Here is a 48,814-nt window from a genome sequence, read left to right as displayed (position 1 = left end):
CGAAAGCTAAAAAAGAAGTTGCTGAAGTAGTTGAAGAAGCTCCAAAAGTGAAAGCTAAAAAAGAAGTTGCTGAAGTAGTTGAAGAAGCTCCAAAAGTGAAAGCTAAAAAAGAAGTTACTGAAGAAGCTGTTGAGGCTCCAGTAGTAGAAGTTGTGAATCCTGAAGAATTTTTAGCAAATTTTGATTGGTACAAATTTGAAGAAGGAATTGAAGCTGTTGATGAGGATAACTTAAAAGCATTTGAAGCTGCTTTGGAAGGAACATTAGGTTTAGTTAATGAGCGTGAAGTAATTGAAGGAACTGTAATTAGAAAAACAGATCGTGAAGCAATTATTGACATTAATTCAAAATCTGAAGGTGTTATATCTTTAAACGAATTTCGTTACAATCCAGGTTTAGCAGTAGGAGATATTGTTGAAGTTTTAGTTGATAAAAGAGAAGATAGTACAGGTCAATTAGTTTTATCACACAAAAAAGCTAGAGTTATAAAAGCTTGGGAACGTGTTAATAATGCTCATGAAACAGGTGAAGTTGTTAATGGTTTTGTTAAATGTAGAACTCGTGGAGGTATGATTGTTGATGTTTTTGGAATTGAAGCATTCTTACCAGGTTCTCAAATTGATGTGAAGCCAATTAGAGATTACGATCAATACGTTGAGAAAACAATGGAATTCAAAGTTGTAAAAATCAACCACGAATTTAAAAATGTTGTAGTATCTCACAAAGCTCTTATTGAAGCTGATATTGAAATTCAGAAAAAAGAAATTATTGGTAAATTAGAAAAAGGACAAGTATTAGAAGGTGTTGTTAAAAATATTACTTCTTACGGTGTATTTGTTGATTTAGGTGGTGTTGACGGTTTAGTTCACATTACAGATTTATCTTGGTCTAGAATTAACCACCCAAGTGAAGTGGTTGAATTAGATCAAACATTAAACGTTGTAATTCTTGATTTTGATGATGAGAAAACAAGAATTCAATTAGGGTTAAAACAATTAAATGCTCATCCTTGGGAAGCTTTAGATGATACTCTAAAAGTAGGAGATATAGTAAAAGGTAAAGTAGTTGTAATTGCTGATTATGGTGCATTTATTGAAGTGGCACAGGGTGTTGAAGGTTTAATTCACGTTTCTGAAATGTCTTGGTCAACACACTTACGTTCAGCTCAAGATTTTGTTAAAGTTGGTGATGAAATTGAAGCTCAAATTTTAACTTTAGATAGGGAAGATAGAAAAATGTCTTTAGGTATTAAACAATTACATCCAGATCCTTGGAATGCAATCACTGAAAAATATCCAGTTGGTTCAACACACACAGGTACAGTTCGTAATTATACAAACTTTGGTGTATTTGTTGAGTTAGAAGAAGGAATTGATGGTTTAGTTTACATCTCAGACCTTTCTTGGACTAAGAAAATTAAGCACCCTTCAGATTTTACATCTGTAGGAGATAAATTAGAAGTTCAAGTTTTAGAATTAGATGTTGAAGGACGTAAATTAAATTTAGGTCATAAACAAACTACTGAAAATCCTTGGGATAAACATGAAGAAAAATTCACTATTAATTCTATTCATGAAGGAACTGTAAAAGATAAAAATGATAAAGGATTAATCGTTTCATTTGAAGATGGAGTTGAAGCATTTGTTCCAAGTCGTTTTACAGCCAAAGAAGATGGTACTAAATTAGCAAAAGGAGAGACAACTAAATTTAAAGTTATTGAGTTTAACAAAGAATTTAGACGTGTTGTAGCTTCTCATACATCAATATTTAAAGCACAAGAAGAGAAAAATATCAAAGTAGCTCAGAAAAAATCTGAAGCTGCAGATAAAACAACTCTTGGTGATTTAGGTGGAGATCTTGCTGCATTAAAGAAAAAAATGGAAGGAAAATAAAATTTTCTTTTCAATATAATTTTAAAAAGCTGTATCAAACGATACAGCTTTTTTTTCGCTATTACAACTATAAAAATTATCTTTGCTTTACATAAATTTAATAAATGTCATTAATAAAATCAATATCAGGAATAAGAGGTACTATAGGAGGAATGGTTAATAACAACTTAACCCCAATTGACGCTGTTAAATTTGCTGCAGCGTATGGTATGTGGCTTAAAAATCAAACTAAAAAAGAAAAATTGACTGTAATTTTAGGGAGAGATGCTAGGATTTCAGGTAAAATGGTAAGTAGTTTGGTTGGGAACACGCTTGTAGGGCTAGGAATTAATGTTACAGACATAGGTTTATCTACAACTCCAACAGTTGAAGTTGCCGTACAGTTAGATGAGGCTGATGGTGGAATTATAATTACTGCAAGCCATAACCCAAAACAATGGAATGCATTAAAATTACTAAATAATAAAGGTGAATTTTTGAATGCTACTGATGGTGAAGAAGTATTGAAAATTGCAGAAAATGATAGTTATATTTTTTCTGAAGTTGATAATCTAGGTAAATTCAGAAAAAAACAACACTATATTAATAAGCATATTAGAGAGGTTTTAAGTTTAGAGTTAGTGAATGTTGAAGCCATAAAGAAAGCGAAATTTAAAGTAGTAGTTGATGCAGTAAATTCAACTGGTGGGATTGCAATTCCAGCATTATTAGAAAAATTAGGTGTTAATTGTGTTGAATTATATTGCGAACCTAATGGAGAATTTCCACACAACCCAGAGCCTTTAAAAGAACATTTATCGGTTATTTCTAAATTAGTTGTTAAAGAAAATGCAGATTTGGGAATTGTTGTAGACCCTGATGTAGACAGATTAGCATTGGTTAATGAAGATGGCTCTATGTTTGGTGAAGAATATACCTTAGTAGCTTGTGCAGATTATGTGTTGAGTAAAACAAAAGGCAATACAGTTTCAAATTTGTCATCTTCAAGAGCATTAAGAGACATTACTCAAAAACATGGTGGAAATTATACCGCAAGTGCCGTTGGTGAAGTAAATGTTGTTGAATTAATGAAGAAAAATAATGCAGTTATTGGAGGTGAAGGAAATGGTGGTATTATTTATCCTGAATCACATTACGGAAGAGATTCATTAGTTGGTGTGGCGTTATTTTTATCGCATTTAGCAACTTCAAAAATGTCTTGTAAAGAATTAAGAAATAGTTACCCTAATTATTATATGAGTAAAAATAAAATTGAATTAACACCTCAAATTAATGTGGATGCAATTTTAAATACAATTGCTTCAAGCTATAAAAATGAAGACGTAATTACAATTGATGGCGTAAAAATTAATTTTCAATCAGAATGGGTGCATTTGAGAAAGTCTAATACCGAATCTATTATTAGAATTTATACAGAAAGTAATTCCCAAAATAGCGCTGATGAATTAGCACAACGATTTATAAAAGAAATAAAATCTATAATTATAAAATAAAAAATGAAAAATTTAATTTTAACGCTATTATTTTTAAGTAGTACAATAGCTTTTTCGCAAGAAGTAGTAAAATCTCAAGACTTAAATTATAATGATGCAGGTTCAAATAAAGGAAAGTTTTTTGTGTATTGGGGATGGAACAGAGATCATTATTCAACTTCAGATATTACATTTAAAGGCACAGATTATAGATTTACTTTAAATAATGTTAAAGCAGATGATAAACCTAAACCATTCGGAATTTATTTTTTAAAGTTAGATGAATTGACCATTCCACAAACTAATTTTAGAATAGGTTATTTTTTAAAAGAACATTATACGGTTTCCATTGGTTTAGATCATATGAAATATGTTATGAGAAATGACCAAACGGTAAAAATGAATGGCGTAATAAATACTGGCGGTGGTTTTGATGGCGTTTATAGCAATCAAGATAAAGTTTTAAGTAGCGACTTTTTATTATTTGAACATACAGATGGTTTAAATTATGTAAATGTGGAGGTTAGTAGATTTGATAATTTAGATAATTGGTTGAAATTTTCAATAAAAAATATAGATATTAATTTAACAGAAGGTATTGGAGTTGGTATTTTGTACCCAAAAACAAATACAACGTTATTAGGAAAAGAACGATATGATGAATTCCACGTATCAGGTTATGGATTTTCAGCACATGCAGGATTAAATATTACTTTTTTCAAACACTTTTTTATACAATCTAACTTTAAAGCAGGTTATATAAATATGCAGGATATTAGAACCACAAAAGATAAAGCAGATTCGGCATCTCAGAGTTTTACTTTTATTGAAAATATGTATGTTTTTGGGGCTAGGTTTAGTTTAACTAAATAAAATAAAATACCTAAAACAGAAATCTAAATAATGTCATTCTCAGCTTGTCGAAGTTTTACTTTAAAATGTCATTCTCAGCTTGACTGGGAATCTCACACTTCAGATTTTAAAAAAGGGGTTTACTTTTAAATCGATACTAAATCAAGTTAAGATTAACATGTCTATATTTTATTTTCAAATTTAAACTATTCAACAGGAACTTTATCTTTGTGTTTGAAGCGTTTATGAGTCCAAAAGTAATATTCAGGTTGTTCATGTACTTGCTTTTCAACGTTATCAATAAAAATATCGGTTATTTCATAATTTGAATGTTTTGTTGTATCATTAGTTATTAAGCTAAATGTAGTTTCATAATAGCCTCGTTTAACTTTTTTAACATTCATATAAACCACATTTAAATTGTATTTTTTGGCAAGCATTTCAGCTCCAGTATGCACAGGTACTTTAATACCAAAAAATTTTCTCCAATAAAAAGTTTTTTTCAATTGAGGAGATTGATCACTTAACAAACCATACATTGCTTGTATATTGTTCTTTTTATTGAATTGAATTTCAGATATAATTTTGGATGTTGGTACTAAATTAGTACCAAATTTTTCTCTAGATTTTAATATTTTTTTGTTAAAATATTTATTATTTACTGTAGTGTATGCAGCATAACCTTTATATTCAACAAAAGAATCTATACTCATTATCCACTCCCAATTTGCATAGTGTGGGCCCATAAGAATAGCACTTTTACCATCTTTATACATTTCAGTTAATAAATCTACATTGATATATTTATATCTTTTGTAAACTCCTTCTTTAGAAATAGTAAAAGATTTTACCATCTCCAAAAACATATCAACAAAATGATGGTAGAATTTTTTTCGTATTTCAATTAACTCTTTTAGAGGTTTGTTAGGATATGCTAATTTTAAATTTGCTAAAACTACTTTTTTTCGATAGCCAATTATATAATAAATGAACAAATAAACACCATCTGAAATAAAATATAAAACCCTAAATGGTAATATCGAAATAAACCAAATTAAAGGGTATGTTACTATATAAATGAGTAGATCCATGTTTAAGAATACAAATATCGTATTTAATTTTTAATACTTCATAAACTAATAAATCAATATCAGCTTTTTTTGTATTTTCACCAAATATAAAACTTGTTATAAAATGAATATTAACCCAGTACTTTTAATTATAATTATTGCCAATGTATTATTTTCAATGAAAGGATTTAGTGATCGGTTCTTTTTTGATAAGTATAAATTTCAAATAGGAGCCATAAATAGAGGTGAAAAAATTAGAATGTTTACTTCAGGATTTTTACATGTTGATTATATGCATTTATTGTTGAATATGTATGTTTTATACATTTTTGCTCCAATTATAATTTTAAAATTAGGGTTAGTTAAGTTTCTAATTCTTTACATAGGAAGCTTAATTGCAGGAAGTGTTTTTACTTTGTTTTTTCATAAAAAAGAATTGTATTATAGCGCTGTAGGTGCCTCAGGAGCAGTAGCAGGAATTATTTATGCAGCTATATTATTAAATCCAGATATGAAATTATATATGTTTCCACTGCCAATTCCAATATCAGGTTATATTTTTGGTTTAGGATATTTATTATATTCTATTTATGGAATGAAAAAACAATTAGGAAACGTAGGTCATTCAGCACATTTAGGAGGTGCTATTGGTGGTTATGCTTTAATGTTATTAGTGTATCCAACTATATTTACAACCAGCTTTACAACTGTTTTATTATTGGGTATTCCAATTGTATTATTATTGGTTTTTGGGCACAAGTTAAAATAAAAAAAGCCAAACGAAAGTTTGGCTTTTTTGTGAGCGAGAGACCGGGCTCGAACCGGCGACAGTCAGCTTGGAAGGCTGAAGCTCTACCAACTGAGCTACTCTCGCAATTTGGTTCGGCAAATATACAATCCTTTTGCTATTAGACAAACGTTTTTTAAAGATTTTTAAAATATTTTTAAGTAGTGATATCCTAACTTTTTATAGCCCTCATCTTCATAAAATTTATGTGATTTTATATTTTCAATATAGGTGTTTAATTCAGAAGCTTCATAACCAATACTTTGTACGTAATTATATATCCAATTAAGTAATACTTTGCCTAAACCTTTATTTCTATATTTAGAACTTATAATTACGTGATCTGGTTCTACAGTTTTTCCACAGTAATGTCTAGTTAAAAACCACAAGCCAGATATTCCTATCAATTTATTATTTAAATACATTCCCACACATTTGTAATTTTGGGTTGTCATTTCTAATAACCTTTTTTCTAAAACAGTTTCGTTAGTTGTTGAATTTAACTCTTTTAATAAAGGTAAAATACAGAGTATATTTTTGGTAGGAATTATTTTAATTTCAATGTTTTGCATTTAAATAGTATTTTGTATTTTGTATCAATATTATGAAAATTATTTTAGAAACTGAACGTTTATATTTAAGAGAATTTCTTTCTTCGGATGGATTTCATTTTTATCATTTAAATAACGACAAGGATGTTATTAAACACACTGGAAATAAAGCATTTAAATCCTTAGATGAAGCAACTAATTTTATAAAAAAATATTCAGATTATAAACAAAATGGCTATGGAAGATGGGCAGTTTGCTTAAAAGATACGAATGAATTTTTAGGTTGGTGTGGATTAAGATTTGAAGAATCAAAAAATGAGGTTGATTTAGGTTTTCGGTTTTATAAAAAGCACTGGGGAAAAGGTTATGCAACTGAAGCAGCAAAGGCTAGCATAAAATATGCATTTTCAATTTTAAATATTGAAGAAATTGTAGGAAGGGCTTATGTTGAAAATATAGCATCAATTAACGTACTAAAAAAATGTAATTTAATTTTTCAGAACGAATTTAAATACGATCACAAACTAGCAGTTTTATACAATCTTAAAAATGATTCAAATTAAAAAAATATCAGCACAAGAAACATACGAAGTTCGCTTAAAGGAATTGCGTGAGCATATTCCATTATCATATAAATTTAATGGAGATTTTGACAAAAATACCTTTCATTTAGGAGCTTTTAAAAGTGATAAGTTAATTGCAGTATCAAGCTTTATGAAAGTGAATAATACTAATTTTATTGGAGAACAATATCAATTACGAGGAATGGCTACTTTAAGTAAATTTCAAGGTTATGGAGCTGGAAAATTAATGTTACAAGAAGGGTTTTCAATTTTAAAAGGAATAAAAATTGATTATTTATGGTGTAATGCTCGTATAATTGCTGTCGATTTTTATAAAAAACAAGGCTTTAAAATTTTTGGAGAGTTATTTAACTTAAAATACGTAGGAGATCATTATGTAATGTATAAAAATTTAAATGAATGAAATTCGATTCAAAATATAATGTGCTTTTTATGAGCATTTCACTTTTGTTATTTTGTTTAAAAAGTAATTCGCAAATTAATTATTCAATAGAGGCTTTAACAGGTAAAGGAGATTTAATTTTAATTGGTGAAGAAAATAAATTACAAAGTGAAGTTTATGAATCATTTATAAAAATGAAGAATGCAGCTTTAAAAGAAGGAGTTTTAATTAAAATTGTATCGGGTTACAGAAGTTTTAAAAGACAAAATAATATTTGGAACAGAAAGTATAACAATTATATTTTAGGAGGGATAACTTCAAAAATGGCTATTGAAAAAATTGTTGAATATTCTACACTTCCAGGTACTTCAAGGCATCATTGGGGAACAGATATTGATATTATTGATAGTTCAAAAAAACAGCCAAAAGAACTTTTGGTAACTGTTAATTATGAAAAAGGAGGATCGTATTTTGAATTAAAACAATGGATGGAAAATAATGCTTCAAAATTTGGGTTTTATTTAGTTTATACAAATAAAAGCAATAGAAAAGGATTTAAATACGAGCCATGGCATTATAGTTATAAAAAAATAGCGAAACCTATGTTAAAACAATTTATAAAAATTGATTTCTCTAGTTTCATAAATTCAGATATTTTAGAAGGTTATAATTCAATTACACCTTACTTTATTAATAAATATATTGTAGAAAATATTTTAGATATAAATCCAGAATTAAAATAAACGGTTGCAATTATTTAAAAAATAATGTTAAATTTGTTTGTATTTTATTAAAAATCAGTAGTTAAATTAAAGATTTATAATTTTAAAGTCCCCAATGTAAATGAATTCTGAGAGAAAAGTATTTCTGTTTTTTTTGTATTTTTTATTTTCTTTTGTTGCTTTAAGTCAAGATGTAACAAACTTTAAAGAACAACTTAATTCTGAAATTTCAGATACTGCTAAGGTTACCATAAATATAAAATTAGCCGATTTATATGTAGAAAAAGGAAGTGATTCCTCTTTTTATTATAATAATCAGGCATTAGAATTAGCGAAAAAAATCGATTCGAAACAACAAATAGCTTACTCATTATACTCATTGGCTATACTTTATGATTCTAATAATAATTCTATGGAAGCAATTAAGTATTATACTGATGCAATGCTACTTTATGAACAACTAAATAATAAATTATATTTAGCTAAAATAAATAGAAATATAGGTACTTGTTTTATTGAAATCTATAAAGAAGATAGAGGGTTAGAATATTTTTTGAAATCACTTTCACTTTTTAAAGATATTGAAAATAAACTGGGAATTGCTGATATTTATATGAAAATTGGAGATCTTTATTATAATGAAGAAAATTATGGTTTTGCTATTAATTATATCAATGATGCGCTCTCAATTTATACTGAGCTAAATAATCTTTCGGGTATTGCAAATTGTTACACTAATATTGGAAATTCAAAAGCAGATTCAGGTAATTTTGATGAAGGATTAAGTTTATATAAAAAATCTATTGCCATTCAAAAAAAGTCTAATAATACATACGGACTAGCTATTAATTATAATAATATTGGAGATTGTTATTTACAATTAAAAAAATATAAAAAGGCAGAGGAATACCTTTTTAAATCTTTAAATTTAGCTAAGGAATTGGGAGAGGATAATCTAGAAGCAGTTACGTTATTAAATATTTCTAATTCCGAGAATAAACTAAAAAACTTTAAAAGCGCTATTTTTTATGCAAATAAAAGTTTGAAAATATCAAAAAAACTAGGTTCGCTAGAGTATAAATTAGAAAATTTAGAGAATTTATCTTTTGCCTATGAAAATTTAGGAAATATCAATAAATCGTTTGATTATCTTAAGAAAGTTGAAAAGGTGAAGGATAGTATTTCTGAGAATGATAAATTAAAAAAAGTTCAATTATTTCAAGCACTAAATAAATTAGAAAGTAGTCAATTTAAAATTGAAGAGTTGTCAAATAAAAATAAAATTACAGAGTTAAAATATAAAACAGAAAGAAAATTTATTTATTTTTTAGTTGGATCAATAGTTCTATTTGGTTTTTTTGTTGTTCTGTTAATTTTACAACAAACAGCTAAGAAAAATGCGTATAATTTACTAGCTTATAAAAATCATCAAATAAATAAAATGAATGAGGAAATTCAAATTCAAAGAGATGATTTAAAGCAAACAAATAAAACAAAAGATACTTTTTTCTCAATTATTGCACATGATTTAAAAAATCCATTTAATTCTATAATTGGGTTTACTGAACTTATGATTGAAAATAGTCATGAATATAGTGAAGAAAAAAAAATAAAATTTTTAAAAATTATTAAAGGATCTACTTCTAAAGCTTCAAGTTTATTGAATAACTTATTAATTTGGGCAAATTCTCAATCTGGAAATTTAGAATTTAATCCACAAAAAATTGATTTATCACAAAAAGTTTCTGATGTAATTTCATTATTAGAAATTCAGGCTATAAATAAAGATATAAAAATTTCAAATAATATAAATAATCAAATTTTTGTTAATGCTGATAAAAATATGTTGGGAACAATATTAAGGAATTTGCTATCTAATGCTATAAAATTCACTAAAACTGAAGGTCTCATACAAGTTTCATCAAAAGAAGACCTAAATTTTGTTGAAATTACCGTAAAAGATAATGGTGTAGGAATATCAAAATTTGATATAGAAAACCTATTTAGCATTGATGTAAAAAGTTCAAGTATTGGTACTGAAAATGAGCAAGGGTCTGGTTTAGGGTTAATTTTATGTAAAGATTTTGTTGAAAAACATGGAGGGAAACTTTGGGTAGAAAGCAACATAGGAGAAGGAAGTGAATTTAAATTCACATTACCAATTTTCAGTGTAATTTAAAAGAAAATAGTTGATTAAAATTAAAAAACCCAAGCATTTTGCTTGGGTTTTTTTGTAGCGTGATGCAGAATTGAACTGCAGACCTCCGGGTTATGAATCCGACGCTCTAACCAACTGAGCTACCACGCCATTTATTACGGCTGCAAATATAAAAAATAATTAGTTATTGTAACAAGTTTATTCTTCTATTTTTTAAGAATTTAAATTTTTTTAAAAAGGAATATTTATATATATTGTGCTTTTAAATAAAAAAGATGTCGACAAAAATTAAATTCGAAATAGAATTCCCTATTCATGCTTCACCCCATATGCTTTATCAGTATTTTGGGACACCTTCAGGCCTTTCAGAATGGTTTGCAGATAATGTAAATTCACGTGGTGAATTATATACTTTTATTTGGGATGGTTCTGAAGAACAAGCTAGAGTATTACAGGAACGGCCAGATGAAAAAATTAAGTTTAAGTGGCTAGAAGATGGTGATGAAAAGATTTTTTTTGAGTTTAGAATTGAAGTTGATGAAATAACTAAAGATGTCTCATTAATTGTTACAGATTTTGCTGAAGAAGATGAAATTGAAGAATCAAAAATGTTTTGGGAAAATCAAATTGAAGAGTTAAAACACACTATTGGAGCTTAATAGAGCTGCTTATAAACAAATGTAAGTCTTGAATTATTCAAGGCTTTTTTTATGTAGATTTGTTACTTAAATTTAAAGAATGATTAATTTAAATGGTACTATAGTTAATAAATCCAAGAGTATTCTAAGTTCAAATAATAGAGCTTTTAAATTTGGAGATGCTTTATTTGAAACAATAAAACTAAAGAGTCAAAAGGTATATTTTGTTGAGGATCATTATTTTAGGTTGATGGCCTCTATGAGAATGTTAAGAATGGAAATTCCTATGAATTTTACCTTAGAGTTTTTTGAAAGTGAGCTTATAAATATAGTAAATCAAAATAGTTTAGAAAATGCTAGAGTTCGGTTTACAGTTTACAGAAAGGATGGTGGTTTGTATAATCCATCATCAAATCAAGTTAATTATTTAATTGAAGCATTACCACTAAATATAGTTATTAAAGAAAATTATAGAATTGATTTATTCAAAGATTTTTATGTTTATTCGGGAATTTTATCAACAATAAAAACTACGAATAGAATAACAAATGTCTTAGCAAGTATTTATACTTCAGAAAATAATTTTGATAATTGTGTTTTGGTAAATGAAAAAAAACAGGTAGTAGAAGCAATTAATGGAAATATATTTATTGTAAATGACAATTTAATTAAAACTCCACCAATTACTGAAGGCTGTATAAAGGGTGTTGCTAGAAAAAAAATTATTGAAATTATTGGGAAGATAGAACATCTAGAAGTTCAAGAAACTGTAATTTCACCATTTGATTTGCAAAAAGCTGATGAAATTTTTATTACAAATGTAATTGTTGGTATTCAGCCAGTTACAAGGTATAAAAAAAGTATTTTTAATACTAAAGTTTCAAAAGAATTAGCTCTTGAATTTAAGAAACTAGTTTAAATTTGGGTTTTTTGGTGCATTTGCCCAAATTTGATATTCTCCACCAAATTCTAATAATTTATTTTTCCAAATATCATCACTATTAACCTGTAATATGTTTGGGTAATTATTATCAACAACTGTCCAGGTAGATTCTTCTAGCTCTTCTCTTAGCTGAGTTACTGACCAACCTGAATAACCTAAGAAAAATCGAATGTCTGTAGATTTTATTGTTTTTGAATTTAATAAATTAGTTAATATATCAAAGTCTCCACCCCAATAAATATCTTTATCAATTTCAATACTATTTGGAATTAAATCTGGTAGTTTATGTATAAAGTATAAATTTTCTTGTTCAACAGGACCACCATTGTATATTTTAAAATCACAATTGATGTCATTAATTAAATCATTAAGTACAAATTCAGTTGGTTTATTTATAATGAAACCAATACATCCATCTTTATTATGTTCAGATAAATAAATTACAGACCTATTAAATGACTTATCATTTAAAATAGATGGTTCAGAAATTAATAATTTTCCTTTTGATGGATTTTGTTCAATCATTAAAACAATTGTTTGTTTAAATATAACAAAATTTAGCTATAAAAAAAACTCTCTAAAAGTTTAGAGAGTTTTTAAAATAAGAATTATTTCTTATATGTGTTAGTTTACAGCACCGCTAAATCCAGCTCCTGCTTTAAATTTAACAACGTTTTTAGCCGCAATTTGAATAGTTTTTCCAGTTTGAGGATTTCTTCCAGCTCTTGCTGCTCTTTTAGAGATAGACCAAGTTCCCCATCCAACTAATGCTACTTTTCCTCCTCCTTTAAGAGTTTTTGTTACATTGTCTGTTAATGATTCTAATGCTGCTTTCGCTGCTGCTTTTGTGATACCAGCATCAGCTGCCATTGCATCAATTAAATCTGATTTGTTCATAACTTGAATTTTAAATTAATTGGTTAAACATAATTTTGCTATTAATAGCTTAACAAAGTTATACGGAATAAGGGTTTATGCAAGTTTTAGTAGAAAAAAATGGACTTTTTGTTAATAAATGATATTAAATGTTAATAACCTTAGTGTAAATTATTGTGAAAAAGCTATAAGCCCTTTAAAATATAGGTTTATTGCATTAATGCATTTCCGTGAAATGTAAAGCCATTTAATAAACTTTTAGCATCCATTTTACGTTTCCCTGAAAGCTGTAAAGTATTAATTTTTATAAAGCCTTTAGTTACCGCTACTTTAATTTCATTTTTAGTAGTTATAATGGTACCAATTTTATATTGATGTGCTTCAAATTCTTTTTTTACGCCATAAATTTTAACTTTAATTTCTTCATTATTATTTATTAATGTAGACCAAGCGGTAGGGTAAGGGTTTAAGCCTCTTATTAAATTGTAAATTGTGTTTAAAGAGGCATTCCAATTTATTTTACAAGTTTCATTAAATATTTTAGGGGCAGCTTTTTCTTCAATTTCTGGTTGTTTGAGGGGTTTAACTTTATTGAGCTCAATTTGTTTTACAGTTTTTATAACTAATTTACTTCCTATATTCATTAGTTTATCATGCAATTCCCCAACAATTTCATTCTCTCCAATTAAAACTTCTTCTTGTAAAATAATAGTTCCAGTATCAATTTTTTCATCAATAAAAAAAGTAGTGACTCCGGTTTTTACTTCTCCATTTATAATTGCCCAATTTATAGGTGCTGCACCTCTGTATGCTGGCAAAAGAGACGCATGTAAATTAAATGTACCATATTTTGGTAGTTGCCATACTATTTTTGGCAACATTCTAAATGCAACTACAATTTGTAAATTTGCATTTAAAGTTTCTAATTCATTTATAAAGGCGTTGTTTTTTAAATTGGTTGGCTGTAAAATATGTAGGTTGTTTTTTAGAGCATATTTTTTTACAGCAGATTCATTTATTTTTCTCCCCCTTCCAGCTGGCTTATCTGCAGCTGTAATTACTCCAACTACATTAAATTTGGCTTTAATAAGTGCATCTAATATTGCTACTGCAAAATCAGGTGTGCCCATAAATACAATTCTTAAATTTCTCATTAAAAAATAAGTTTAAATTTATTTTGTGAAGTTATTATTATTTTATGTTGTTCTAATAAAATTTTTAAGGTATTTAAAATTTCACTTTTAGTAAAATTTAACTGCTCTGTTAATTCTTGTGATGACATTGGTTTATTATTAAGTAAATTAATAATAGTAGTAGAAATAGTTAGTAAAGAATTTTTTGATTGAATTTTAGATTTACAAACATCACATTTCCCACAGTCTTCAGTATTTGATTCGCCAAAATAGGATAGTAATTGAATATTTCTACACGTTTTAGCATTCTGTATATATGAAATTGTGGCTTCGAGCTTTTCAAATTTTAAATTATTTTGCTGCTCAATATTTTTTGATATACTATTAATGGTATGTGTGTCATCCCGAGCAATTAAAAACAATAATTTTGAATTTGTGTTTTCGTGCGAATAATTTACAATACCATTTGAATGTAAATCATTTAAATGTGTAATAATTTCTTTTTTAGAACAATTTAATTTTTTTGAAAGTATATACTCATTAATAATAGTGTAATGATCAAAAATTCCACCATAACTTCTTAAAATTATACTAATTAAGTTATTTTTTGAAGGTTGATTTTTAATATAATCAAAAATTTGTTTATTACTTACTAAAAATTTCAAGGTAGATTTTTTACTATAATTTTCATCTAAACTAATAATGTTTTCTCGCACTAAAATTTTAATAGCATTATATGTTTTTAATAGGTTTAATTTATAGGTATAACAAAATTCTTGTAGTGAAAAATTAAATAATTGAACAGGTAATTCGCCTAAAGTTATATTATAGTATTGATTTAAATTACTATAAATTGTTTTTACAAATTTGGTTGAGGCTACATTTGTTAAATAGGAATTTGAAGCATTATATAGGTTTGTTTTGTTTGTTAAAATTAATGAATAAGATTTTTCACCATCTCTTCCTGCTCTTCCAGCTTCTTGTATGAAATTTTCTAAACTGTTGGGTGTATTTATGTGTATTACTGCTCTAACATCGGGTTTGTCAATGCCCATACCAAAAGCATTTGTAGCAACCATTATGGGTGTTTTATTTGACATCCAATTATTGAAAGAGTTATTTTTTTCAGCGTTTGTAAGTCCGCCATGATAATAACTACTTTTAAAATTATTATTTAATAAAAAATTACAAACTTCTTTAGTTTCTTTTCTATTATTGGTATAAATAATAACTGAAGCTTCTATTTTACTTACAATTTGAATTATTTTCCCATAAATATTTTCAGTAGTAACTACACTATAATTTAAATTAGTTCGTTCAAACGATTTTTTAAATATAATTGGTTTTTCTAGTTCTAAATTTTGTTGGATATCTTTTAAAACCTGTTGTGTAGCTGTTGCAGTTAAAGCCATAAAAGTGGCTTTAGGTTGTAACTCTTTTAAAACTTTTAATTGTAAGTACGAAGGTCTAAAATCATGTCCCCATTCAGAAATACAATGTGCTTCATCAATTGCAATAATTAAAACATTTAATTGCTTAATTTTTTCTTGAATAAATGATGATTGCAATTTTTCGGGAGATAAATATAAAAACTTGAAACCTCCAAACTGTAAATTGTCAAAAGCAGTAATAACTTCCTCTTGGTTTAGTTGAGAAGTTAAAGCAATTGCCTTTATATTTTTCTCTTTCAAGCTATTAACTTGGTCATGAATTAAAGCAATAAGTGGAGAAATAACAATACATACACCATCAGAAACTAGTGTGGGTACTTGATAACATAAAGATTTTCCACCCCCAGTTGGTAATAAAATTATAGTATTTTTTTTATTTAAAGTTGCGTGAATTATTTCCTCTTGAGGATTCCTAAATGCTGGATATTTCCAGTAGTTCTTTAATATTTCAAGAGGGGAAGTCATTATTTTAAATTATTTAAAATAAAATTTGTTCTCTCATTAACGCTTCCTTTTGGAACCTCAATAATAGTATAATTTAAGTCTTTATAGGTTCGTTCAAGATGGTTATGAATAGCTAATGCTTGTTCAAAATTTTCGTAGCGTTCATTATCAGAAATATAGATTTCTTCCCAAGGTGGCATTAAAAAAATATAGTTATATCTATATAAATTACTTTTAGTAAGGTATGTTTTAGGATAATCTATGCTAATATAATTCATATACGCATGAACATCAGGAATTCCTCTATCAAAAAAAACAAGATTATCATCTTTCTTTTCAGATTCAATGTACTGATTTACACGACCTTCTAGTAATAATTCGCTAAATAATAATGGTTTTGTTAAAAACAGTTGTTCTGTTCCATTTTTTCTAGCGTTTAATGTTATTTCTCGTGATATTTCAGTCATACACGTAAAATCACGTTTCATTAACTCATTAATTATTGTAGATTTTCCAGTTCCTGGACCTCCAGTAATTACTATTTTTTGTTGCATAGTGCAAAAATAAAGTATTCATTAAATTATACTAAAAATATTCATGTAATTTTGTCATTTAAATATTAACAATCTTTTTGGTGCTACTAAAATGGACCCTTATTTTTAGAATAAATGGATAAAAGAGATCAATTTTATAAAAAACTAAAGAAAAAATTAAAAAAAGATACTGTATTTCCTTCAAAGTATCTCTTTAAATTTATTGTACCAGCTGAAAAGGATAAAATAAAAAAAGTTGAAGATATTTTTGATTTTACGGGTGCTGTAATAACTAAAACATTTTCAAAAACGGGTAAATTTGTTAGTTTATCTATACTTGTTGTTATGAAAAAGGCAGAGGATGTTATTTTAAAATATAAGCAAGCAGAAAAAGTAGAAGGTATTATATCTTTGTGATTCTTTTAACATTGTTGTGAAAAAATAAAAAATAACTTGCAGCGTTTTTGAATTAGATTAATAGGCGCACTTTTATTATTTTTGAAGCAAATATATATTTATGAAGTTTAAATATTCACTGATTATAATACTTTTTATAGTTTCCAAGACTTTTTCACAAAAAAATAAAAATACATTATTTACAATTAATAATGAGCCTTTTTACACACAAGAATTTTTAACCATTTATAAAAAAAACTTAAATTTAGTTGATAATTCTAAAACAAGTATTGAAGATTATTTGAAGTTATTTATTGATTATAAGTTAAAAGTAAAAGAAGCTAAATTGTTAAGCTTAGATACCATTCAAAAATATAAAAACGAGCTAAAACAATATAAAAAGAGTTTAGTATTACCATATTTAAAAGATAAAGAAGTAATAAAAAAGTTAATAAAAGAAGTTTATAATAGACTAAAAAAGGAAGTAAATGTGAGCCATATACTTATTTCTTTGTCGCCTAATGCATCACCAAAAGATACTTTAACAGCATATAATTCATTAATTGAGGCTAGAAATTTAATTGTAAATGGTAGTAATTTTTCAGAAATAGCAAAAAAATACTCTAAAGATCCAACAGTTAAAGAAAATGGAGGTAATGTTGGTTATTTTACTACATTACAAATGGTATATCCATTTGAAAACGTTGCTTTTAAAACTAAAGTAAATGAAATTTCAATGCCTTTTAAAACAAAGTTTGGTTATCATATTTTAAAAGTGAATGATATAAGGAACTCAAAAGGAGAAGTAGAAGTTGCTCATATTATGTTTAAAAATGATAGTTTATTTGCTAAAAAGAGAATAGATTCTGTATATAATTTGCTGTTAAATAATAAAATTGATTTTGCAGCTTTAGCCAAAAAAGTTTCTGAAGATAGAGCCAGTGGAATAAAAGGAGGTAAATTAACTAAATTTGGAGCAGGGAAAATGATTAAAAGTTTTTCTAAAGTAGCTTTCTCACTAACCACTGAAGGAGAAATTTCAAAACCATTTAAAACTCAATTTGGGTGGCATATAATTAAATTAATTAAAAAATATCCACTGCAAAGTTTTCAGAAAATGGAAGCTAAATTAACACAAGAGGTTGAAAAAGATGAGCGTTCTAATTTAATTGGGAAATCTGTTGTAAATAAGCTTTTAAAACAATATAAAGTAGTTGTAAATAAGCCAGCATTACAGCAATTTGAAATGAAAGATTGGAAAAACAATTCAAATAAGTTTAATCAAGCTTTATTAGTTATTAATGATAAAGAAATTTATCAAAATAAATTTATAACTTATTTAAAAACAGTGAAAAACACACCTATAAGTAGCGCTTTTACTGCTTTTAAGGAAAAAGAGGTGTTGGATTATTATAAAGAAAATATAGAAAAATTAAATCCAGAGTTTGCTACAACTTATAATGAATTTAAAGAAGGTTTATTGCTTTTTGATTTATTAGAAAAACAAGTTTGGGGAAAAGCCAAAGATAGTATTGGATTATTAAATTTTTTTAATAAAAACAAATCGAAAAAATATAAATCGAAAGAATTAAAGAATATTAAAGGAAAAGTAATTTCAGATTATCAAAATTACCTAGAACAAATGTATTCAAAACAACTTCAAGAAAAGTATGAAGTTAAAATTAATAAAGCTGAAAAAAAGAGGATTAAAAAATTAAAAATTTAGAGTATTAATGAAACGTATTTATTTTTATATACTATCAATTATTATATTACAATCGTGTAATTATTTTACAATAAAAAACGATACTAGACAGCCTATTGCTCGCGTAAATAATGTTTTTTTGTATAAAGATGATTTAAATAATATTTTCACAAGCAATATTATTTTGCAAGACAGTATTTTAATTGCAAATAACTATATTAATAATTGGATTAAGCATCAATTATTATTATCTAAAGCTCAAATAAATTTGGAAAATAGTACTCATAAATTTGAAGAGTTGGTAAAAAAATATAGAGAAGATTTATTTATTAATTCCTATAAAGAAGCAGCAATTAAACAATATTTAAATACTGAAATTAATGATACTGATATTGAGCAATTTTATAGAGAAAATAGTGAAAATTTTAAACTTAATGAAGAATTATTAAAACTTAAATATATTAAAATTGGGAAAAATATTTTAAATAAAAATGAACTCATTAAACTTTTTAAATCTTCAAAAAAAGAAGACTTAGATAGTTTAAATTCGAAAGAACTCTTTTTAAAATCACACCATTTAAATGATTCAATTTGGGTTAAATACAGTGATTTAATAGCTAAAATTCCTATTTTTAAAACAATAGATAAAAAACAGTTATTAAAAAAAGGAAATTTTATTCAAAAAGAAGATTCATTAAGCTTATATTTGGCCGCAATTAAAGATGTGCTAGGTAGAAATGATATTGCTCCAAAAAGCTACATAACACCTACAATTAAGCAAATGATATTACATCAAAGAAAATTATTATTATTAAGAAATATAGAAGAGACATTAATTGATGATGCAAGTAAAAAAAAACAATTCGAAATTTATTAAAATGAAAAAATATAGTATTGGAATAGCATTTTTGTTATTTTTTGTAGGATTAAATGCACAAGATACATTAAGTGTATCAATAAATAAATTTAAAAAAATTAAAGTAGATGGAGTAGCTGTCGTAGTTGGAAAAAATATAGTATTAGACTCTGATATTGATAAGTTTAAAAAAGAACTTCAGCAAAGAGTTGAAGGCAAAATAGATATTACTGATTGCGAAATGCTAGAGGAATTGATGATTCAAAAATTGATAGCACATCATGCAGTTGTTGATAGTATTATTGTTACAGATGCTGAAATTAATGGAGAAGTACAACGTAATATTTCTTATTTTACGCAGCAATTAGGAACTATGGAAAAAGTAGTTGAAATGTATGGTTTTAATGATGAAGAAGATTTAAGAAAAGAACTATTTGAAATTCAAAAAGAGCAATTATTAATTCGTAAGGAAAGATCAAGCATTACGGAAAAGGTAGATGTAACTCCTGAAGAAGTTAGAACCTATTATAAAAACCTTGAAAAAGAGAACAGTTTACCTGAATTTAGCGCTGAAATTGAATTGGCTCAAATCGTAAAAATTGTAAAACCTTCCGATAAAGAAATAAAACGCGTTGTTGATAAATTAAATGATATAAAAAAAGATATTGAAGATGGCTACAGTTTTAGGTTAAAAGCAATTATAAATTCTGATGATCCTTCCGTTTCAGGAAATGGAGAAGGTTCTGGAGGGAAATATACAATTACACGTGAAAGTGGTTTTATTAAAGAATTTAAAGAAGTTGCCTTTAGTTTAGATGAAGGTGAAATATCTGAGCCATTTGAATCTGGTTTTGGTTTTCATATTATTCAAGTTGAAAAAATTAAAGGACAAGAACGAGATGTTCGTCATATTTTAATACAACCAAAAATAAGTCCAGAAGAATTGATAGCTTCTCGAGATGCACTAGCTAAAATTAGAAATGAAATAATTAGTGGTGAAATTACATTTGAAGAAGCTGTAATAAAATACTCAGATGATAAAGAAACAAAAAATAATAAAGGGTTACTTTTAAACCCTCAAACAAATGATACACATTTTAACTTAACACGTATGGATCCAACTTTATACGGGAGAGTAAGTAATTTAAAAGCAGGTGAAATTACAGAACCTTATTATGATGAAATTAGAGGGGGTGAAAAAATGCACAAAATTATTTTACTAAAAAGTAAAGTTGATGCACATACTGCTAGTTTCACAAAAGATTATGAGAAAATACAACAATTAACGTTGCAAAAAAAACAAGAAGAAACTGTTGATTCTTGGTCAGTTGAAAAAATTATAGATACTTACATTAAAATAAATAAAGATTTTAAAAAATGTAAGTTTAAAAATAATTGGAAAAAGGATTAGTATGTCTGATGTTACAGCATTAAAAGAACTAGTTTTAAAATCTAAAGCATTAAAGCAAGAAATTGGCAAGGTAATAATTGGGCAAAATAGTGCTGTAGATCATATTTTACTCTCTATATTAAGTGGAGGTCATTCACTTTTAATTGGTGTACCTGGTTTGGCTAAAACATTAATAGTACATACTATTGCAGAAATTTTAGGGCTTGATTTTAAAAGAATTCAGTTTACACCAGATTTAATGCCTTCAGATATTTTAGGAAGTGAAATTTTAGATGAAACAAGTCATTTTAAATTTATAAAAGGTCCAATTTTTAGTAATATTATTTTAGCAGATGAAATTAACCGAACACCTCCAAAAACACAAGCAGCATTGTTAGAAGCAATGCAAGAGAGAACAGTTACCATTGCAGGTCATCATTATGAACTAGCAAAACCATTTTTTGTGTTAGCAACTCAAAATCCAATCGAGCAGGAGGGAACATATCCTTTGCCAGAAGCTCAATTAGATAGGTTTATGTTTTCAATAAATTTAGAATATCCTAGTTTTAATGAAGAAGTTGCAGTTGTAAAAAGTACAACTAATGATGAGAAACCAGTTGTCAATGCACTTCTTTCGGCAGAGGAAATATCTAATTTCCAGCATTTAATTAGGCGAATTCCTGTTGCGGATAATGTAATTGAGTATGCCGTAAAATTAGTTTCTAAAACACGACCAAACACGGTTAATTCACCAGAAATTGTAAATAACTATATTGATTGGGGTGCTGGACCACGAGCATCACAAAATTTAATTTTAGGGGCAAAAGCAAATGCTGCTGTAAACGGAAAATATTCACCAGATATTGAAGATGTAAAAGCAGTAGCATATTCTATTTTAAAACATAGAATTGTTAAAAATTATAAAGCTGAAGCTGAAGGGATTTCAGAAAAACAAATAATTGAGGCCTTGTTTTAATTAGCATTTTCTTTTTCAAAAAAGCTAAACATATTTCCACCGTATTTTTTAGAATAATTAAAGTGTACATGGTTAGATAAATCAGTACGTTTTGAATGTTCAATAACTAAAGTGCCTTCATTACTTAATAGATTGTTTTCAAAAATTAAATCAACTATTTTTTCAAATAAATTAAGGTCAAATTCATAAGGAGGATCTGCGAAAATTACATCAAATTTTGAAGTAGTTTTTTTCAAATACTTAAATACATCACTTTTTATGGTGTTTATTGTTAAATCTAACTCTTTAGAAGTTGAATTTATATATTTTATGCACCCAAAGTGAGCGTCTACAGCTGTTATATTTTCGGTACCTCTTGATCCAAATTCAAAACTTATATTTCCTGTACCAGAAAACAAGTCTAGCACAGCAATATTATTAAAATAGTAGGCGTTATTGAGGATATTAAATAATGCTTCTTTAGACATATCGGTTGTTGGTCTTACAGGTAAGTTTTTAGGTGCGTGTAAGCGTTTACTTTTATGTTTCCCCGATATGATACGCATTTGTTTATAGTTGATTTAATAATGTGAAATGTGTGTGTGATGAAAAATCTTTTAATATTGAAGGAAAGTTACTAGGCTTATAAAAATTTATAGTTCTAATATATTGATATAATATAGTATACAATTCTGATTCTTTTTCAATATCACCTAATAAAACCAAATTAAATTCTTCAGGATTTAGCTGTAGCTGTTCTGCAACAAAAAGTATATAATATATAAAATCTTCCTTTGTATTAAAGCTGAAAGAATTAAATAATTCAAACTTTTTATTTTTCACTACAATAATTTCAAACGAATTCTTAAATACATTTATAAAACAATAATCACCTTCAATATTTTTATATTTATTTAAAAGGTTTTCAATAAGTATTGTTGATGAATGTTTGTAAATAAATGTTCCATATTTATCTAATAAAAAATTATTAATGTTTACAAACGGAATGTACACATTTACAATTTCTAAATTATGAAGTTCATCATAAGTTATGTAATCGTTTTCAAGTACTTTAACAGTATGTTGAAGATATTTAGTTAAGTTTTCTTTATCAAAAAGAGCTTTAGGTACTTGTGTAACTAAGTTATTAGAATGAGCAACACTAACAGATTCATATTTTGCTTGCAGCAAAATTTCTTGATTATATAACTGCTCAACTAGCTCTAAATGCTTATAAGGAGAGTAGTTATTAGTGTTTATAAATTCATAAGCTGCAAATGCACCTATTTCATCTTGTATTTTATTATATATACAAAAAGAAAATCCATCCAAACAAAGTTGGATGGATAAATGGTTTTCTTGCAGATTTAAAAAATCTACGTTATTCTTCGTTATCTTGTTTATCTCTTTGATCATAAAATGGAGGCCAATTGCCATCTTCACTTACTTCGCCTAAAGAACCAACTCTTATATATTCGCCCCTAACTTCTTCACCACCAATTGCTTCTTTTTCTTGATTAATTAGGTTAAAGTCCATTCCTTTTAAAATTAAAGCTTTGTCAACTTTTATTTCAAAAACAGGAGCTTTTAATCCAGCTATTTTTTCAATTTCACCAATTTCAATTTTAAATTTTTCAGTAGTGCCAGGAATATTTAGCATATTTTTATAATCTAATCCTGCAAACTGTAATTTAACAGCTTCATATCCAATTGTGTCAACTACTCTTTTTTCAATTATTTTAGTAATACCACCACTTAATTTAATTTCTTCAGGAACGTTTCTAGTTTGTGTTAATGCAAATTGAGCAGTATCAATAAATTGAATTAAATCTTCACCGTTTGCAGTATATTTCCCAGTTACTTTTTTATGTGCAACTTCTGCATCACGAAGAATTTTCATGTTCTTAATTACAGCTGCGTATTTAACTTTTTTCTCTTTGTTAAATTGAACAGGTTTTTGAATTTCAAAATTGATTTTATAAATCAAAAAAGCAGCAAGTGCAATTAATATTATTGAAATTACCCAATGAAATTTTCTTGGAATGAAATTTACAATTGCGTAAGCTAAAAAACCAGTAACTACAATACCAGCTATTATAATCAAAAATGTCATAATTTTATTGTTTTTATGTGTGTACGCAAATCTACAAATTTTTTTTAATGAGAAAAATTTTTAGGCATAAATCAATTTGTATATTTGACATTTATTGTAATATGACAAAAACTGCGCCAGAATTTTACCTAAATACCATTGAAAAGTTCCCTTTTGAACCTACAAGCTCACAAGATATATTATTAAGTAAATTATCGGAGTTTATTTATAAGAATAATAAAGATGCACTTTTTTTAATAAAAGGGTATGCAGGTACAGGGAAAACCACTACAATTAGTACTGTTGTAAATAATTTGTGGCGTGCAGGGAAAAAATCAGTTTTATTGGCCCCAACTGGTAGAGCGGCTAAAGTTATTTCTGGTTATTCAAATAGACAGGCTTTTACTATACATAAGAAAATCTACTTTCCAAAAAAAAATAAAGCAGGTGGTGTAGACTTTACGCTGCAAACAAATAAACACACAAACACTATATTTATAGTTGATGAGGCTTCTATGATTCCTGATGCTCCAACAGGTTCAAAATTATTTGATAATGGCTCTTTATTAGATGATTTAATTTCATATGTGTATTCAGGAGTGCATTGTAAGTTAATTTTAATTGGTGATACAGCACAATTGCCACCAGTTAAATTAGATATTAGTCCAGCTTTAGATGCAAATAAGCTAGCACTTAATTATAATAAAGATGTTGAGGAGATTGAATTGAGTGAAGTAATGCGTCAACATGAAAATTCAGGAATTTTAATTAATGCAACTGAGTTACGTTTAATTTTAGCAAATAATGGATTTAATAATTTTCAATTTGAGTTAGGTTTTCCAGATTTAATTAGACTTATTGATGGTTATGAAATAGAAGATGCAATTAATACTGCTTACGATAATATTGGAGTAGAGGATACAGCATTTATTGTACGTTCTAATAAACGGGCTAATCAATACAACCAACAAATTAGAAATAAAATTAGAGGTCATGAGGATGAAATATCTACAGGAGATTATGTAATGGTTGTTAAAAATAACTATTTCTGGTTAAAAGAGTCAAGTGAAGCAGGTTTTATAGCAAATGGAGATATATGCGAAATAGTAGAAATATTTAATAGCAAAGAATTATATGGTTTTAGGTTTGCTGAAGTTACAGTAAGAATGATTGATTATCCCAATCAAAAGCCATTTGAAACCGTATTATTATTAGACACACTTTCATCGGAATCGCCATCATTATCGTATGAAGAGTCTAATAAATTATATCATGAAGTTTTAAAAGATTTTGCTCATGAAAAATCAAAATACAAACAATTGTTAGGTGTTAAAAAGAGTAAATATTTTAATGCTTTACAGGTAAAATTCTCATATGCAGTCACTTGTCATAAATCTCAAGGTGGTCAATGGAAAACAGTTTTTATTGAGCAACCATATTTACCTGATGGTCAAAATATAGAGTACTTACGTTGGTTATATACGGCAGTTACTAGAGCTCAGGAAAAAGTATATTTAATTGGATTTCAGGATGATTATTTTAAATAATATAATACCTCAGAATGTATTTATTGTTACATTAAAAATAAGTGATTAATAAATAAAAGTGATGTGAATGCTAAATAACTTATTTTAGCGGCCTCGAAAATAATAAGAATGACAAATAAAGATATAAAAACACCAAAAGTCGAAAAAATTGAAAAGAAGCTCGAAATTCATGGTGATGTTAGAATTGATAATTATTATTGGTTAAACGATAGGGAAAACTCTAAAGTTATAGACTATTTAAACACTGAAAATGTCTATTATGATGATAAAACAGCGCATACTAAGAAATTTCAGGAAGATTTATTTCAAGAATTGAAATCTCGTATAAAAGAAGATGATGAGTCAGTACCCTATAAAAAAAATAATTACTACTATATTACTCGTTTCAAAAAAGGAAAACAATATCCGGTTTTTGCACGTAAAAAAGAATCTTTAGAGGCTAAAGAGGAAATTTTATTTGATGTTAACAAATTAGCGGAAGGCTTTTCATATTATAAGCTTTCTGGATTATCAGTAAGTCCTAATAATAAGTTAATGGCATTTGGGATTGATACCGTTAGTAGAAGACAATATACGTTACAATTTAAAAATTTGGAAACTGGTAAGTTGTTTCCAGAAAAGATTGAGAATACAACGGGTAGTGCTTCTTGGGCTGATGATAATAAAACGGTTTTTTACACTCAAAAAAATCCAACAACACTAAGAAGTGAAAAAGTTTTTAGACATATTTTAGGTACAGACCCATTAAATGATATTGAAGTATTTTTTGAACAAGATGAGGCTTTTAGTACGTATGTCTATAGAACAAAATCTGAAAAATATTTAATAATAGGTTCACATAGTACTGTTTCTACTGAATATCGTATTTTAGATGCTGCAACTCCTACAGGGAAATTTCAAATTTTTCAACCAAGAGAACGTGATTTGGAGTACAATATAGCACACTACAATAACCATTTTTACATTCTTACCAATAAGGATAAAGCAATAAATTTTAAATTAATGAAAACTCCTATAGCGGAGACCTTAAAAGAAAATTGGTTTGATGTAATTCCTCATAGAGAAGATGTTTTATTAGAAGATATTTCAATTTTTAAAGAATTTTTGGTTATTGAAGAACGATCTAATGGATTGAATAAAATTAGAATAATGCGTTGGGATAATTCTGAAGATTATTATCTTCCATTTAAAGAAGAAGCATACTCTGCAGGTGTTTATTTTAATCCAGAATTTGATACAAGTTGTATTCGTTATGGATATAATTCAATGACTACACCAAGTTCTGTAATAGATTTTAATGTAGATACTAAAAGAAAAGAAATAAAAAAGGAACAGCAAGTTTTAGGAGGAAAATTTAATAAAAATAATTATAAAAGTGAACGTTTATGGGCGAATGCCATTGATGGAACAAAAATACCAATATCATTAGTTTATCATAAAAATACCTCTTTAACTAAAGAAACTTCTTTACTTTTATATGGCTATGGTTCATATGGATACACAATTGATGCAGGTTTTAGTTCAACACGTTTAAGTTTATTAGATAGAGGATTTATTTTTGCAATTGCACATGTTAGAGGAAGTGAATATTTAGGTAGAAAATGGTATGAGGATGGAAAATTATTAAAAAAGAAAAATACGTTTACCGATTTTGTTGATTGTGCAAAATTTTTAATTACTAAAAATTATACATCAAAAAAACATTTATATGCTAGCGGAGGTTCAGCAGGAGGTTTACTAATGGGGGCTATAATTAATATGAATCCAGATTTATTTAATGGAGTTTTAGCATCCGTACCATTTGTTGATGTTGTAACAACTATGCTAGATGATAGTATTCCACTTACAACAGGCGAATATGATGAATGGGGAAATCCTAATGAAAAGGAATATTATGAATATATGAAATCATACTCACCATACGATAATGTAACTAAACAAAATTACCCAAATATGTTAATTACCACAGGCCTAAACGATTCTCAAGTTCAATACTTTGAACCTGCAAAGTGGATTGCTAAGTTAAGAGAGTTAAAAGTTGGGAATAATATTTTACTTATGCATACTGAAATGGATACCGGTCATGGTGGAGCATCTGGTAGGTTTGATGCATTAAAAGAAGTAGCAAGAGACTATAGTTTTATATTAGATTTAGAAGGTTCTTTATAAATTATAAAAAAAAATTATTAAATTTGCACGTTTATAGATTATTAATCAAGATTCATTTTTGAATTAAACTTAAAAAAATGACACAAAATACAGGTATAAGTAAAAATATTTTAGACCTTGTTGGTAACACTCCTCTAATTAAGTTAAATAAAATCACAAAAAATCTTATTGGGAATTTTTATGTAAAGTACGAAGGTTTTAATCCTGGACACTCTATGAAAGATAGAATTGCTATACATATTATTGAAGATGCCGAAAGAAAAGGACTGTTAAAAGAAGGTAGCACAATTATTGAAACAACTTCTGGTAATACTGGTTTTAGTTTGGCATTAGTTAGCATAATAAAAGGATACAAATGTATATTAGCTGTTAATTCTAAAGCTTCAGCAGGAAAAATTAACATGCTAAAAGCTATGGGAGCAAAAGTGTATGTTTGTCCAGGTCATGTAGCAGCTGATGATCCAAGATCATACTATGAAGTAGCAAAGCGTTTGCATAGAGAAACAGCAAATTCTATTTATATTAATCAATATTTCAATAAATTAAATGGAGATGCTCATTATCATTCAACCGGTCCAGAAATTTGGGAGCAAACAAATGGTGAAATAACACATTTAATTGCTGCAAGTGGAACAGGTGGTACAATTTCTGGTGTTTCTAAATATTTAAAGGAACAAAATCCTAACATAAAAACTTTAGGTGTTGATGCTTTTGGTTCAATTTTAAAGAAATTTCACGAAACAAGAGAGTTTGATCAAAATGAAATTTACCCATATAGAATTGAAGGATTAGGTAAAAATTTAATTCCAACAGCTACCAATTTTGATTTAATTGATATTTTTGAAAAAGTGACAGATGAAGCTGCAGCCCATAGAGCTAGAGAATTAGCGCTTACTGAAGGTTTATTTACGGGTTACACAAGTGGAGCAGTAGTTCAAGCGGCAATTCAATATGCAGAAAAAGGAATGTTTGATGAAAATTCAAAAGTAGTTCTTATATTGCCAGATCACGGTTCACGTTATATGGAAAAAATATATAGTGATGATTGGATGAAAGAACAAGGTTTTTTTGATACACAAAAACATGCACATGCTGAAGTAGAATATATAAAGTAATTTTATTACATATAAAAATAGGAAGAGGTTGGAAATTAATTTCCAACCTCTTTTTTGTAACATTAACATTTGAATAGCAAAAAAAAAAAACCGTACTTTGCAGTATTAAGTAAATGTAGTTCTTAAAACGCATTTTACTCAAAATAATTATAGAATGAAAGATTTATTTGAAAGAATAGTAAAAGATAAAGGGCCTTTAGGTAAATGGGCTAAGCAGGCAGAAGGGTATTATGTTTTTCCAAAGTTAGAAGGTGAAATTTCAAACAGAATGATGTTTAATGGGAAAAAAGTTATTACTTGGAGTATTAACGATTATCTTGGATTAGCAAATCATCCAGAAGTTAGAAAAGCAGATGCTGAAGCTGCTGCGGAATATGGTATGGCATATCCAATGGGTGCTAGAATGATGTCTGGGCATACAAAATATCATGAACAGCTAGAAAATGAACTTGCTGAGTTTGAAAGTAAAGAAGCTGCCTATTTAGTGAATTTCGGTTACCAAGGAATGGTATCAGCAATTGATGCTTTGGTAACTAAACATGACGTAATTGTTTACGATATGGATGCACATGCTTGTATTATTGATGGGGTTAGGTTACATCCTGGAAAAAGATTTACGTTTAAGCATAACGATATAGAAAGTCTAGAGAAAAATTTGCATAGAGCTACTAAAATAGCGGAAGAAAATGGTGGAGGAATTTTAGTAATTTCAGAAGGTGTTTTTGGAATGAGAGGTGAGCAAGGGAAATTAAAAGAAATAGTAGCATTAAAAGACCGTTTTAATTTCAGATTATTAGTTGATGATGCTCACGGTTTTGGAACATTAGGAAAAGATGGTAAAGGAACTGGTTTTGAACAAGGAGTACAAGATGACATAGATGTTTATTTTGCAACTTTTGCGAAATCTATGGCTGGTATTGGAGCGTTTTTTGCTGCTGACAAAGATATTATTCAGTATTTACAGTATAATATGCGTTCTCAAATGTTTGCCAAATCATTGCCAATGCCAATGGTGAAAGGAGCATTAAAGCGTTTAGATATGCTTAGAACAATGCCTGAGTTAAAAAGAAAACTTTGGGAAAATGTAGATGCTTTACAAAATGGGCTAAAAGACGATGGTTTTAATATTGGTAAAACAAATACGTGTGTTACACCAGTTTTTTTAGAAGGTGATATTCCTGAGGCTATGGCTATGGTAAATGACTTGAGAGAAAATCATGGAATATTTTGTTCAATTGTAGTTTATCCGGTAGTGCCTAAAGGAATGATTCTTTTAAGATTGATTCCAACAGCAACACATACTTTAGAAGATGTTAAAATTACTCTAGAAGCATTTTCTGCTATTCGTGAAAAACTTGAAAAAGGTATATATAAGCGTATTGCAGCTTCTATGGTATAAAATAAAATAATATAAAATATAAAAAGCCTTTTAGAATTTTCTAAAAGGCTTTTTATATTTTATATTATTTTATTAAAAACGGTACTTTTAATATCCTTCAGACATATTTTTAAGTGCATTTTTATCTGAAATTTTTATCTTTTTATTTACTAAATCAATAATGTGATCTTTTTTTAAATTAGACAATAACCTAATAGCAGATTCAGTTGCTGTGCCAATTGTATTTGCAATTTCTTCTCTTGTTAAAATTACATCAATACAGCCTTCATTATCAACTCCAAAAATTTCTTCTAAATTAAGTAAAGTTTCGGCTAATCGTTCTTTAACGGGTTTTTGAGCCATTTGAGAAACTAAAGTATTTGCTTCATTTAATTGATGAGAAATAACCTTCATAATATTTAAAGAAAATTGACCATTTTCTTTAATGGTATCTAAAATATCTTGTTTAGGAATAAAACAAACATGCATGTCTTCTAAGGCTGTGGCATTTAAACCAACAGGTTCATCACTTAATATAGAACGTTGCCCCAAAATATCCCCACTTTTAACAAATTTTATAATTTGTTCTTTACCATTAGTGCTTAATTTTGTAAGTTTACCTTTACCATCTCTAATACAATATAAACCGTTAATAGAACTACCCTCAGTCATTAAATTTTCACCTTTTTTAATGAAAAGAGAAGTTTTATGGTCTGAAAATTTTTCTAACTCATCGTGTGTCAAAGATTTTAGAGCGTTAAATCTCTTAATAATACATTGTCCGCATTTCGACATAAATTCTAATTTTAATACTTAGTAGTAAATGTCTGTAAATGTACAAAAATAAATGATATTTGTCATGTTATTGAATTAATAAATCTATAGTTTTGTAAACAATTTAAAAAAAAATGAGTTTAAATAGTTGTTATCATTGTGGAGCAGATTGTGGTAAAAAACCAGTTATTTTTAATAATAAAGAATTTTGTTGTAATGGTTGTAAAACCGTTTATGAAATATTAAACGTTAATGAATTAAGCTGTTATTATGATTTAGAATCTAACCCTGGAACAATTCCATCAGAAATAAAAGGGAAATATGCTTATTTAGAAAATGAAGAAATTGTAAGCAATCTTCTAGAATTTAATGATAGTGAAATTGCAGTTATTGAATTTTATGTACCTAGTATTCATTGCAGTTCGTGCATCTGGGTTTTAGAAAATTTAAGTAAATTAAATAATGGAGTGATTACTTCGCTCGTTAATTTTCCTGAAAAAACGGTACGTATTACCTATAAAATTGAAGCCACTAATTTAAAGGATATCGTAGAATTAATGACCTCTATTGCTTATGAACCTTATATAAGTTTAGGTGATGCTGATGCTAAAAAGAATAAAGTTAGTAAAACCTTAATTTACCAGTTAGTTATTGCAGCTTTTGCTTTTGGAAATATTATGATGTTGTCTTTTCCTGAATATTTTCAAGTAGATGGTTTTTGGATAAATAAATATAAAATTATTTTCAGATGGCTTATGTTTTTTATGTCAATTCCTGTTGTTTTTTATTCAGCCAAAGATTATTTTATATCCGCATACAAGGGTTTAAGTCACAAAATATTAAATATAGATGTTCCTGTTGCACTTGGTATTTCAGTTCTTTTTATAAGAAGTTCTACTGAAGTTTTTTTAAATATTAGTGCTGGTTTTTTTGATAGTTTAACAGGTTTAGTATTCTTTTTATTGCTAGGAAAATTCTTTCAACAAAAAACGTACAACTTTTTATCTTTTGAGCGTGATTATAAATCTTATTTTCCAATTGCCGTTACTAAAATTAATAATAACAAGGAAGAAGCAATACCTGTGAAAAATGTTTGTGAAGGGGATAGATTGCTTATTAGAAATGAAGAATTAATTCCTGTAGATGGTATTTTAATTAAAGGAGAAGCTCTTATTGATTATAGTTTTGTTACAGGAGAATCTGTGCCCGTTGTTAAAAAATCGGGAGATAAGCTATTTGCAGGAGGTAAACAAACTGCTGGAGCTATTGAAATAGATGTTATTAATACCATTGAACAAAGTTACTTAACACAACTTTGGAGTAATGCTGTTTTTAATAAAACTAAAGAAAAAAATATAAAAAATATTACAGATTCTATAAGTAAATATTTTACAATTGTAATTTTAAGTATTGCTTTTATTGCAGGTATTTACTGGTATTTTAAAAATCCTAACATTGCATTTAACATAGTAACAGCCGTATTAATTATTGCTTGTCCTTGTGCCTTGGCGTTATCTGCACCATTTGCTTTTGGAAACATGTTACGTATATTTGGATATCAAAAATTTTATTTAAAAAACACAGAAACCATAGAGGATATGGCTAAGGTTGATACTCTGATTTTTGATAAAACAGGAACAATAACCTCTAACGATATTTCAAAAATAAAATATGAAGGAGTACCGCTTTCTTCTGATGAATTACAACTTATAAAAACAGTAATTAGAGCTTCCAATCATCCATTAAGTAGAGCTTTATATAAATTTATTGAAGAACCATGTTTAACCGAAAAACTAGACTATTTTGAAGAAATACTTGGAAGTGGAATTCAGGCAAAATATAGAAATAATCAAGTTAAATTAGGTGCTGCTAGTTTTGTTGATGTTTCTCAGAAAAATATAAATGAAACGGTTATTTATATCAGTATTAATGAAGAATTAAAGGGAAAGTTTAACTTTTCAAATAATTATAGAAAAGATACTCAAAATGTTTTTAATGAACTTTCAAAAAAATATAAATTGATTATTCTATCAGGTGATAACGAAGGAGAAAAAGAATTTTTGAGTAAAATGTTGCCAAAAGAAACTCTATTTAAATTTAATCAGAAACCAGAAGATAAATTAAATTTTATTAAAAAATTACAGCAAAAAGGTGCACACGTATTAATGCTTGGTGATGGATTAAATGATGCAGGAGCATTAGCTCAGAGTAACGTTGGAATTGCAATTTCTGAAAATATTAATGTGTTTTCACCCGCATGTGATGGTATTTTAGATGCAAATCTTTTTAACAAAATACCTAAGTTTTTAACATTAGCATCAAAAACAATCAACATAATTAAAATAAGCTTTATATTTTCATTTTCATATAATATTATAGGTTTGTATTTTGCATTAACAGGTCAATTAACACCTATTGTTGCTGCAATATTAATGCCTGCGAGTTCTATTTCGATTGTAATATTTGTTACAATGTTAACCAATTGGATTTCAAAAAAAAATTGAATATTTGTACTTATAAGTAAAATAATGTAGTTTATTTAAAATCTGTAATTTAATTTTATGATAATTGTCATATATAAAATATTTAAATATTTTATATTTGCTTAATTAACTAACTAAAGAAAATAAAACTAATAACTAAAATGGAAGTTGTTTACATTACAATAGGAGTTAGCGTTATTATTGCAATTTTTTTTCTTATAATCTTCATTAAAGCTATAAAATCAGGGCAATACGAGGATACCTATACGCCATCAGTGCGTATGTTGTTTGATGATGAATTAGTTAATGATAAAAATAAAGAACATAATTAACCAAAATAATAATAAATAAACAATTAATTAAGTATGGAAAAAGAACAGTTTTATTACGATAATAAGATCGTTAAAATGTTTTTATCTGCCACAATTCTTTGGGGAATTGTAGGTATGTTAGTAGGACTTACAGTAGCATTGCTATTTGTATTCCCGGGGTTGCTAGAATTTGCTGGCTCTGATAATGCAATTTCATGGCTAAGTTTTGGTCGTTTGCGTCCATTACACACTAATGCCGTTATTTTTGCATTTGTGGGAAATGGAATTTTTACAGGCGTCTATTATTCTACTCAGCGTTTGCTAAAAACTCGAATGTTTAATGATAATTTAAGTAGAATCCATTTTTGGGGTTGGCAATTAATAATTGTTGCTGCTGCAATTACATTACCATTAGGTTTTACTTCAACAAAAGAGTATGCAGAACTAGAATGGCCAATAGATTTAGCTGTAGTTTTTATTTGGGTAATATTTGGTATTAATCTTATTGGTACCATGCTAAAAAGAAGGCAACGACATATTTATGTTGCTATTTGGTTTTACATAGCTACGTTGGTTACCATTGCGGTTCTTTATATATTTAATAACTTAGAATTACCAGTTACAGCTTTTAAAAGCTACTCTGTTTACGCGGGAGTTCAAGATGCCATGGTTCAATGGTGGTATGGGCATAATGCGGTGGCATTTTTCTTAACAACACCAATTTTAGGATTGATGTATTATTTTGTTCCAAAGGTTGCTAACAGACCAGTTTACTCCTACAGACTTTCAATAGTACATTTTTGGTCTTTAATATTTATATATATCTGGGCAGGACCTCACCATCTATTATATACAGCTTTACCTGATTGGGCTCAAAATTTAGGTACTGTATTTTCAGTAATGTTAATATTCCCATCTTGGGGAGGTATGATTAATGGATTATTAACTTTAAGAGGTGCTTGGGATAAAGTTCGTGAAGATCCTATTTTAAAATTCTTTGTAGTTGCAATTACAGGTTATGGTATGGCAACTTTTGAAGGGCCAATGTTAGCTTTTAAAAATGTAAATGCTATAGGTCATTATACCGATTGGATTGTAGGTCATGTTCATATTGGAACTTTAGCTTGGAATGGCTTTATGATTGCAGGTATAATTTATTGGTTAGCTGCTAAGCTTTGGAAAACAGAATTATATTCTAAAAAATTAGCAAATATTCATTTTTGGATTGGTACCTTGGGTATTTTATTTTATTCAATCCCATTATATGTTGCAGGTTTTACGCAAGCATTTATGTGGAAAGAATTCAATCCTGATGGTACTTTAGTTTATGGTAATTTTTTAGAAACAGTTACCCAAGTAATTCCAATGTATGCTATGCGTGCCATTGGAGGTACTTTATATTTAACAGGATATTTAATATTAGCATATAATATTATTAAAACAGCAAAAGCAGGTTCAACTGTTGAAGATGAGTTAGCTGAAGCTGCTCCATTGAAAAAAATTAGTGGAAAAAGAATTGCAGGAGAACCTTGGCATACTTGGTTAGAAAGACGAACTGTTTTATTTTCTATTTTAACTACTGTTGCTATATTAATTGGTGGGTTGGTTGAAATTGTACCATTAATATTAGTAAAATCAAATGTACCAACTATTTCAAGTGTAAAACCATATACGCCTTTAGAATTAGAAGGAAGAGATATTTATATGCGAGAAGGCTGTAATAACTGTCACTCTCAAATGATTCGTCCATTCCGTTCAGAAGTTGCACGTTATGGTGAATATTCAAAAGCAGGTGAATTTATTTATGATCATCCATTTTTATGGGGATCAAAAAGAACAGGTCCAGATTTACATAGAATTGGCGGTAAATATAATGATAACTGGCATTTTAATCATTTGATGGATCCAAGATCAACATCTCCAGGCTCTATAATGCCACGTTATACCTGGATTATTAAAGATGATTTAAACGCTTCTAATATTGAAGCAAAAATGAATGGCTTAGCCACTTTAGGAGTTCCTTATACGGATAAAGAAATTGCAAATGCAAAACAAAGTATTATTACTCAAGCTAAAAAAATTGAAACAAGTTTAAGACAAGATCCTGAGTTTGTTAAAAATTATGGAAATAGTAATATTCAAAATAAAGAAATTGTAGCGTTAATTGCTTATTTACAGCGTTTAGGGACAGATATAAAAGCAAATAGTAATAATACTGCATTAAAATAATTAAAAATGTTAAAATTTATTAGACATAATTTTGATGGGATGGATGGAATTGAAATTTATCCAATAATTTCACTGTTGTTATTTTTTATTGTATTTGTAACAATGCTTATCATTGTTATGAATATTTCTAAAAAAAGAATTGATGAAGTAAGTAATTTACCATTTGAAGACGATATAAAAAGTAAAGACAAGAATCATGAATAAAAAATCAGAAAATATAACAGGTTGGCAAAAGTTTATGAAGTCTATGACTAAAGCTAACGAACTTGGAAATGAAGAAGATGTAATGCTTGATCATGACTATGATGGAATTAGAGAATTGGATAATGTATTACCACCTTGGTGGAAAGCAGGTTTCTATATAACCATAGTTATCGCAGTTTTTTATTATATAATGGTTTTAGGATTTAGTAAATATAACCAATATGATGAATTAAAGGATGAATTGGCAGATGCTAAAAAAGAGGTTGCAATGTATAAAGCTGAACATCCAGAATTATTTAGTACCGCTAACATTAAAGCTTTTACAGATGCGGATAATATTGAAAAAGGAAAAGCATTATTCACTTCAAAAACTTGTTTTGCTTGCCATGTTGCCGATTTAGGCGGTGGAATTGGACCAAATTTAACTGACAATCATTGGATTTTTGGAGGAGATGTTAAAACAATTTTTCACACTATTTCTAAAGGTGGAAGACCAGGCAAAGGTATGATTGCTTGGGAAAGTACAATAACTAGAGAAGAGAGAATTCAATTAGCTAGTTATATAATATCTATGCAAGGAAGTAAGCCTGCTGCTCCAAAAGCATCTGAAGGTGATATTATTTGGCCTGAATAATTAGCGGTAAATTTTAAAAAGAATAAATACCGCAAATTTTTTATTTAAAAATTTGCGGTATTTTCTTGATTTTAAGTATGTCACCTCTTTATTAATTTCATTTTTGTTACAAAAGTATCGTTCAGTAAAACATATAATATTAAATTTACAACCTTTTAAAAAAACTAACTAAAAAATAATTTAAAAGCATGCAAAGCGAGAATAACTCGAATAAAGAAAAATTTAGAGATTCCATTGGTACCATAACAGAAAGTGGGGAACGGAATTTTATTCATCCAAAAAAACCCAAAGGACGTTATTATAATTATAGAACCATTGTAAGTTGGGTTTTACTTGCATTTTTAATGTCTGCACCTTTTATTAAAGTTAATGGGAATCAATTTTTGTTATTTGATGTAATTGATAGAAAATTCAATATTTTTGGATTTCCATTTTGGCCTCAAGATTTTCATTTATTAGTAATTTCTATGCTAGTAAGCATCGTTTTTGTCATTCTTTTTACGGTAATTTTTGGTAGAATTTTTTGTGGATGGATGTGCCCACAAACAATTTTTCTAGAAATGGTTTTTAGGAAAATAGAATATTTAATAGATGGTGACAGATCTAAACAAATAAAACTTTCCAAACAAGCTTGGGATGTTGAAAAAATAACCAAAAGAGCCTTGAAATGGACTGTATATTTTATATTATCCTTTTTAATTGCTAATGTTTTTCTTTCTTATTTGATTGGCTCAGATGTTGTTGTTAAATATATATTAGAAGGACCGTCAAACCACATAGGAACTTTAATTAATTTATTAGTATTTACAGTCGTTTTTTACTTTATTTTTGCTTGGTTTAGAGAGCAAGTTTGTATTATTGTTTGCCCTTATGGAAGATTACAAGGTGTATTATTAGATAATAAATCAATTAATGTAGCGTATGATTTTGTTAGAGGAGAAGGTGATAGTGGTAGAAAATCGTTTCGTAAAAATGAAAACAGGGAAGAAATAGGGATTGGAGATTGTGTTGATTGTAAACAATGCGTACAAGTTTGCCCAACAGGAATTGATATTAGAAATGGTACTCAGTTAGAATGTATAAATTGTACTGCTTGTATTGACGCTTGCGATAGTATAATGGATAAAGTAGGATTTGATAGAGGATTAATTAGATACGCTTCAGAAGATGAAATTGAGAAAAAAGAAAAATTTAAATTCAATGCACGTTTAATAGCATATTCTGCAGTTTTAACAATTTTATTTGGTATTTTAGTTACCATGTTGTTTATACGTACAGATGTTGAAGCTACAGTTTTGAGATTACCAGGCCAAACTTTTCAATCTACAGCAACTACAGTAAAAAATGTGTATACAATTACATTAATTAATAAAACTACAAGAGATATTAATAATGTAGCTATTAAATTAATTTCTCATAAAGGAAATGTTATTATGGTTGGGGGCATGTTATCAATTAAAAAACAAGATTTAAAAGATAGTACATTATTTATTGAAATTAATAAATCAGATTTAAAATCTTCAAAGGAAAAATTAAAATTGGGTATTTTTTCTGATGGAAAGTTAATTGAGACTACAACTACGAATTTTACAGGACCATTAATTATTAAATAATGAAGAAAATTAAATTTACATGGCCAATGGGTATTGTTTTAGCATTGGCATCATTTATGATATTTATTCTATCATTTGTGTATAAAGCTACTTTTGTTCATAAATATGATCATCATTTAGTATCAGAACATTATTATTTAGATGAATTAAATTATCAACAAGAAATTGATAAGTTAAATAATGCTTCTAATTTAAAGCAAAATGTAATTATTGAACATACCAATAATGGTTTGTTAATTAAATTTACTGATGAATTTAAGGATAAAGAAATAAAAGGAACAATTTATTTCCAACGATTTTCAAATTATAAACTTGACTTTCAACTACCAATTAAACTAATTAATAATGACATTTTGATTGGTAAAGATAAATTGATAGATGGTATTTGGAATATTAAAATAGATTGGACGGCTAATAATAAAGCTTTTTTGTTTAAAGAAAAAATAATGTATTAGGATGCTTTGGACTGCACTTGTTTTAGGATTGGCAGGAAGTTTTCATTGCATAGGTATGTGTGGACCAATTGCCTTTGTTTTACCCGTTGATAGATCCTCAAAAAGCAAGGTGTTTTTTCAAACATTTTTGTACAACTTTGGAAGATTAATAAGTTATTCTTTAATTGGACTTTTGTTTGGTTTTATAGGGAAAGGACTTTATTTAGCAGGTTTTCAACAACGTTTATCTGTATTAATGGGTGTTATAATGATTGCTACAATTGTAATTCCAATTTCAATATTTAATAAATATAATTTTTCAAAACCACTTTATAAAATTATAGCACAAGTTAAAATTAAACTAGGTTTTTATTTAAATAAAAAATCTAATAAAGCATTATTTTTAATAGGTTTTTTTAATGGATTTTTACCTTGTGGTTTAGTTTATATGGCTTTAATTGGCTCAATTTCCACAGGAAATGCAATCCAAGGATCATTATATATGGCAGTATTTGGCTTAGGCACAATACCAATGATGAGCGCTGCAGTGTTCATAGGAAACTTTGTAAGTTTTTCATTAAGAACAAAAATTCAAAAAGCCATACCAATTTTTGTTGTTATTATTGGATTATTATTTATTTTACGTGGATTAGGATTAGGAATTCCTTATATTTCACCATCAGATGTAAAATTGCAAATATCAAATAACCCTACAGGATGTGTAACTGTTGAAAATGATGACTATTAATGGAAGAATCAACAAAATTAACAATTGAAGACTTCGAAAAAGTAACTTCAAATAATGAGCTTTTACAATTAATAAAAGAAAAGAAGATTTCAATTGATAAAGTAAATAAAAAATTATTTTATGAAGAAGAATTACGCCGTTTACAAATTGAATTAGTAAAACTTCAACATTGGATTTCTGGAAATAATAAGCGAGTAGCAATTATTTTTGAAGGAAGAGATGCTGCCGGTAAAGGAGGGAATATAAGACGATTTACAGAGCATTTAAACCCTCGTTCTATGAGGGTAGTTGCCTTAAATAAACCAACTGAAGTTGAACAGGGGCAATGGTATTTTAGACGATACATACGTAAATTACCAAATCCAGGTGAAATAGTATTTTTCGATAGAAGTTGGTATAATAGGGCAGTTGTAGAACCTGTAATGGGTTTTTGTTCAGATACTCAATATAAAAAATTCATGGTTCAAGTACCTGAATTTGAGCATATGTTGTATGAAGATGGATTAATATTGATTAAATTTTGGTTTTCAATTTCAAAAAATGAGCAATTAGATAGATTTAATGCTCGTTTAGAAACGCCATTAAAGCGTTGGAAATTTAGTCCCGTAGATAAAAAAGGGCAAGAGCTTTGGGATAAATATAGCTATTTAAAAGAACAAATGTTTAGTAAAACACACACAAGTTATAGTCCTTGGATAACGGTTAGAGCTAATGATAAAAAAATAGCGCGTTTAGAATGCATTAGATATGTCCTATCGCAATTTGATTATGATGGTAAAGACGAAGCTTTAACTACATTATTACCAGATCCAAATATTATTATGAGGTATTATCGTTCATCAAACCAAATAGATTAAGTATGCACGAAGAATATATATTAACTCAAGAAGATGTTAAAATCCTGAATACAAATAAAGGGCTAACTGCATTACTATCAAAAGAGCCATATAATATAGAAAAGGCTGTTAGATATGTGAAATATGAGAAAAGACTAAAAAAATTACAAGTTGAATTAATCAGATTACAGTCTTGGGTCATAGATGAAAATGAACGTATAATTGTTATTTTTGAAGGAAGAGATGCAGCGGGTAAAGGTGGTGCTATTAGACGAGCAACTGAGAGAATGAATCCACGACATTTGCGCATAGTTGCATTGCCAAAACCTACAGAAGATGAAAAGTCTCAGTGGTATTTTCAGAGATATGTAAAACAATTTCCAAAGGCTGGTGAATTAGTTTTTTTTGATAGAAGTTGGTATAATAGAGCAGTTGTTGAGCCTGTAAATGGTTTTTGTACGCAAGAAGAACATGAAATTTTCATGAACCAAGTAAATGATTTTGAGAGTATGATTACAGAATCAGGAATACGTTTGGTGAAAATTTATATGTCAATTTCTAAAAAAGAACAAGCTAAAAGATTTGATGATATTAAAAGTGATCCCTTAAAACAATGGAAAATGACTGCCGTTGATGAACAGGCACAAGAATTATGGGATACTTATACAGCGTATAAAAATAAAATGTTTTCAAAAACAAAAGAAGGTGTTGTGAAATGGAAAATAATTAGAGCAAATAGAAAAACATTTGCAAGAGTAGATGCCATAAAACACATTCTTAATAATATACCTTATGATAAGAATAAAAAAGTATAAAAAAAAGCTCAAATTTAATTTGAGCTTTTTTATTATTTTAATATATTTATTTTACTCTTCAATCAACACCCAATCTCCTTTTTGAATTAAAGGAATTGCTTGCTTGTATTTTAAAGACTTATTTTCACCACTCATTACATTTTTGATGGTTACTTTTTCATTTCTACCAATTTTACGCTCAGTACGAATAATAGTCTCAACTACTTGAGGCTGTTGTGTTTGATTGGTTTGAGTATCACCAGTCTGACTGCTATATTCTTCTTTACTTAGTTGAACTTTATCACGTTTTCGTTCTTTTGCTTGCGAAACCTGATTAGCATCATGTGAAGGTAATTCACCTTTAAATAAAAATGATAAAACTTCTTTATTTACTTTATCAAGCATACTATTAAATAATTCAAATGATTCAAACTTGTAAATTAAAAGAGGATCTTTTTGCTCATAAGTAGCATTTTGAACCGATTGTTTTAACTCATCCATTTGGCGTAAATGATCTTTCCAAGTATCATCAATAATAGCCAAGGTTATATTCTTTTCAAAATCGATAACTAATCCTTTTCCTTCAGTTTCATAAGCTTCTTTCAAGTTTGTAACAACTTTTAGTTCTTTAGTACCATCAGTAAAAGGAACTACAATTCGTTCATATTTATCACCTTGATTTTCATATACATCTTTAATAACAGGGAATGCTGATTTTGCACTTCGTTCTAACTTTTCTTTATAATGTTTGTAAACAATATCAAAAAGTTGATCTGTTAGTTCTTGTTCTGAAAGTGTTTTAAATTCTTCTTCAGTAAAAGGTGAGTTTGTTGATGAAAACCGAATTAATTCAAATTCAAAATTTTGATAATCACTAGTAATTTTATTTTCTCTAATTAATAAGCTACAAGTATCAAAAACCATATTTACAATATCAACTTGCAAACGGTCTCCATATAATGCATGGCGTCGACGTTTGTATACTACTTCACGTTGAGAGTTCATTACATCATCATATTCTAGTAATCGCTTACGTACACCAAAGTTATTTTCTTCAACTTTACGCTGTGCTCTTTCAATAGATTTGGTAATCATAGAATGTTGAATTACTTCACCTTCTTTTAATCCCATTCTATCCATCATTTTTGCAATACGTTCTGAGCCAAATAAACGCATTAAGTTATCTTCTAAAGAAACATAAAATTGAGATGAACCTGGATCCCCTTGACGACCAGCACGACCACGTAACTGACGGTCTACACGACGAGAATCATGGCGTTCAGTACCAATAATAGCCAAACCTCCAGCAGTTTTCACTTCATCAGATAATTTGATATCTGTACCACGACCGGCCATATTTGTTGCAATTGTAACTATACCAGCATTACCAGCTTGTGCCACAATATCAGCTTCTTTTTTATGTAATTTTGCATTTAAAACATTATGGTTAATTTTTCTAATAGAAAGCATTCTTCCTAATAATTCTGAAATTTCAACAGATGTTGTTCCTACTAAAATAGGACGACCTTGATTTACTAATTTTTCAATCTCGTCAATAACTGCATTATATTTTTCACGTTTTGTTTTAAAAACTAAATCTTCTCGGTCATCACGTATTAATGGAACATTTGTTGGAATTTCAATAACATCTAATTTGTAAATATCCCAAAATTCACCAGCTTCAGTAATTGCTGTACCTGTCATACCTGAAAGTTTACGGTACATTCTAAAGTAATTTTGTAGTGTAACCGTTGCATAGGTTTGTGTTGCAGCTTCAATCTTCACATTTTCTTTTGCTTCAATTGCTTGATGTAAACCGTCTGAATAACGACGACCATCCATAATACGACCAGTTTGTTCATCAACAATTTTAATTTTATCGTCCATAATAACATACTCAATATCTTTTTCAAATAATGTGTATGCTTTTAATAACTGATTCATTGTATGAATTCGTTCACTTTTTATACTATAATCACGGTATAATTCTTCTTTTTTAGCAGTTTTTTCTTCAGGACTACTTTCTTCGTTATCTATTTGCCCAATTTTAATGCTTAAATCAGGTAAAATAAAGAAGTTTTCATCTCCGTCATCACCAGATAAAAAGGCAATTCCTTTATCGGTTAATTCAATAGAGTTATTTTTTTCATCAATTACAAAATATAATGCCTCATCAATTTTAGGCATTTCACGATTGTTATCTTGCATATAAATGTTCTCCGTCTTTTGTAAAAGTTGCCTTATACCTTCCTGACTTAAAAACTTGATTAATGCTTTACTTTTTGGTAGCCCTCTATAAACTCGAAGTAGTAAAAAACCACCTTCTTTTGTATTTCCTTCTTTAATTAATTTTTTTACTTCAGCTAAAACACCAGTTAAATAATTGCGTTGTATAGAAACAATTTCATCTACATTTGGTTTTAGTTCATTAAATTCATGGCGGTCAGCGTTTGCAGTTGCTCCAGAGATAATTAACGGTGTACGTGCATCATCAACTAATACAGAATCCACCTCATCCACAATAGCGTAATTATGTGGTCTTTGCACTAAATCGTTTGGTGAGTGTGACATATTATCACGTAAATAGTCAAAACCAAATTCATTATTTGTACCATACGTAATATCTGAATTATAAGCTTTTCTACGTGCATCTGAATTTGGTTCGTGATGATCGACACAGTCTACACTAAGTCCGTGAAATTCAAAAATTGGCCCCATCCAAGCTGCATCACGTTTTGCCAAATAATCATTTACCGTTACAACATGAACACCTTTTCCTGTAAGTGCATTTAAATAAACAGGAAGAGTAGAAACTAATGTTTTACCTTCACCAGTCATCATTTCAGCAATTTTACCTTGGTGTAATACAAACCCTCCAATTAGTTGCACATCATAATGAACCATATTCCAAGTAACTTTTATTCCTTGCGCATCCCATACGTTTGCCCAAGTAGCCTTTTCATTTTCAAGAGTAATATTATCTCTAGTACTAGAAAGTTCTCTATCAAAAGGTGTTGCAGTTACTGTAATTGAATCATTTTCAGTAAATCGTTTTGCAGTTTCTTTGATAACGGCAAAGGCTTCTGGCATAATTTCTGTTAATACCTTTTCTGAAGCTTCATACGAACTATCTTCTAATTCATCAATTTCAGTATAGATTTCTTCTTTTCTATCTACATTGGAATTATGAGTTTCCTCTTCAAGTTCTTTTATTTTTGAACTAAATTCATTAGTTACTTCAACAATTTTATTTTTAAAATAATTAGTCTTTTCTCTTAACTGATCATTTGTTAAGCCAGATATTTCTTTTTCAAAAGCAATAACATTGGCAACAATTGGTTGAAGCAGTTTTAAATCTTTTTTCTTTTTATCTCCAACAAATACTTTAAGAACGGAATTTATTATACTCATAGTTAATGTGTCAATTATTTATTGATTACTTAATTTTTGTGTAATCTTAATTGTATTTTATTTAAAAAGCGAATTTAAAATATTTTAATTTTAAAAGACTTAAAATATGTTTAAAATATAGTTAATAAACCAAAAAAAAAGCCTCAACGGAGACTTTTTAGTGTTTATTTATTTTTTTTAATATTCATCCTCATTCCAAAGATAATCTTCCTCGGAAGGATAATCTGGCCAAATTTCTAGAATACTATCGAAACTTTCTTCTTCTTCTTCAATTTCTTGAAGGTTTTCAACAACTTCTAAAGGTGCTCCAGTTCTAATAGCATAGTCTACTAATTCATCTTTTGTTGCTGGCCAAGGTGCATCTGATAAATACGATGCTAATTCTAATGTCCAATACATGTGTTTATCGTATTAAATTTCTGCAAAAATAATTTTTTTACTTAAATAGTCAAGTTTTTTATTACTTTTTTTTACAATTAAAAAGAACTTACAATATTTTCTCAGGAATCCATTTAATTTCTTGAGCGTTATTATCAATTGTCAATTTTCGTGCCAGTACAAAAAGGTAGTCAGAAAGTCTATTTAAATACACTAAAATTTGTGGTTCAATACTACTTTCATCACTTAATTGTGTACTTATACGTTCAGCTCTTCTACATATACAACGAGCAATGTGACAATATGACACGGTTGTATGTCCGCCTGGTAAAATAAAATGTGTCATAGTTGGTAATGATTTATTCATAGAATCCATTTCATTTTCTAATAATTCAATAGATTTTGAATTAATTTTATTGATGTTTAAACGTTCTTTTCCACTTTTTAATACTTTTTTTTCTGGAGGAGTTGCTAACATAGATCCTAAAGTGAATAATTCATGTTGAATTTTAAGTAAGATATTTGATGTATGCTCCTCAATTTTTTGATCACGAATTAAACCAATATAAGAGTTTAATTCATCAACCGTTCCATACGCTTCAATGCGTAAATTATATTTTGGAACACGTGTTCCACCAAAAAGCGAAGTTTTTCCCTTGTCACCAGTTTTAGTATAAATTTTCATAACGTGAATTTAATAATTTATTGTTAGTTAAACTCTAATTGTAAAATGTTCTTTTTCTTGCTCTTTTCTGAAGAAAATGATTCCCCAAAAATAAGTATTAATACTTATTGTAACTTTTGGGTGATTTTTTATAATTAGCCAAGCTTCTTGCATTTCAGAAGACCAATGAATGTCATCAAAAATAAATACAGAATTATTATGTACTGTTTCTACACACAAATTAAAATAATATAATGTTGCTTCTTTTTGATGATTTCCATCGAAATAAATTAAATCAAATTTTTTATTTTTTATTATTAATGGTAGTGTTTTATTGAAGTTTCCAACAGTAATTTTAATGTTTTCTAAATTAAAATTTGTAAATAATTGTTTTGCTACAGCTGCTGTATTTTTGCAACCTTCAAGTGTTTTAATGTGAGAAGTTGAATTTCCAACACTAATAGTGGCGGAACTTAAACCAACCGAAGTACCAATTTCAAGAACGTTTTGTGGTTGGAAATAATCGATAATCCGAATTAAAAGAAGAGACTTTTTTAAATTAATACCTGCAACTTTAGCAATTTCTGATACTTTTCTTTCGTTATTTTTAAATATTTTAGAACCGCTACCAAAATCAGTAACTGTGATAATTTTATTATTTGATTTTAGCCATTGTTTCATGTTTTTCACCAAAATAATTTTAGTGCTATTTGTTTTGGAATAAAAACAATTGGTAATTAAATTATAGACAAATGGAGAATGTACACCGTGTTGATTGGTTGATTTAAATAAAAATAAAATAAATGACTTAACTTTGAACCACATTTTAAATGAAATTTAACACGAAAATAGTAGAAATATTATTTTAATCTGCTATTTAAAATTATATTTGCTTACTACACTAAATTTATATGAAGAAACTTTTTTTATATGTATTGATTTTAAGTTGTTTACCTTCTTGTGTATCAACCAAACAAATGACTTATTTTCAGGGAGAGCCAATAAGTAAATCGGAACTTTATAAGCTAAATAACGAACCTTATCGTTTACAAGTGAATGATATTTTATATATTGATATTAAAGCAGATAATCCTGAAATTGTATCCTTATTTAAAAGTGAAAATAGTAGCCAAACAAATACTAATAAAGGTGAATCTTTATATTTTACAGGATATACAGTTGATAGACATGGAAATATAAGAATGCCATATATTGGAAATTTAAATATTTTAGGTTATACAGAAAATGAAGTAAGATTAAAAATTGAAGGAGAATTAAGTAAGTTTTTAAAAAAACCAGAGCTAGTTTTTGTAACTGTAAAATTAGCAGGAATTAGATTTGTGGTTGCAGGTGAAGTAGGTTCTCCAGGCACCATTAATTTAACTCAAAACCAAGTTACTATTATTGATGCTATTGCTAACGCCGGCGAAATTTCAGAACTAGGGAATAGGGAGAATGTTACACTTATTAGGAAAACATTAGATGGTGTAAAAAAATATAAATTAGATCTCACAAAAATTGACATATTTGAATCAGAAAATTTTTATGTACAACCTAACGATGTAATTTATGTAGCACCATTAAAGCAAAAAGCTTGGGGGACAGGAACAACAGGTTTACAATCCTTTTCTACAGTTGTAACTGTTTTATCCTTTTTGGTGAGTTCGGTATTATTGGTTAAAAATTTATAGATTTTGCAATGGAGAATAAATTTAATCTTATTGAAAATAGAGCTGAACATATTTCAGATATTAAAGATTATATATTTAGAGTTTTAGCAAATTGGAAATGGTTTTTATTTGCAATTTTAATAGCTTTAGGAATTGCGTACTATTTCAATATATCAGCTGAAAAAATTTATGGATTAGAAACCACAATTGAAGTTAAAGAAAAGCAAAATCCACTATTTGCATCAGGTACTAATATTGCTTTTAATTGGGGAGGAGTAAGTGACAAAGTTGAATCTATAAGAAAATCGTTAATATCTCGAACTCATAATGAAAAAGTAGTAAAAGAATTAAAATTTTATATTGAATACTTAAAAGAAGGTCGATTTAGGAAAGAAGATGTTTATGGAAAAGTAGATTTTGAAATTAACCTTCAACCAAACCAATATCAATTATTAAACACGCTTATTAAAATTAATTTTATAGATACTAATAGTTTTGAATTATCTGTTAATTTTGAAGAAGGTTCTAACTATAATTTGATTAATTATAAAGATAATTCTACTAAGAAATTAGAAGTTGAAAAGAACAGTTTTTCTCAAGTATATTTGATTGATGAATATATAAACGTACCTTTTTTAAAAGCAGAAATTGTTGTTCATAAAAACTCAAAACTTTTAGTTGGAAAATCATTTTTTATAAAACTAAAAACAATTAACCAAACTACTAAAAAATATCAAAATATAAGAGCTAAAGGGCTTTCAGGAACGTCACTGGTTGAATTGTCCTTAACAGGAACTAATAAAAACAGGATTGTAGATTTTTTAAATAAAACTGTTGAAGTACTATCAGATTACGAGTTAGAACAAAAAACAAATTATGCGTATAATACTAAAAGATTTATCGATGCACAATTTAAAAATACTTCAGATAGCTTAAAGCTTATTGAAGATAATATTGAAAAATTTAAAGAAAAGAATTCTATTTATGATTTGTCTGCTCAAGGTGGTGAAATTTTTTCTCAAACAACAGGTTTGGATAAAATGCAGAGACAATTAAATGATAGAATTGAATATTTTGAAAACCTAGAATCATATATAAAATCAAATTCTAACTATGCTAGAATCCCAGCTCCTGCAATTATAAATATTGAAGACGGTTCAATTTCTTCGATGGTTGGTGAATTAACTAGGCTTTCAGTTAATAAAGAAAAATTAGCTAAAGAAGTAACTCAAAACCACCCTTCTTTAAAATTAATTAATGCAGAAATTGAAACTGCTAGAAAGGTATTGCTTGAAAATTTATCATCATTAAAAGAAGCAACAAAAGTTAGTTTAAGAAATAGTAAAAGAAGATTAAATTCATATAATTATCAGCTAACAAAACTTCCAAATAAGGAACAAAAATTATTAAATTTTCAGCGAAAGTATAGTTTAACAGAGTCTAACTTTGTGTTTTTAATGCAAAAACGTTACGAAGCTGATATAGCAATTGCAGCCAGTGTCTCAGATATTTCAGTTTTAGACACCGCAAAAGATACAGG

The 48,814-nt window shown here is 27.8% G+C and carries 46 protein-coding genes and 2 tRNA genes; 31 read left to right on the top strand and 17 right to left on the bottom strand.

Annotated elements, in window-relative coordinates; all coding sequences use genetic code 11:
• Nucleotides 1–152 precede the first annotated feature (152 nt).
• From rpsA to QM495_RS01075, 3 genes are all read left to right on the top strand, one after another.
• Nucleotides 153–1,892, top strand: coding sequence for a 30S ribosomal protein S1 (gene rpsA / locus QM495_RS01085; protein ID WP_408670257.1), 1,740 nt, complete (start codon nt 153–155; stop codon nt 1,890–1,892).
• A 104-nt stretch (nt 1,893–1,996) separates the two neighbouring features.
• Nucleotides 1,997–3,385 carry a phosphoglucosamine mutase gene (gene glmM, locus QM495_RS01080; RefSeq protein WP_408670256.1) on the top strand — a complete coding sequence of 463 codons (1,389 nt, stop codon included), beginning with the start codon at nt 1,997–1,999 and terminating at the stop codon, nt 3,383–3,385.
• Nucleotides 3,386–3,388: 3 nt separating this feature from the next.
• On the top strand, nt 3,389–4,237 hold the full coding sequence (locus QM495_RS01075) for a hypothetical protein (protein WP_408670255.1): 849 nt from the start codon (nt 3,389–3,391) through the stop codon (nt 4,235–4,237).
• A gap of 185 nt (nt 4,238–4,422) precedes the next feature.
• On the opposite strand, the gene QM495_RS01070 is transcribed toward QM495_RS01075, so the two are convergent.
• On the bottom strand, nt 4,423–5,307 hold the full coding sequence (locus tag QM495_RS01070) for a lysophospholipid acyltransferase family protein (RefSeq protein WP_408670254.1): 885 nt from the start codon (nt 5,305–5,307) through the stop codon (nt 4,423–4,425).
• Between the two features lie 103 nt (nt 5,308–5,410).
• Here QM495_RS01070 and QM495_RS01065 point away from each other — a divergent pair, with 103 nt between their 5' ends.
• Nucleotides 5,411–6,055 carry a rhomboid family intramembrane serine protease gene (locus tag QM495_RS01065; RefSeq protein ID WP_408670253.1) on the top strand — a complete coding sequence of 215 codons (645 nt, stop codon included), beginning with the start codon at nt 5,411–5,413 and terminating at the stop codon, nt 6,053–6,055.
• 32 nt (nt 6,056–6,087) lie between these two features.
• Here the strand turns inward: QM495_RS01065 and QM495_RS01060 are convergent.
• A tRNA-Gly gene (locus QM495_RS01060) sits at nt 6,088–6,160 on the bottom strand.
• 59 nt (nt 6,161–6,219) lie between these two features.
• Entirely contained in the window at nt 6,220–6,645 is a 426-nt protein-coding gene (locus QM495_RS01055) for a GNAT family N-acetyltransferase (protein WP_408670252.1), read from the bottom strand.
• 32 nt (nt 6,646–6,677) lie between these two features.
• Between QM495_RS01055 and QM495_RS01050 the strand changes: the two genes are divergently transcribed.
• The 4 genes from QM495_RS01050 to QM495_RS01035 all read left to right on the top strand — a co-directional run bounded on the left by QM495_RS01050 (nt 6,678) and on the right by QM495_RS01035 (nt 10,491).
• Nucleotides 6,678–7,187 (top strand): GNAT family N-acetyltransferase, encoded by a 510-nt coding sequence (locus QM495_RS01050; protein ID WP_408670251.1) that lies wholly within the window; start codon nt 6,678–6,680, stop codon nt 7,185–7,187.
• Nucleotides 7,174–7,611 (top strand): GNAT family N-acetyltransferase, encoded by a 438-nt coding sequence (locus QM495_RS01045; RefSeq protein WP_408670250.1) that lies wholly within the window; start codon nt 7,174–7,176, stop codon nt 7,609–7,611. Before QM495_RS01050 ends, QM495_RS01045 begins: the two co-directional genes overlap by 14 nt.
• Nucleotides 7,608–8,333, top strand: a complete 726-nt coding sequence (locus QM495_RS01040; protein ID WP_408670249.1) for a M15 family metallopeptidase — start codon at nt 7,608–7,610, stop codon at nt 8,331–8,333. The genes QM495_RS01045 and QM495_RS01040 overlap by 4 nt, the downstream gene beginning before the upstream one ends.
• A gap of 100 nt (nt 8,334–8,433) precedes the next feature.
• Nucleotides 8,434–10,491, top strand: a complete 2,058-nt coding sequence (locus QM495_RS01035) for a tetratricopeptide repeat protein (protein ID WP_408670248.1) — start codon at nt 8,434–8,436, stop codon at nt 10,489–10,491.
• 55 nt (nt 10,492–10,546) lie between these two features.
• Here the strand turns inward: QM495_RS01035 and QM495_RS01030 are convergent.
• Nucleotides 10,547–10,620: transfer RNA gene (locus QM495_RS01030), tRNA-Met, on the bottom strand.
• Nucleotides 10,621–10,745: 125 nt separating this feature from the next.
• On the opposite strand from QM495_RS01030, the gene QM495_RS01025 reads away from it, so the two are divergent.
• Both QM495_RS01025 and QM495_RS01020 read left to right on the top strand, forming a co-directional pair.
• A complete protein-coding gene (locus QM495_RS01025; RefSeq protein WP_408670247.1) occupies nt 10,746–11,129 on the top strand; it encodes an START-like domain-containing protein in 384 nt (127 codons plus the stop codon).
• Between the two features lie 79 nt (nt 11,130–11,208).
• On the top strand, nt 11,209–12,027 hold the full coding sequence (locus tag QM495_RS01020; protein ID WP_408670246.1) for an aminotransferase class IV: 819 nt from the start codon (nt 11,209–11,211) through the stop codon (nt 12,025–12,027).
• On the opposite strand, the gene QM495_RS01015 is transcribed toward QM495_RS01020, so the two are convergent.
• From QM495_RS01015 to QM495_RS00995, 5 genes are all read right to left on the bottom strand, one after another.
• On the bottom strand, nt 12,019–12,576 hold the full coding sequence (locus tag QM495_RS01015) for a YqgE/AlgH family protein (protein WP_408670245.1): 558 nt from the start codon (nt 12,574–12,576) through the stop codon (nt 12,019–12,021). The genes QM495_RS01020 and QM495_RS01015 overlap by 9 nt on opposite strands.
• A gap of 99 nt (nt 12,577–12,675) precedes the next feature.
• Complete coding sequence (locus QM495_RS01010) at nt 12,676–12,948, bottom strand: HU family DNA-binding protein (RefSeq protein WP_408670244.1); 273 nt, start codon at nt 12,946–12,948, stop codon at nt 12,676–12,678.
• A 188-nt stretch (nt 12,949–13,136) separates the two neighbouring features.
• On the bottom strand, nt 13,137–14,081 hold the full coding sequence (gene fmt, locus QM495_RS01005) for a methionyl-tRNA formyltransferase (protein WP_408670243.1): 945 nt from the start codon (nt 14,079–14,081) through the stop codon (nt 13,137–13,139).
• Nucleotides 14,081–15,976, bottom strand: coding sequence for an ATP-dependent DNA helicase RecQ (locus tag QM495_RS01000; protein ID WP_408670242.1), 1,896 nt, complete (start codon nt 15,974–15,976; stop codon nt 14,081–14,083). The genes fmt and QM495_RS01000 overlap by 1 nt, the downstream gene beginning before the upstream one ends.
• A complete protein-coding gene (locus tag QM495_RS00995; protein ID WP_408670241.1) occupies nt 15,976–16,509 on the bottom strand; it encodes an AAA family ATPase in 534 nt (177 codons plus the stop codon). The genes QM495_RS01000 and QM495_RS00995 overlap by 1 nt, the downstream gene beginning before the upstream one ends.
• A 114-nt stretch (nt 16,510–16,623) precedes the next feature.
• Here QM495_RS00995 and QM495_RS00990 point away from each other — a divergent pair, with 114 nt between their 5' ends.
• The 5 genes from QM495_RS00990 to QM495_RS00970 all read left to right on the top strand — a co-directional run bounded on the left by QM495_RS00990 (nt 16,624) and on the right by QM495_RS00970 (nt 21,811).
• Nucleotides 16,624–16,905 carry a DUF493 domain-containing protein gene (locus QM495_RS00990; RefSeq protein WP_408670240.1) on the top strand — a complete coding sequence of 94 codons (282 nt, stop codon included), beginning with the start codon at nt 16,624–16,626 and terminating at the stop codon, nt 16,903–16,905.
• A gap of 100 nt (nt 16,906–17,005) precedes the next feature.
• Nucleotides 17,006–18,610 carry a peptidylprolyl isomerase gene (locus QM495_RS00985; RefSeq protein ID WP_408670239.1) on the top strand — a complete coding sequence of 535 codons (1,605 nt, stop codon included), beginning with the start codon at nt 17,006–17,008 and terminating at the stop codon, nt 18,608–18,610.
• A 7-nt stretch (nt 18,611–18,617) separates the two neighbouring features.
• Nucleotides 18,618–19,466, top strand: coding sequence for a peptidyl-prolyl cis-trans isomerase (locus QM495_RS00980; RefSeq protein WP_408670238.1), 849 nt, complete (start codon nt 18,618–18,620; stop codon nt 19,464–19,466).
• 1 nt (nt 19,467) lies between these two features.
• Nucleotides 19,468–20,856 (top strand): peptidylprolyl isomerase, encoded by a 1,389-nt coding sequence (locus QM495_RS00975; RefSeq protein WP_408670237.1) that lies wholly within the window; start codon nt 19,468–19,470, stop codon nt 20,854–20,856.
• Between the two features lies 1 nt (nt 20,857).
• Complete coding sequence (locus QM495_RS00970; protein WP_408670236.1) at nt 20,858–21,811, top strand: AAA family ATPase; 954 nt, start codon at nt 20,858–20,860, stop codon at nt 21,809–21,811.
• On the opposite strand, the gene rsmD is transcribed toward QM495_RS00970, so the two are convergent.
• Genes rsmD through QM495_RS00955 form a run of 3 tightly spaced genes read right to left on the bottom strand, consistent with a single transcriptional unit; the run spans nt 21,808 to nt 23,903 of the window.
• The gene (gene rsmD, locus QM495_RS00965) at nt 21,808–22,356 is read right to left on the bottom strand and encodes a 16S rRNA (guanine(966)-N(2))-methyltransferase RsmD (protein ID WP_408670235.1); all 549 of its coding nucleotides are present in this window, start codon (nt 22,354–22,356) and stop codon (nt 21,808–21,810) included. The genes QM495_RS00970 and rsmD overlap by 4 nt on opposite strands.
• A 4-nt stretch (nt 22,357–22,360) precedes the next feature.
• Nucleotides 22,361–23,206, bottom strand: a complete 846-nt coding sequence (locus QM495_RS00960; RefSeq protein ID WP_408670234.1) for a DUF3822 family protein — start codon at nt 23,204–23,206, stop codon at nt 22,361–22,363.
• Complete coding sequence (locus QM495_RS00955) at nt 23,172–23,903, bottom strand: hypothetical protein (protein ID WP_408670233.1); 732 nt, start codon at nt 23,901–23,903, stop codon at nt 23,172–23,174. The genes QM495_RS00960 and QM495_RS00955 overlap by 35 nt, the downstream gene beginning before the upstream one ends.
• A gap of 101 nt (nt 23,904–24,004) precedes the next feature.
• On the opposite strand from QM495_RS00955, the gene QM495_RS00950 reads away from it, so the two are divergent.
• The 4 genes from QM495_RS00950 to QM495_RS00935 all read left to right on the top strand — a co-directional run bounded on the left by QM495_RS00950 (nt 24,005) and on the right by QM495_RS00935 (nt 30,112).
• A complete protein-coding gene (locus QM495_RS00950; protein ID WP_408670232.1) occupies nt 24,005–25,429 on the top strand; it encodes an ATP-dependent RecD-like DNA helicase in 1,425 nt (474 codons plus the stop codon).
• A 108-nt stretch (nt 25,430–25,537) separates the two neighbouring features.
• Entirely contained in the window at nt 25,538–27,598 is a 2,061-nt protein-coding gene (locus QM495_RS00945; protein ID WP_408670231.1) for a S9 family peptidase, read from the top strand.
• Between the two features lie 77 nt (nt 27,599–27,675).
• The gene (locus QM495_RS00940; protein ID WP_408670230.1) at nt 27,676–28,713 is read left to right on the top strand and encodes a PLP-dependent cysteine synthase family protein; all 1,038 of its coding nucleotides are present in this window, start codon (nt 27,676–27,678) and stop codon (nt 28,711–28,713) included.
• A 154-nt stretch (nt 28,714–28,867) separates the two neighbouring features.
• Nucleotides 28,868–30,112, top strand: coding sequence for an aminotransferase class I/II-fold pyridoxal phosphate-dependent enzyme (locus QM495_RS00935; RefSeq protein WP_408670229.1), 1,245 nt, complete (start codon nt 28,868–28,870; stop codon nt 30,110–30,112).
• Nucleotides 30,113–30,199: 87 nt separating this feature from the next.
• On the opposite strand, the gene QM495_RS00930 is transcribed toward QM495_RS00935, so the two are convergent.
• Nucleotides 30,200–30,886 carry a Crp/Fnr family transcriptional regulator gene (locus QM495_RS00930; protein ID WP_408670228.1) on the bottom strand — a complete coding sequence of 229 codons (687 nt, stop codon included), beginning with the start codon at nt 30,884–30,886 and terminating at the stop codon, nt 30,200–30,202.
• Between the two features lie 113 nt (nt 30,887–30,999).
• Here QM495_RS00930 and QM495_RS00925 point away from each other — a divergent pair, with 113 nt between their 5' ends.
• The 10 genes from QM495_RS00925 (at nt 31,000) to ppk2 (QM495_RS00880) (ending at nt 41,172) form a co-directional block, all read left to right on the top strand.
• Entirely contained in the window at nt 31,000–33,369 is a 2,370-nt protein-coding gene (locus QM495_RS00925) for a heavy metal translocating P-type ATPase (protein ID WP_408670227.1), read from the top strand.
• Nucleotides 33,370–33,509: 140 nt separating this feature from the next.
• Nucleotides 33,510–33,680, top strand: a complete 171-nt coding sequence (gene ccoS, locus QM495_RS00920) for a cbb3-type cytochrome oxidase assembly protein CcoS (RefSeq protein ID WP_408670226.1) — start codon at nt 33,510–33,512, stop codon at nt 33,678–33,680.
• 33 nt (nt 33,681–33,713) lie between these two features.
• On the top strand, nt 33,714–35,888 hold the full coding sequence (gene ccoN, locus QM495_RS00915) for a cytochrome-c oxidase, cbb3-type subunit I (protein ID WP_408670225.1): 2,175 nt from the start codon (nt 33,714–33,716) through the stop codon (nt 35,886–35,888).
• A 6-nt stretch (nt 35,889–35,894) separates the two neighbouring features.
• The gene (locus QM495_RS00910; RefSeq protein ID WP_408670224.1) at nt 35,895–36,092 is read left to right on the top strand and encodes a CcoQ/FixQ family Cbb3-type cytochrome c oxidase assembly chaperone; all 198 of its coding nucleotides are present in this window, start codon (nt 35,895–35,897) and stop codon (nt 36,090–36,092) included.
• On the top strand, nt 36,085–36,726 hold the full coding sequence (locus QM495_RS00905) for a cbb3-type cytochrome c oxidase N-terminal domain-containing protein (RefSeq protein ID WP_408670223.1): 642 nt from the start codon (nt 36,085–36,087) through the stop codon (nt 36,724–36,726). The genes QM495_RS00910 and QM495_RS00905 overlap by 8 nt, the downstream gene beginning before the upstream one ends.
• 188 nt (nt 36,727–36,914) lie before the next feature.
• Nucleotides 36,915–38,339, top strand: a complete 1,425-nt coding sequence (gene ccoG / locus QM495_RS00900) for a cytochrome c oxidase accessory protein CcoG (protein ID WP_408670222.1) — start codon at nt 36,915–36,917, stop codon at nt 38,337–38,339.
• Complete coding sequence (locus QM495_RS00895; RefSeq protein WP_408670221.1) at nt 38,339–38,794, top strand: FixH family protein; 456 nt, start codon at nt 38,339–38,341, stop codon at nt 38,792–38,794. The genes ccoG and QM495_RS00895 overlap by 1 nt, the downstream gene beginning before the upstream one ends.
• Before the next feature lies 1 nt (nt 38,795).
• On the top strand, nt 38,796–39,521 hold the full coding sequence (locus QM495_RS00890) for a sulfite exporter TauE/SafE family protein (RefSeq protein WP_408670220.1): 726 nt from the start codon (nt 38,796–38,798) through the stop codon (nt 39,519–39,521).
• The gene (ppk2, locus tag QM495_RS00885; RefSeq protein WP_408670219.1) at nt 39,521–40,378 is read left to right on the top strand and encodes a polyphosphate kinase 2; all 858 of its coding nucleotides are present in this window, start codon (nt 39,521–39,523) and stop codon (nt 40,376–40,378) included. Before QM495_RS00890 ends, ppk2 (QM495_RS00885) begins: the two co-directional genes overlap by 1 nt.
• 2 nt (nt 40,379–40,380) lie before the next feature.
• Entirely contained in the window at nt 40,381–41,172 is a 792-nt protein-coding gene (gene ppk2 / locus QM495_RS00880) for a polyphosphate kinase 2 (protein ID WP_408670218.1), read from the top strand.
• A 51-nt stretch (nt 41,173–41,223) separates the two neighbouring features.
• On the opposite strand, the gene secA is transcribed toward ppk2 (QM495_RS00880), so the two are convergent.
• The 4 genes from secA to QM495_RS00860 form a co-directional block, all read right to left on the bottom strand.
• A complete protein-coding gene (gene secA / locus QM495_RS00875) occupies nt 41,224–44,562 on the bottom strand; it encodes a preprotein translocase subunit SecA (protein WP_408670217.1) in 3,339 nt (1,112 codons plus the stop codon).
• Nucleotides 44,563–44,739: 177 nt separating this feature from the next.
• The gene (locus tag QM495_RS00870; protein ID WP_408670216.1) at nt 44,740–44,961 is read right to left on the bottom strand and encodes a DUF2795 domain-containing protein; all 222 of its coding nucleotides are present in this window, start codon (nt 44,959–44,961) and stop codon (nt 44,740–44,742) included.
• A gap of 88 nt (nt 44,962–45,049) precedes the next feature.
• On the bottom strand, nt 45,050–45,625 hold the full coding sequence (locus tag QM495_RS00865; RefSeq protein WP_408670215.1) for a cob(I)yrinic acid a,c-diamide adenosyltransferase: 576 nt from the start codon (nt 45,623–45,625) through the stop codon (nt 45,050–45,052).
• 27 nt (nt 45,626–45,652) lie between these two features.
• Complete coding sequence (locus QM495_RS00860) at nt 45,653–46,429, bottom strand: O-methyltransferase (RefSeq protein ID WP_408670214.1); 777 nt, start codon at nt 46,427–46,429, stop codon at nt 45,653–45,655.
• A gap of 86 nt (nt 46,430–46,515) precedes the next feature.
• Between QM495_RS00860 and QM495_RS00855 the strand changes: the two genes are divergently transcribed.
• Both QM495_RS00855 and QM495_RS00850 read left to right on the top strand, forming a co-directional pair.
• Nucleotides 46,516–47,295: a polysaccharide biosynthesis/export family protein gene (locus QM495_RS00855; protein WP_408670213.1), complete on the top strand. Its 780-nt coding sequence runs from the start codon at nt 46,516–46,518 to the stop codon at nt 47,293–47,295.
• 8 nt (nt 47,296–47,303) lie between these two features.
• Nucleotides 47,304–48,814: GumC family protein (locus QM495_RS00850; protein WP_408670212.1), on the top strand; the 1,511-nt coding region annotated here is incomplete at its 3' end.

This window comes from Lutibacter sp., assembly GCF_046055765.1.
Taxonomy (GTDB): domain Bacteria; phylum Bacteroidota; class Bacteroidia; order Flavobacteriales; family Flavobacteriaceae; genus Lutibacter.
The sequence above is the reverse complement of the archived record's forward strand: the minus strand, read 5'-3'. Positions and strand labels throughout refer to the sequence as shown.

Bases quoted from the DNA above. Each gene is read 5' to 3' on its own strand.
- ppk2 (WP_408670219.1), top strand. From the start codon at position 39,521: ATGGAAGAATCAACAAAATTAACAATTGAAGACTTCGAAAAAGTAACT.
- QM495_RS01055 (WP_408670252.1), bottom strand. From the start codon at position 6,645: ATGCAAAACATTGAAATTAAAATAATTCCTACCAAAAATATACTCTGT.
- QM495_RS01025 (WP_408670247.1), top strand. From the start codon at position 10,746: ATGTCGACAAAAATTAAATTCGAAATAGAATTCCCTATTCATGCTTCA.
- QM495_RS01070 (WP_408670254.1), bottom strand. From the start codon at position 5,307: ATGGATCTACTCATTTATATAGTAACATACCCTTTAATTTGGTTTATT.
- ccoS (WP_408670226.1), top strand. From the start codon at position 33,510: ATGGAAGTTGTTTACATTACAATAGGAGTTAGCGTTATTATTGCAATT.
- QM495_RS01050 (WP_408670251.1), top strand. From the start codon at position 6,678: ATGAAAATTATTTTAGAAACTGAACGTTTATATTTAAGAGAATTTCTT.
- QM495_RS00890 (WP_408670220.1), top strand. From the start codon at position 38,796: ATGCTTTGGACTGCACTTGTTTTAGGATTGGCAGGAAGTTTTCATTGC.
- QM495_RS00995 (WP_408670241.1), bottom strand. From the start codon at position 16,509: ATGCAACAAAAAATAGTAATTACTGGAGGTCCAGGAACTGGAAAATCT.
- rsmD (WP_408670235.1), bottom strand. From the start codon at position 22,356: ATGCGTATCATATCGGGGAAACATAAAAGTAAACGCTTACACGCACCT.
- QM495_RS00940 (WP_408670230.1), top strand. From the start codon at position 27,676: ATGACACAAAATACAGGTATAAGTAAAAATATTTTAGACCTTGTTGGT.
- secA (WP_408670217.1), bottom strand. From the start codon at position 44,562: ATGAGTATAATAAATTCCGTTCTTAAAGTATTTGTTGGAGATAAAAAG.
- QM495_RS00925 (WP_408670227.1), top strand. From the start codon at position 31,000: ATGAGTTTAAATAGTTGTTATCATTGTGGAGCAGATTGTGGTAAAAAA.
- QM495_RS00980 (WP_408670238.1), top strand. From the start codon at position 18,618: ATGAAACGTATTTATTTTTATATACTATCAATTATTATATTACAATCG.
- QM495_RS01015 (WP_408670245.1), bottom strand. From the start codon at position 12,576: ATGATTGAACAAAATCCATCAAAAGGAAAATTATTAATTTCTGAACCA.
- glmM (WP_408670256.1), top strand. From the start codon at position 1,997: ATGTCATTAATAAAATCAATATCAGGAATAAGAGGTACTATAGGAGGA.
- QM495_RS01020 (WP_408670246.1), top strand. From the start codon at position 11,209: ATGATTAATTTAAATGGTACTATAGTTAATAAATCCAAGAGTATTCTA.
- QM495_RS00910 (WP_408670224.1), top strand. From the start codon at position 35,895: ATGTTAAAATTTATTAGACATAATTTTGATGGGATGGATGGAATTGAA.
- QM495_RS01065 (WP_408670253.1), top strand. From the start codon at position 5,411: ATGAATATTAACCCAGTACTTTTAATTATAATTATTGCCAATGTATTA.
- QM495_RS00855 (WP_408670213.1), top strand. From the start codon at position 46,516: ATGAAGAAACTTTTTTTATATGTATTGATTTTAAGTTGTTTACCTTCT.
- QM495_RS00990 (WP_408670240.1), top strand. From the start codon at position 16,624: ATGGATAAAAGAGATCAATTTTATAAAAAACTAAAGAAAAAATTAAAA.
- QM495_RS00975 (WP_408670237.1), top strand. From the start codon at position 19,468: ATGAAAAAATATAGTATTGGAATAGCATTTTTGTTATTTTTTGTAGGA.
- QM495_RS01000 (WP_408670242.1), bottom strand. From the start codon at position 15,976: ATGACTTCCCCTCTTGAAATATTAAAGAACTACTGGAAATATCCAGCA.
- QM495_RS00860 (WP_408670214.1), bottom strand. From the start codon at position 46,429: ATGTGGTTCAAAGTTAAGTCATTTATTTTATTTTTATTTAAATCAACC.
- QM495_RS00950 (WP_408670232.1), top strand. From the start codon at position 24,005: ATGACAAAAACTGCGCCAGAATTTTACCTAAATACCATTGAAAAGTTC.
- QM495_RS00935 (WP_408670229.1), top strand. From the start codon at position 28,868: ATGAAAGATTTATTTGAAAGAATAGTAAAAGATAAAGGGCCTTTAGGT.
- QM495_RS00865 (WP_408670215.1), bottom strand. From the start codon at position 45,625: ATGAAAATTTATACTAAAACTGGTGACAAGGGAAAAACTTCGCTTTTT.
- QM495_RS00960 (WP_408670234.1), bottom strand. From the start codon at position 23,206: ATGATCAAAGAGATAAACAAGATAACGAAGAATAACGTAGATTTTTTA.
- ppk2 (WP_408670218.1), top strand. From the start codon at position 40,381: ATGCACGAAGAATATATATTAACTCAAGAAGATGTTAAAATCCTGAAT.
- QM495_RS01075 (WP_408670255.1), top strand. From the start codon at position 3,389: ATGAAAAATTTAATTTTAACGCTATTATTTTTAAGTAGTACAATAGCT.
- QM495_RS00955 (WP_408670233.1), bottom strand. From the start codon at position 23,903: ATGACATTTTTGATTATAATAGCTGGTATTGTAGTTACTGGTTTTTTA.
- QM495_RS00905 (WP_408670223.1), top strand. From the start codon at position 36,085: ATGAATAAAAAATCAGAAAATATAACAGGTTGGCAAAAGTTTATGAAG.
- QM495_RS01045 (WP_408670250.1), top strand. From the start codon at position 7,174: ATGATTCAAATTAAAAAAATATCAGCACAAGAAACATACGAAGTTCGC.
- fmt (WP_408670243.1), bottom strand. From the start codon at position 14,081: ATGAGAAATTTAAGAATTGTATTTATGGGCACACCTGATTTTGCAGTA.
- QM495_RS00870 (WP_408670216.1), bottom strand. From the start codon at position 44,961: ATGTATTGGACATTAGAATTAGCATCGTATTTATCAGATGCACCTTGG.
- ccoG (WP_408670222.1), top strand. From the start codon at position 36,915: ATGCAAAGCGAGAATAACTCGAATAAAGAAAAATTTAGAGATTCCATT.
- QM495_RS00895 (WP_408670221.1), top strand. From the start codon at position 38,339: ATGAAGAAAATTAAATTTACATGGCCAATGGGTATTGTTTTAGCATTG.
- QM495_RS00970 (WP_408670236.1), top strand. From the start codon at position 20,858: ATGTCTGATGTTACAGCATTAAAAGAACTAGTTTTAAAATCTAAAGCA.
- QM495_RS01040 (WP_408670249.1), top strand. From the start codon at position 7,608: ATGAAATTCGATTCAAAATATAATGTGCTTTTTATGAGCATTTCACTT.
- QM495_RS01035 (WP_408670248.1), top strand. From the start codon at position 8,434: ATGAATTCTGAGAGAAAAGTATTTCTGTTTTTTTTGTATTTTTTATTT.
- QM495_RS00945 (WP_408670231.1), top strand. From the start codon at position 25,538: ATGACAAATAAAGATATAAAAACACCAAAAGTCGAAAAAATTGAAAAG.
- QM495_RS01010 (WP_408670244.1), bottom strand. From the start codon at position 12,948: ATGAACAAATCAGATTTAATTGATGCAATGGCAGCTGATGCTGGTATC.
- ccoN (WP_408670225.1), top strand. From the start codon at position 33,714: ATGGAAAAAGAACAGTTTTATTACGATAATAAGATCGTTAAAATGTTT.
- QM495_RS00930 (WP_408670228.1), bottom strand. From the start codon at position 30,886: ATGTCGAAATGCGGACAATGTATTATTAAGAGATTTAACGCTCTAAAA.
- QM495_RS00985 (WP_408670239.1), top strand. From the start codon at position 17,006: ATGAAGTTTAAATATTCACTGATTATAATACTTTTTATAGTTTCCAAG.